Annotated in this window: 48 protein-coding genes and 1 pseudogene (1 of these 49 running past the window's edge); 24 read left to right on the top strand and 25 right to left on the bottom strand. The window is 54.4% G+C overall.

What is annotated here, in order from left to right:
* Together betA and betB are read right to left on the bottom strand one after the other, a co-directional pair.
* Positions 1 to 210, bottom strand: partial view of a choline dehydrogenase gene (gene betA, locus HEQ60_RS05920; RefSeq protein ID WP_168070524.1) — the beginning only. The gene continues 1,536 nt to the left of window position 1, outside the view; the window shows 210 of its 1,746 coding nt (coding positions 1-210); its start codon is at positions 208 to 210; its stop codon lies off the left edge, out of view.
* A gap of 30 nt (positions 211 to 240) precedes the next feature.
* A complete protein-coding gene (gene betB, locus HEQ60_RS05915) occupies positions 241 to 1,743 on the bottom strand; it encodes a betaine-aldehyde dehydrogenase (RefSeq protein WP_168070522.1) in 1,503 nt (500 codons plus the stop codon).
* Between the two features lie 128 nt (positions 1,744 to 1,871).
* Here betB and HEQ60_RS05910 point away from each other — a divergent pair, with 128 nt between their 5' ends.
* The 5 genes from HEQ60_RS05910 to HEQ60_RS05890 all read left to right on the top strand — a co-directional run bounded on the left by HEQ60_RS05910 (position 1,872) and on the right by HEQ60_RS05890 (position 9,844).
* Positions 1,872 to 3,437: a BCCT family transporter gene (locus tag HEQ60_RS05910; RefSeq protein ID WP_168070520.1), complete on the top strand. Its 1,566-nt coding sequence runs from the start codon at positions 1,872 to 1,874 to the stop codon at positions 3,435 to 3,437.
* Positions 3,434 to 4,318, top strand: coding sequence for a glucose-1-phosphate thymidylyltransferase RfbA (gene rfbA, locus HEQ60_RS05905; protein ID WP_168070518.1), 885 nt, complete (start codon positions 3,434 to 3,436; stop codon positions 4,316 to 4,318). The genes HEQ60_RS05910 and rfbA overlap by 4 nt, the downstream gene beginning before the upstream one ends.
* Before the next feature lie 212 nt (positions 4,319 to 4,530).
* Positions 4,531 to 6,282: a type I secretion system permease/ATPase gene (locus tag HEQ60_RS05900; RefSeq protein ID WP_168070516.1), complete on the top strand. Its 1,752-nt coding sequence runs from the start codon at positions 4,531 to 4,533 to the stop codon at positions 6,280 to 6,282.
* A gap of 6 nt (positions 6,283 to 6,288) precedes the next feature.
* The gene (locus HEQ60_RS05895; protein ID WP_168070514.1) at positions 6,289 to 7,716 is read left to right on the top strand and encodes an HlyD family type I secretion periplasmic adaptor subunit; all 1,428 of its coding nucleotides are present in this window, start codon (positions 6,289 to 6,291) and stop codon (positions 7,714 to 7,716) included.
* Between the two features lie 541 nt (positions 7,717 to 8,257).
* The gene (locus HEQ60_RS05890; protein WP_168070512.1) at positions 8,258 to 9,844 is read left to right on the top strand and encodes an autotransporter domain-containing protein; all 1,587 of its coding nucleotides are present in this window, start codon (positions 8,258 to 8,260) and stop codon (positions 9,842 to 9,844) included.
* 51 nt (positions 9,845 to 9,895) lie between these two features.
* Here the strand turns inward: HEQ60_RS05890 and HEQ60_RS05885 are convergent, their stop codons facing one another.
* The 6 genes from HEQ60_RS05885 to HEQ60_RS05860 form a co-directional block, all read right to left on the bottom strand.
* The gene (locus tag HEQ60_RS05885; protein WP_168070509.1) at positions 9,896 to 10,651 is read right to left on the bottom strand and encodes a hypothetical protein; all 756 of its coding nucleotides are present in this window, start codon (positions 10,649 to 10,651) and stop codon (positions 9,896 to 9,898) included.
* Between the two features lie 35 nt (positions 10,652 to 10,686).
* Complete coding sequence (locus HEQ60_RS05880; RefSeq protein WP_168070507.1) at positions 10,687 to 11,439, bottom strand: RING finger protein; 753 nt, start codon at positions 11,437 to 11,439, stop codon at positions 10,687 to 10,689.
* A 24-nt stretch (positions 11,440 to 11,463) separates the two neighbouring features.
* Positions 11,464 to 12,513 (bottom strand): hypothetical protein, encoded by a 1,050-nt coding sequence (locus HEQ60_RS05875; protein ID WP_168070505.1) that lies wholly within the window; start codon positions 12,511 to 12,513, stop codon positions 11,464 to 11,466.
* A 203-nt stretch (positions 12,514 to 12,716) separates the two neighbouring features.
* Positions 12,717 to 13,688 carry an arginase gene (gene rocF, locus HEQ60_RS05870; protein ID WP_168070503.1) on the bottom strand — a complete coding sequence of 324 codons (972 nt, stop codon included), beginning with the start codon at positions 13,686 to 13,688 and terminating at the stop codon, positions 12,717 to 12,719.
* Between the two features lie 15 nt (positions 13,689 to 13,703).
* Positions 13,704 to 14,786, bottom strand: a complete 1,083-nt coding sequence (locus tag HEQ60_RS05865) for an ornithine cyclodeaminase (RefSeq protein ID WP_168070501.1) — start codon at positions 14,784 to 14,786, stop codon at positions 13,704 to 13,706.
* Between the two features lie 179 nt (positions 14,787 to 14,965).
* Positions 14,966 to 15,385 carry a hypothetical protein gene (locus tag HEQ60_RS05860; RefSeq protein WP_168070499.1) on the bottom strand — a complete coding sequence of 140 codons (420 nt, stop codon included), beginning with the start codon at positions 15,383 to 15,385 and terminating at the stop codon, positions 14,966 to 14,968.
* A 223-nt stretch (positions 15,386 to 15,608) separates the two neighbouring features.
* Between HEQ60_RS05860 and HEQ60_RS05855 the strand changes: the two genes are divergently transcribed.
* The 4 genes from HEQ60_RS05855 to glnA all read left to right on the top strand — a co-directional run bounded on the left by HEQ60_RS05855 (position 15,609) and on the right by glnA (position 19,537).
* Entirely contained in the window at positions 15,609 to 16,679 is a 1,071-nt protein-coding gene (locus tag HEQ60_RS05855) for an AAA family ATPase (protein WP_168070497.1), read from the top strand.
* 4 nt (positions 16,680 to 16,683) lie between these two features.
* Positions 16,684 to 17,580 carry a ParB/RepB/Spo0J family partition protein gene (locus HEQ60_RS05850; RefSeq protein WP_168070494.1) on the top strand — a complete coding sequence of 299 codons (897 nt, stop codon included), beginning with the start codon at positions 16,684 to 16,686 and terminating at the stop codon, positions 17,578 to 17,580.
* Between the two features lie 134 nt (positions 17,581 to 17,714).
* Positions 17,715 to 18,053: a P-II family nitrogen regulator gene (locus tag HEQ60_RS05845; RefSeq protein ID WP_167805507.1), complete on the top strand. Its 339-nt coding sequence runs from the start codon at positions 17,715 to 17,717 to the stop codon at positions 18,051 to 18,053.
* A gap of 74 nt (positions 18,054 to 18,127) precedes the next feature.
* The gene (gene glnA, locus HEQ60_RS05840) at positions 18,128 to 19,537 is read left to right on the top strand and encodes a type I glutamate--ammonia ligase (RefSeq protein WP_168070492.1); all 1,410 of its coding nucleotides are present in this window, start codon (positions 18,128 to 18,130) and stop codon (positions 19,535 to 19,537) included.
* Between the two features lie 35 nt (positions 19,538 to 19,572).
* Here glnA and wecB read toward each other — a convergent pair whose 3' ends face one another.
* The 7 genes from wecB to arfB form a co-directional block, all read right to left on the bottom strand.
* Positions 19,573 to 20,721, bottom strand: coding sequence for a non-hydrolyzing UDP-N-acetylglucosamine 2-epimerase (gene wecB / locus HEQ60_RS05835; RefSeq protein ID WP_168070490.1), 1,149 nt, complete (start codon positions 20,719 to 20,721; stop codon positions 19,573 to 19,575).
* Positions 20,722 to 20,727: 6 nt separating this feature from the next.
* Positions 20,728 to 21,843, bottom strand: a complete 1,116-nt coding sequence (locus tag HEQ60_RS05830) for a DUF4434 domain-containing protein (protein ID WP_168070488.1) — start codon at positions 21,841 to 21,843, stop codon at positions 20,728 to 20,730.
* Positions 21,844 to 21,845: 2 nt separating this feature from the next.
* Positions 21,846 to 25,262 carry an NfrA family protein gene (locus tag HEQ60_RS05825; RefSeq protein WP_168070486.1) on the bottom strand — a complete coding sequence of 1,139 codons (3,417 nt, stop codon included), beginning with the start codon at positions 25,260 to 25,262 and terminating at the stop codon, positions 21,846 to 21,848.
* The gene (locus HEQ60_RS05820; RefSeq protein ID WP_168070484.1) at positions 25,259 to 27,532 is read right to left on the bottom strand and encodes a glycosyl transferase family protein; all 2,274 of its coding nucleotides are present in this window, start codon (positions 27,530 to 27,532) and stop codon (positions 25,259 to 25,261) included. Before HEQ60_RS05820 ends, HEQ60_RS05825 begins: the two co-directional genes overlap by 4 nt.
* Before the next feature lie 41 nt (positions 27,533 to 27,573).
* A complete protein-coding gene (locus HEQ60_RS05815) occupies positions 27,574 to 28,140 on the bottom strand; it encodes a glutathione peroxidase (protein ID WP_168070482.1) in 567 nt (188 codons plus the stop codon).
* Between the two features lie 37 nt (positions 28,141 to 28,177).
* Positions 28,178 to 30,388, bottom strand: a complete 2,211-nt coding sequence (locus tag HEQ60_RS05810) for a heavy metal translocating P-type ATPase (protein ID WP_245183792.1) — start codon at positions 30,386 to 30,388, stop codon at positions 28,178 to 28,180.
* 114 nt (positions 30,389 to 30,502) lie between these two features.
* Positions 30,503 to 30,919, bottom strand: a complete 417-nt coding sequence (arfB, locus tag HEQ60_RS05805) for an alternative ribosome rescue aminoacyl-tRNA hydrolase ArfB (RefSeq protein ID WP_168070480.1) — start codon at positions 30,917 to 30,919, stop codon at positions 30,503 to 30,505.
* Positions 30,920 to 30,994: 75 nt separating this feature from the next.
* On the opposite strand from arfB, the gene HEQ60_RS10650 reads away from it, so the two are divergent.
* The 3 genes and pseudogenes from HEQ60_RS10650 (at position 30,995) to HEQ60_RS05795 (ending at position 31,885) form a co-directional block, all read left to right on the top strand.
* Positions 30,995 to 31,159 (top strand): YeeE/YedE family protein, encoded by a 165-nt coding sequence (locus HEQ60_RS10650; RefSeq protein WP_245183791.1) that lies wholly within the window; start codon positions 30,995 to 30,997, stop codon positions 31,157 to 31,159.
* A gap of 15 nt (positions 31,160 to 31,174) precedes the next feature.
* A pseudogene (locus tag HEQ60_RS10645) lies at positions 31,175 to 31,444 on the top strand (YeeE/YedE family protein); the annotation flags it as partial.
* 3 nt (positions 31,445 to 31,447) lie between these two features.
* Entirely contained in the window at positions 31,448 to 31,885 is a 438-nt protein-coding gene (locus HEQ60_RS05795; RefSeq protein WP_168023255.1) for a DUF6691 family protein, read from the top strand.
* Positions 31,886 to 31,887: 2 nt separating this feature from the next.
* Here HEQ60_RS05795 and HEQ60_RS05790 read toward each other — a convergent pair whose 3' ends face one another.
* Positions 31,888 to 32,577 carry a bifunctional 4-hydroxy-2-oxoglutarate aldolase/2-dehydro-3-deoxy-phosphogluconate aldolase gene (locus HEQ60_RS05790; RefSeq protein ID WP_322099299.1) on the bottom strand — a complete coding sequence of 230 codons (690 nt, stop codon included), beginning with the start codon at positions 32,575 to 32,577 and terminating at the stop codon, positions 31,888 to 31,890.
* 276 nt (positions 32,578 to 32,853) lie between these two features.
* Here HEQ60_RS05790 and zwf point away from each other — a divergent pair, with 276 nt between their 5' ends.
* The 3 genes from zwf to edd are packed head-to-tail and all read left to right on the top strand — an operon-like array spanning position 32,854 to position 36,945.
* Positions 32,854 to 34,374, top strand: a complete 1,521-nt coding sequence (gene zwf, locus HEQ60_RS05785; RefSeq protein ID WP_168070657.1) for a glucose-6-phosphate dehydrogenase — start codon at positions 32,854 to 32,856, stop codon at positions 34,372 to 34,374.
* Positions 34,371 to 35,084 (top strand): 6-phosphogluconolactonase, encoded by a 714-nt coding sequence (pgl, locus tag HEQ60_RS05780; protein WP_168070477.1) that lies wholly within the window; start codon positions 34,371 to 34,373, stop codon positions 35,082 to 35,084. Before zwf ends, pgl begins: the two co-directional genes overlap by 4 nt.
* A gap of 40 nt (positions 35,085 to 35,124) precedes the next feature.
* Positions 35,125 to 36,945, top strand: a complete 1,821-nt coding sequence (gene edd / locus HEQ60_RS05775) for a phosphogluconate dehydratase (protein WP_416046636.1) — start codon at positions 35,125 to 35,127, stop codon at positions 36,943 to 36,945.
* Positions 36,946 to 36,965: 20 nt separating this feature from the next.
* On the opposite strand, the gene HEQ60_RS05770 is transcribed toward edd, so the two are convergent.
* On the bottom strand, positions 36,966 to 39,116 hold the full coding sequence (locus tag HEQ60_RS05770) for a tetratricopeptide repeat protein (protein ID WP_168070473.1): 2,151 nt from the start codon (positions 39,114 to 39,116) through the stop codon (positions 36,966 to 36,968).
* 205 nt (positions 39,117 to 39,321) lie between these two features.
* On the opposite strand from HEQ60_RS05770, the gene HEQ60_RS05765 reads away from it, so the two are divergent.
* The 3 genes from HEQ60_RS05765 to HEQ60_RS05755 are packed head-to-tail and all read left to right on the top strand — an operon-like array spanning position 39,322 to position 43,704.
* Positions 39,322 to 41,706 carry an ABC transporter permease gene (locus tag HEQ60_RS05765; RefSeq protein ID WP_168070471.1) on the top strand — a complete coding sequence of 795 codons (2,385 nt, stop codon included), beginning with the start codon at positions 39,322 to 39,324 and terminating at the stop codon, positions 41,704 to 41,706.
* Between the two features lie 10 nt (positions 41,707 to 41,716).
* The gene (locus HEQ60_RS05760) at positions 41,717 to 43,030 is read left to right on the top strand and encodes an efflux RND transporter periplasmic adaptor subunit (RefSeq protein WP_168070469.1); all 1,314 of its coding nucleotides are present in this window, start codon (positions 41,717 to 41,719) and stop codon (positions 43,028 to 43,030) included.
* An 11-nt stretch (positions 43,031 to 43,041) separates the two neighbouring features.
* On the top strand, positions 43,042 to 43,704 hold the full coding sequence (locus HEQ60_RS05755) for an ABC transporter ATP-binding protein (protein WP_168070467.1): 663 nt from the start codon (positions 43,042 to 43,044) through the stop codon (positions 43,702 to 43,704).
* Between the two features lie 17 nt (positions 43,705 to 43,721).
* Here the strand turns inward: HEQ60_RS05755 and HEQ60_RS05750 are convergent, their stop codons facing one another.
* A complete protein-coding gene (locus HEQ60_RS05750) occupies positions 43,722 to 45,017 on the bottom strand; it encodes an RsmB/NOP family class I SAM-dependent RNA methyltransferase (protein WP_168070465.1) in 1,296 nt (431 codons plus the stop codon).
* A gap of 282 nt (positions 45,018 to 45,299) precedes the next feature.
* Between HEQ60_RS05750 and HEQ60_RS05745 the strand changes: the two genes are divergently transcribed.
* From HEQ60_RS05745 to phoB, 6 genes are all read left to right on the top strand, one after another.
* On the top strand, positions 45,300 to 46,340 hold the full coding sequence (locus tag HEQ60_RS05745; protein WP_168070463.1) for a PstS family phosphate ABC transporter substrate-binding protein: 1,041 nt from the start codon (positions 45,300 to 45,302) through the stop codon (positions 46,338 to 46,340).
* Between the two features lie 120 nt (positions 46,341 to 46,460).
* Positions 46,461 to 47,852, top strand: a complete 1,392-nt coding sequence (gene pstC, locus HEQ60_RS05740) for a phosphate ABC transporter permease subunit PstC (RefSeq protein ID WP_168070461.1) — start codon at positions 46,461 to 46,463, stop codon at positions 47,850 to 47,852.
* Between the two features lie 39 nt (positions 47,853 to 47,891).
* Positions 47,892 to 49,187 carry a phosphate ABC transporter permease PstA gene (pstA, locus tag HEQ60_RS05735; protein ID WP_245183796.1) on the top strand — a complete coding sequence of 432 codons (1,296 nt, stop codon included), beginning with the start codon at positions 47,892 to 47,894 and terminating at the stop codon, positions 49,185 to 49,187.
* 12 nt (positions 49,188 to 49,199) lie between these two features.
* Positions 49,200 to 50,006, top strand: coding sequence for a phosphate ABC transporter ATP-binding protein PstB (gene pstB, locus HEQ60_RS05730; RefSeq protein ID WP_066137394.1), 807 nt, complete (start codon positions 49,200 to 49,202; stop codon positions 50,004 to 50,006).
* 34 nt (positions 50,007 to 50,040) lie between these two features.
* Entirely contained in the window at positions 50,041 to 50,781 is a 741-nt protein-coding gene (gene phoU, locus HEQ60_RS05725) for a phosphate signaling complex protein PhoU (RefSeq protein WP_168070459.1), read from the top strand.
* 4 nt (positions 50,782 to 50,785) lie between these two features.
* Entirely contained in the window at positions 50,786 to 51,475 is a 690-nt protein-coding gene (phoB, locus tag HEQ60_RS05720; protein WP_168070457.1) for a phosphate regulon transcriptional regulator PhoB, read from the top strand.
* Positions 51,476 to 51,580: 105 nt separating this feature from the next.
* Here phoB and HEQ60_RS05715 read toward each other — a convergent pair whose 3' ends face one another.
* The 7 genes from HEQ60_RS05715 to HEQ60_RS10480 form a co-directional block, all read right to left on the bottom strand.
* The gene (locus tag HEQ60_RS05715; protein WP_168070455.1) at positions 51,581 to 51,841 is read right to left on the bottom strand and encodes a hypothetical protein; all 261 of its coding nucleotides are present in this window, start codon (positions 51,839 to 51,841) and stop codon (positions 51,581 to 51,583) included.
* 265 nt (positions 51,842 to 52,106) lie between these two features.
* Positions 52,107 to 52,478, bottom strand: a complete 372-nt coding sequence (locus HEQ60_RS05710) for an AzlD domain-containing protein (RefSeq protein ID WP_168070453.1) — start codon at positions 52,476 to 52,478, stop codon at positions 52,107 to 52,109.
* Positions 52,475 to 53,197 (bottom strand): AzlC family ABC transporter permease, encoded by a 723-nt coding sequence (locus HEQ60_RS05705; protein WP_168070451.1) that lies wholly within the window; start codon positions 53,195 to 53,197, stop codon positions 52,475 to 52,477. Before HEQ60_RS05705 ends, HEQ60_RS05710 begins: the two co-directional genes overlap by 4 nt.
* Positions 53,155 to 55,143, bottom strand: coding sequence for a methyltransferase (locus HEQ60_RS05700; protein ID WP_168070449.1), 1,989 nt, complete (start codon positions 55,141 to 55,143; stop codon positions 53,155 to 53,157). Before HEQ60_RS05700 ends, HEQ60_RS05705 begins: the two co-directional genes overlap by 43 nt.
* A 275-nt stretch (positions 55,144 to 55,418) precedes the next feature.
* The gene (locus HEQ60_RS05695) at positions 55,419 to 56,189 is read right to left on the bottom strand and encodes an N-acetylmuramoyl-L-alanine amidase (protein ID WP_168070447.1); all 771 of its coding nucleotides are present in this window, start codon (positions 56,187 to 56,189) and stop codon (positions 55,419 to 55,421) included.
* Between the two features lie 315 nt (positions 56,190 to 56,504).
* A complete protein-coding gene (locus HEQ60_RS05690) occupies positions 56,505 to 56,945 on the bottom strand; it encodes a hypothetical protein (protein WP_168070445.1) in 441 nt (146 codons plus the stop codon).
* Between the two features lie 5 nt (positions 56,946 to 56,950).
* On the bottom strand, positions 56,951 to 57,671 hold a 721-nt coding region (locus HEQ60_RS10480; protein ID WP_322099298.1), incomplete at its 5' end, for a phage tail protein.

The raw sequence follows: 57,671 nt of genomic DNA, 5'->3' as shown, positions 1-57,671 counted from the left end.
CGGGTCGGTTCTATAGCCCCAGTTGTAGCGGTCTCCCTGCAAGGGCCAGGCTAGCGCTGCCGGCATCTGGGTCCGGATGTCCATGCGCCAGTCTGGTCCTCCTGCCTCAACCAAAAGAACCTGACGGTTTTTGTCCTCGCTGAGGCGGGCTGCCAGTACGGCACCGGCGGAACCAGCGCCAATAATGATGTCATCAACCTCGTCGAGCATGAGCCCCCTTCCCCGTATGATTACCGTGCTTCAGAAAGCCGGGTTGAAGCGACCCATCTCAACCTGAATCGATTTGACACGTGTGTGCCGCAGCAGTGTTTCCAAGCCATTTTCGAAACCAATGCCGGATTGATGGAATCCACCTGCGGGCATAGCTGCCGGAGATTCGCCCCATGTGTTGATCCAGCAGATCCCAGCCTCCAGAGCATGGGTCATGCGGTGGGCGCGCGCAAGATCCGGTGTCACGACACCGGCAGCAAGACCATAGGGCGTTGCATTCGCGCGACCTATCACCTCCTCTTCGGTGTCGTATGTCAGGATGCCCATGACCGGGCCAAAGATTTCCTCTTGGGCTATCGTCATTGCATCTTCAACATTTGTGAAAACGGTTGGCTCGACAAAAAAGCCACGGTCGAAGGGAGGGGTAGTCATGCGGTTGCCCCCATAGAGGAGTCGTGCTCCCTCTCTTTGCCCCTTGTCGATCAACCTCAGAACTTTTTCCATGTGCTCCAAGCTGATCAGGGAGCCAAAGTTTACGTCCGGTGTCAGTGGATGCCCGGGGCGTATGGACCGGACACGTTCCAGGATTCGGTGTTCGATCTCTTCCTTCAGACAGTGAGGGACAAATACACGGGTTCCGTTTGTGCAGACTTGTCCGCTGCTGAAGAAATTTGCGGTCACAGCAATGGCGGCTGCTAGGTCAGGGTCTGCATCGGAGGCAACAATCAGGGGCGATTTACCACCCAGTTCCATGGTGATGTCTTTCAGGGTTGCGGCAGCCGCGGCCATAACGGTCCGCCCGGTCCGGGTTCCGCCCGTAAAGGATACCTTGGCAATGGCAGGATGCCCTGCAAGCCATTGCCCCACATCCGGTCCAGTGCCGTTCACGACATTGAAGACACCATCGGGGAGCCCGGATTCGGTATAGATAGCGGCGAGTTGAAGGGCACCAAGCGGTGTCAGCTCGCTGGGCTTGAAGATCATGGCATTGCCTGCGGCCAAGGCTGGAGCTGATTTCCACACGGCAATCTGGAGCGGGTAATTCCACGCACCAATGCCGGCAATGACGCCCAGGGGTTCCCGTCGCGTATAGACAAAACTGTCCCGTCGCAGGGGGATTTGTGACCCTTCCAAGGTGGGTATCAGCCCGGCATAGTACTCCAGAACCTCAGCACCGCTTGCAATGTCAACCGTGCGTGTTTCCGAGAGGGGGCGTCCTGTATCAAGTGCCTCGATCAGGGCCAGCTCATCGTTTCGGTCACGCAGGATGCGGGCTGCACGCATCAGGACACGGGTTCGCTCTGTTGTGCTCTTCTCAGCCCACACTTTTTGCCCTTCCACGGCGGATTGTACCGCTCGGTCCACGTCAGGGCGGTCAGCGCAATGAACCGCAGCGAGCTGTTCACCATCAGCAGGGCATGTTGTAATGATCCGTTGTCCAGATCCTTCTGTGCCGTTGCGTCCGTTGATATAGAGGCCTTGTTCTCCGAAGCGGAAAGCAGACGGCGTGTTCTGGCGTTTAAAGGCAGTCATCGAGATGTCCAGCCAATGAGGTCCTTGATTATTTACGAGAACGCAATTAGCGTTGACAACTATAAATCGTAATTCTGTGTGGGTCGTTGTACCTGCTTCCGGGGACAGCAAAAGAGGGAACGGACTTGATGAGCGGTGTCTTTCCCGCTGAAGCGCGTCTGACGGCCCGTGTCAATGTACCTGTCTTTGGTGGTGCTGCAGTCCTGACAGGTGTTTTTGTCCTTTTCCTCCTGCTGTTCCCGGAGCGCTCTGGCCTTCTGATGGAAGAGATCCGCCTTTGGGTCTGTCAGACCTTGGGCTGGTATTACATGCTGGTCACGGCAACATGCCTTTTCTTTGTTCTCTGGTTGGCCTGCTCCCGGTTCGGGGGGCTTTGCCTGGGGCGTGACGGCGAAGAACCCGAGTTCGGTTTCTTGTCTTGGTCGGGTATGTTGTTTTCATCCGGGATTGGTGTATCGCTACTCTACTTTGCCGTTTCCGAGCCAGTTGACCATTTTCTCAGACCGCCCGAGGGTATGCCATCAACGCCACAGGCCGCACGCCAGGCCATGCAGCTGACGTTTCTGCACTGGGGTCTGCATGGTTGGGCCATGTATGCGCTGGTTGGTATTGCTGTTGGTTATGGTGTCTGGCGTCACCGTTATCCGCTGGCCTTGCGCACGGCCTTGATCCCTGTGCTTGGGGAGGCCCGCGCCAATGGTTGGGGCGGTCATTTGCTTGATGCTTTTGGTATCCTGGTCACAATCCCCGGCCTGGTCACCAACCTGATTATTGGCGCGATGTTGGTTGCATCCGGATCTGGTTATCTTTTGGGGATGGATCCTTCCCGGACCATGTTGACGGCTATCGTTCTTCTTATGAGTGGGTGTGCAGCGTTTATTGCTGTGGTTGGCGTGCGAAGGGGTATCTCGCGGGTTTCCAACCTTAATATTGTCTTGTTTCTTGTCCTGCTTGGGCTTGTGCTCCTGCACGGTGATGTTGCCATGATTCTGGGGCGGTTTGTCCAGAATATGGGCGATTATCTGGATGGCCTCCTCCTCAAGACGTTTGATCTATATGCCTACGCAGAGCCTGTAGAAGGGTACGGGTATGACGGATGGGTTGGTCGCTGGACGGTTTTCTTCTGGGCCTGGTGGATGTCGTGGGCTCCTTTTGTTGGCCTGTTTATTGCGCGTATTTCAAGAGGGCGTACAGTTCGTGAGGTTGTGCTGGGGGTACTGTCCATTCCTCTGATTTGTACGTTTGCCTTTCATGCTGTCCTCGGCAACATGGCTTTGGATCTTGTTATGAGTGGGGCTGATGGGCTGGCCTCTGTTGCCCTGAAACAGGCGGATATGTCCTTGTATGTTTTTCTGCAGCATTACCCTTTTTCAGGGCCCATGATTTTCTTTGCTGTTGTTACATGCTTTGTCCTGTTCCTGACGCCGGCCGAATCAGGTGCCATCATGTTGGCGGACTTGTCCCGTCTGGGCGGGCAAATAGGGCGCGACGCTTCGATGTGGCTTCGTCTGTTCTGGTCTTTGGTCGTAACATTGGTGGCTTTGGGTTTATTATTTGCCGGTGACTTCGTGGCCATGCAGGCGACAGTTGTTCTGGCGGCCCTGCCGTTTTCGTGTGTGCTGTTTCTTTTTCTTGTCGGGTTGATGCGGTGGATGCAGAACGACCTGGGTGGTGTGGTACGGGGGGAATCATGAAGGGGATCATTCTGGCAGGGGGGACCGGATCCAGACTTTATCCGGCAACAAAAGCCATCTCCAAACAGGCACTGCCTGTCTACGACAAGCCGATGATCTATTATTCGCTTAGCACACTGATGCTGGCGGGGCTTCGTGAGATCTTGGTTATCACAACTCCGCGAGACTCAGGGGTGTTCCGTGCTCTTCTAGGTGATGGAAGGAAGTGGGGCATAGCGATAGAGTATGCCGAACAGGAAAAGCCTGGTGGGCTGGCGCAAGCCTTTTTGATTGGGGCAGATTTTATTGGCGACAACAACTGCGCCCTGATTCTGGGTGATAACATTTTTCATGGTCATGGACTGGGTGACACGCTGCGTCGCGCCGTTGACAGAACATTCAATGGTCTTCATGGAGCAACGGTCTTTGCGTATCACGTTGCAGACCCGTCTCGTTACGGCGTGATTACCATGGACGGGAATGGCCAAGCTGTTTCAATCGAAGAGAAGCCATCCAAGCCCAAATCCCACTGGGCTGTCACGGGGCTCTATTTCTATGACAGCCGGGTGATCGATGTGGCTTCAACGCTCAAGCCAAGCGCACGTGGTGAGCTTGAGATAACAGATATTAATACGTGGTACCTGCGTGATGGAACCTTGGCTGTCGAAACCATGGGGAGAGGATACGCGTGGTTCGATACCGGGACTCATGAGAGCCTGCTGGAGGCCAGCTCCTATGTTCATACGATCGACAAACGTCAGGGCTTCAAGGTTGCCTGTCCGGAAGAAGTTGCATTCCGTATGGGTTATATTGACTCTGCTCAACTCAATCTTTTAGCGTGTGAGCTTGGGGGTAGCAGTTATGGGCAATATCTTGCGGATATTGTCGCAAAAGACGCCTGAAGAATTGCAACTATCAATCTTAAGTACAAACTAGCAGCACAATCAAAAGATGCTTGCATGCTATTTTCTCTTGCAATTTTCGGTATTGTTGGGCCTTCTATTTACACAGCGCCGTGCTTTTGTTGTCGGGCGGGGGCAGGTGTTGCGTTCGTCTTTGCGTCGTTCCTTGGGGGAGACGCTCTTCCAACTGTTGGTGTGCGGAGTGTCGTTCTGTGGATTTTTCAGCGCGGTTACCTTTTTCTGGCGGCAAGGCACCGGCCACAGATCTTGACAAGGCCTTGAGAAGTGCTCGTGGCGGGTTCTATGCCACGGCGGGATTTAGTTTTTTTATCAATCTGCTCCTCTTTGTTTCACCCATCTATATGCTTCAGGTTTACGATCGCGTTCTCAGCAGCCGGTCGACGCCGACCTTGGTCATGATTACCCTCGCCGCTCTTTTTGCGCTTGTGGTGATGGCCGTTTTGGAAGCTATTCGTTCACGTGTCCTTGTTCGTACAGGCCTGCAAATTGACCGCGCCCTGAACCGCAGGGTTTTTGCAGCTGTTTTCCGTCATACCGTGCGTCATCCCGAAGGCAGTCAGTCGCAAGCCTTGCGTGATATCGACAGTTTGCGGGAATTCCTGACAGGCCCCGGGCTTCTCGCCTTTTGTGATGCGCCTTGGGTTCCCCTGTTCCTTGGGCTTTGTTTTGTCATGCACCCGATGATTGGCTTGGTTGCCCTTGTTGGTGCCATCGTTATTTTTGGGTTGGCGTTGGCAAATAATCTGGTTACCAGAACACCTCTCAAGGATGCATCTGCGCAGTCGATTGCGGCCAGTCGCTTTGTCTCCGGGTCGTTGCGTAATGCCGAAGTATTGCAGGCCATGGGTATGCTTGGCCCGCTTCTGGATCGCTGGTTGGTCAAGCACCGTGGTGTCTTGTCCTGCCAGGCCCGTGCATCCGATGCGGCATCGGCTCTTTTGGCTGTATCAAAGGCTTTTCGTCTTGCGTTGCAGACCGCGATCCTTGGCGTTGGGGCATGGTTGGCCATACAGAATGAAATAAGCCCCGGGATGATGATTGCGGCTTCGATTATCATGGGGCGTGCGTTGTCGCCCGTCGAGCTGGCGGTAGCCAACTGGAAAGGATTCCTGAACGCACGATCTGCCTTTGACCGCGTTCAGACCTTGTTGCGCTCTACCCCTGAAGACAAGGAGCGGATGGCTCTTCCCCGTCCTGATGGCCGGGTGTCCCTGCAGGGGGTATTTGTGGTGCCTCCGGGGTCCAGCCAGCCGGTTCTGCGTGGTGTCTCCTTTGATCTTGATCCCGGTGATGTTCTGGGGGTGATCGGGCCATCGGCAGCTGGGAAGTCAACGTTGGCACGGGTTTTGGTTGGTGTGTGGCAGGCTCAGCAGGGAACGGTCCGTCTGGATGGCAATGATATTCGTACGTGGGACCAGGAAGCGCTTGGGCCTCATCTGGGGTACCTGCCACAGGATGTCGAGCTGTTTGGTGGTTCTGTTGCTGAGAACATTGCACGTTTCGGAGACATCGATTCCGGGCGCGTGATTGAGGCGGCAACACGTGCGGGTGTTCATGAAATGATCCAGAAACTGCCGGAGGGGTATGACACACCTGTCGGGACCGGTGGCATGGCTCTCTCCGGCGGGCAACGGCAGAGAATTGCCTTGGCCCGCGCTTTGTATAACAACCCTGCTTTTGTCGTGATGGATGAACCCAATGCCAGCCTGGATAATGATGGAGAGGCCGCTCTTATGGCTGCCATTCAGGTTATGAAGCAGGCCGGCCAAACTGTGGTTATCATTACGCACAAGCCATCTGTCCTCCAGGTAGTGGACAAGGTGTTGGTATTGCGCGGTGGCACTGTTGAAATGATGGGTCCCCGTTCCGAAGTCTTGGCTCGCTTTGTGCGACCGACGGCTGTCTCTCCCAATGCGGCTTCATCCGCTTCATCTCTGGCTTGATAACACATGAATGCCGTGAACAACCCTAATCCTGTACCACCCAAAGACCAACCTGGTCCGGCACCCGTACCTGCCTTGGAGGCCCCTCCCCCTGTGCCCGTGGTTGCTGCTCCGGGAGGGAGTGGTTCCGGTGGTATGATGGACGCATTTGAGACGCCCATGCAACCAGCTAGAATCGGCTGGATTGTTGTTGGTCTGTTCTTTGGTGTTCTAGGAACGTGGAGTGCGGTTGCACCCTTGGCTTCTGCTGTGGTTGCCCCAGGTACGGTTGTGGTCGAGAGCAATCGTAAGGCAATCCAGCACCTGGAAGGTGGTATTGTATCCGAGATTCTGGTGCGCGATGGCGATGTGGTGCAGGGGGGAGATGTTCTTCTGCGTCTGGAGCAAACGCAAGCCAAAGCCAATGCAGACATGCTGATGAACCAGTATTACAACCATCGTGCGGTTGAGGCCCGTTTGCAGGCTGAATTGGAAGGATATGAACGGATCGAGTTTCCGGCGGACCTTTTATCAGTAGCGTGGAAACAATCATCTATTCAGGGAATTCTTGATGGTCAGGTGCGCCAGTTTGATGAGCGGCGCCGTTCTCTCGATAATCAGGTTTCTATTCTTCAGGCTCGTATTGAACAGTATCATCAGGAAATTGAGGGCCTGAAAGTACAGAAGAAATCTGGTGACCGACAGGTGGCTATTTACAAGGATGAGCTTGTCGGCCTGCGTGAGCTGTATGAGAAAGGGTGGTATCCGCGCACTCGTATTCTGTCCATGGAGCGCGAGGTTGCGCGGCTTCAGGGCGACATCGGTGCCCAAGTGGCTTCTGTCGCGCGCGCAGAGAAGGGTATTGGGGAAGCTGAGCTGCAGATTATACAAACCCGGCAGCGATTCAAGGAAGAAGCGGTCTCCCAGCTGCGGGATATTCAGCAGCAACTTGCCGACCTGAAAGAACGTGGCACCGTCGCGACCAATATCCTGGAGCGGACAGAGATCAAGGCGTCCCAGGATGGCGTTGTCCAGAATCTGAAGGTACACACAGTTGCCGGGGTGGTGCGTCCGGGGGAAACCCTGATGGAAATTGTTCCGGAGAAAGACCGCTTGGTGATTGATGCAGAGGTTTCCCCAGTTGACATTGACTCCGTGCATGCAGGACAGGATGCCGAGGTTCGCTTCTCATCCTTCCAGTCACGTTCCATTCCGACCATTACGGGAACTGTTTTGACTGTTTCCGCAGACCGTTTGATTGATGAGCGCATGGGGATTCCTTACTACACTGTTCGTGTTGAGGTCCCGGAGGCCGAGTTGGTGAAGCTGGGTGACAATCGTCTCCAGGCAGGTATGCCTGCCGAGGTTTTGATCCAGACCGGAGAACGTACAGTTCTTGATTATTTTATCAGACCGCTGCGTGATTCCATGACACGTGCAATGGTCGAGAAATAACAATCTCCCCAAGTTTTGGGCCCCCATCCTCTGTTCTAGGAGTGATGGGGGCATTTTTATGCTGTCCTATCTCTGGCCAAAATACTGCCTATATTTTGCGGATCAGCCACTCATTGTCTTGCTAGAGCAAGCGCTGTTCGTATCATGTTTGTGCGTTTATTTCTGCATTCTTGCCAAATTTGATTCCCCTCTTAAGTGTTTCATTTCAGACATGTCTATCTTAAAGTGCTGCCCGGGGGGTGGGTAGCTACGGTGTGAGCGGTCCGTCTGGTGCTGAAAAGAAGACACAAAGGGGGCGTGTGTGTTCAGGGCAAGATTTGTTTTTGCGGCTTTCTTGGCTGTAGGATCTTCCTGTGCGTATGGGGCGAATGTTGTTACTGTATTCACCCTTGATAACGGTATTGCTGGGGTTGAGTCAGGCCAATTTAGCATTGGAAGTCCCACACTGGCTGAGGTTAATAATTTATCCGGAAGTGGAAACAGTTTTCATTATTGGTTGCAATTCTTCGAGCCATCACTGAGCAGTACATATATATTCGGTATGTCGTCTGCCCCTATCGATACGGTATTAGTTCTGTATCAGGGAGCTTTTGATCCCCTTAACCCGAGCGTTAATGCTCTGGCTTTGAATGATGACTATGAGAATGTGCGGCCAGATGGTGTGACTGTCACAACATGCGGTGATCAAGCGACAACGTGTCCGCAGCTCACGCAAGGTCTGCTACAAGGGACACGATATACCGTTGTTGTCACAACCTATTCAGCCGCTACGCCTATTCCACCACCTATCACCTTTTATGTGTACGGAGAGCCTATAGGTGTTGGTGGTGAGCCACCGGTTGATTCTGGCTCTGGCGGCGGTTCGACGGACACAGGCGGTGGCAGCTCCGGTGGCTCTGGCGGCGGTTCGACGGACACAGGCGGTGGCAGCTCCGGTGGCTCTGGCGGTGGTTCGACGGATACAGGCGGTGGCAGCTCCGGTGGCTCTGGCGGTGGTTCGACGGATACAGGCGGTGGAGGCTCCTTCCCTTCTCTGTCCGACGTTCTGGCGGGGCAAGGCAGTTCGCCTGCCCTTGGAGTTGCCCAAGTTATTGAGCGTACTACAAAGTTAAAGGCCTTGTTTGTTGTTTCTGGTTTCACAACCAATCAGCAGGTTGTTCGCGCTGTTTCCCAGACCCTACCTCTGTTGACAGGTGGTTCCATTATGGCAACGCAGTCTTCTCTATCAGGGATTAACAAGATTATTCAGGCACGTATTGACAGTAACAGAGGGCTGTCTTCGGGGGATGGTTTTTTTGAAGATCGTTACATCTGGATGAAGCCGTTTGGTTCGTGGGCACGTCAAAATGACCACAAGGGCGTTGCTGGATACAGGATGGATGCGCATGGTTTGGTCGCTGGCATTGATGGTGCCGTTTCTCCTGCCTTGCGCTTTGGGCTTGCCTTTGCCTATGCGGATGTAAGAATCAAGAACAACAGAGTTCTCGCTCCCCAGAAACTCGATATTGCAACCCACCAATTGGTGGCTTATGGAAGCTACAATATTGATCACAGGACAGAATTAAATGTTCAGGCAGATATCGGTCTCAACCGGAATAAGGGAAACAGGGCGATAGAGTTTACGGCCTCCCAAGCATCCTCTTCCTACCAGAGTCAGGTTGCACATGCGGGTACAGGTATTGGCCGATCCTACCCCGTTGGGGCGGGGTGGTCTTTTAGTCCATCTGTTCGTGCTGACTATACCTGGATACGTGACAGTTCTTATATGGAAACCGGTGCTGGGATTCTGAATCTGGATGTAAAGTCTCGTAGCGCAAAGTCATTCCTGATGAGCACTGATAGTAAGATATCGTATCATGTCAGTGATGCTGTAACGCTGACGGGGCAGTTGGGTCTGGGATATGATGCCTTCAACGAGCGTTCATCGATTACGGCTACATTTGCAGGAGAGCCGGGCTCTTCTTTTATCACCTATGGAACACCAGCCGTTCCCTGGGTGACAACAGCAGGCCTGGGGATGCGCTATAGAACGGATGAAGGCATGGAAATAACTGGGCGCTATGACAGCGAGTATCGAGGCGGCTTTTCAAGCCAGTCGGCGTCAATAAAGGTGCGCTGGACCTTCTGAATGATCTGCCTGCCCCCAAGAGGATCAAGGACCTCTTGGGGGCATTAAGCCTTAGGGTACCAGATTATGGCGGTGCTCTTCCTCTTCTTCTCGTTGTTTCTCTTCGCGTTCCATTCGTATCTTTTTGCTTGTTTCTACCAGTTTCTCTTTGCTTCCCAGCAGGCGCGCATATAGTTCATTGAATTTAAATTCAAAGAAAATCCAGTTATGGTGAGCGAAGAGAGAAAGCCTACCCGACATTTTGTCTATCTTATCTTCTATAAAATCAATGTCATTCTCTTTCTGTTCAAGGTCTTCGAGAGTGTATGATCTTTCCTCAATCCCACTCTGTATTTCCTGTGTCATATTCTCTGCTTCGTTGATCATATCCTGATAATACTTCAGGCTTAGTTCTTCATTTGTTGGGTCCAATATTTGGGCATCTGGGACCATGTCATGAGCATCAGAAAGAATGGACATAAGTGTCCCTCCTTCCTCTTCACTCTGATATACGCTCTGCTCTACTGCTGCGTCATTATCATCGGGGAATGTTATTATTTTATTTTGTTGGACGTAGTTGGCAACTTCCAGAAGAGTGTCTGTGTCGACGGTTGTCCTGCAAACAGGGCACCTTGGAGGCAATTTGTAGTCATCCTCGGGGGTGGGAAATGACAGGACCGCGCATGTGACATGGATAGGGTAAAGATTTGGCGCACCATGTCCACAGGGTAGTCGGAGGAACTCCCCGCCGCTGCCGCCCATGCAGATGGTACACTCGTCCGGAGGTGTATGAGGATCTGTGTCAAAACCGTTCCATATTCTTTTCATTGTGTAGCCCTTGCGCAAGATGGTTTTATACTTTTTCAAGCAACGTGATGGGCGTGGCTCTGCTCTTCGGTCTCGCGTTGCTTTTGTTCGCGTTCTTTTGTCAGCCGTTCGCGCGATTCCTGTAGCTGTGTTCTGAGGCCGGAGAGTCTGTTATAGATTTCCTCGAAATTGCCGCCAACAATTGCCCAGCCGGCATGATCCAGAAGTGCTATGCGCCCTGATCGTTCCAGCAGATGGCCATCAAGATCTTGGAGCTCAAGTATCTTTTGGTCAATCTCTGCCAAGGTATAGGTATGTTCTTCGATACTGTTATTTATACTGTTTATGAGTTCTTCTGCGATTTGTGATAGGTGGTCGTAGTAAGAAGGGCTTGTTTCTTGGTCGCTTGGTTCAATTATTCCGCCGGGTATCACCTCATGAGCTTCTGTTAAAAGGGATAAGAAACCTCTCCTTTGTTCTACAGTCTGGCACGGTGGCTGGCTGATCGCGATGTCATCTTCGCTCGGGAAGGTGATAGCCTTGTCTTGGCGAATGTAGTCAGCAACCTCTGTCAGGGTTTCTGTATCAATGCCTCCTCTGCAGACCGGGCATCGAGGGGCTTGCGCTGTCGTGCTCGCGACGGGAACCAATGATCGGATCATGCATTCGACGTGCAGGGGGTAACTTTCCGGGCCGCCATGTCCACAGGGCAGTCGGATAAAATTTCCGCCAATGGCACCCGCACAGACGACACACGTATCGGGTAACGTATGAGGGTTTGTATCAAAACCATTCCATATAGAAGGCATAACACTTCCATTCATGTTGTTTTGTCAGTTGGGCTCAACCAAGGCGGGCCGTCTCTGAACGGCAGCTGGTCCTGTTACTGCCTGGACTTGTTCGGAGATGTCGTGTGTGAGTTGGGCTGCGGGAGTATCCGGGCGTATGACGCTGCCCCGAATGATAGCAGCCAGATCCAGGTCATAGGTTGCGCTTGACTTGAAGGTTTCGCTCCATATTTGATGGTGCCCTTCTGTCGGGGCCCAGTCCGGCTGCGCGATCAGCGCACATTTCCAGTTCAGGCTTTGGACAAAACGCACAGGCAACGTTCCCTTTTTCACAAGGGACAGGTCAAAACGCCACGCAATGGCAGTATTGTACTGCATGGTGCTTCTGGAAAGCATGGCCGTTTCCTTGCACAAGCTTGGGGGCCAATCGCTTTCATAGGCCTGCTGCCACCAGCTGAAGTCATCAGACCCAAGGTTGGTAATATCGTAAGGAGCCTGTTGATGCCAGAACCAGCGACCGGTGTTAGACACGGGCTCTGTCCGTTCTTCGACGCCCCAGTCTTTGATCGAATAGCTGTCTGATTTCCATAACTGGAAGGACTCAGAATGCGAATATCCAAGATTAACACCGCCTCCGGGGCCTTGTGCTGATGCACTGGCGCCAACACCGATGCTGATCGTGTCGTCAACGCTTGTAACCGTCATGTCCTGCCGGTCATGGACTTGGTTGACTGTGCTGGGTGAGCTTTTGACCCAGTTGACACCGGAATCAAAGGGCTGGCCTGTTTCTGGGTTCAGAATCTGAATGGCGTTTTCAAATCCATATTGGAAGGGGCCTTCAGTGTAGCGTCTGGACGAATGATAGGCATCGCCCGGGCTGAGAAGGCCGCTTTCGCAATATACGGCATAGATACCATCAAAGCCGTGTGACGCTTCACGATAGACGTAGAAATCGGAATTGACGCGCAGTTGGTTGCATGTGTTGCGCGGTTGGTTATAGGGCTTGAAGTTCCATTCCTTGCTGTATGAGAACCGCTTGATGCCGTACATTGCGCCATCGATTTCGGGGGCCATGGAGGCTTTGTCTGAACTCATGAAATTAACCGCCATCTTGCTGCAGAAAGAACGATATATTATCGACTTGGGATCGGCGGGTGGTAGTGTTACAAGCTATGTAGTGGCAAGAGAGTTTTTCTCATCTGTACAAGATGAGTTGGAGTGAGCGGGTTTCTTTACCTATAAAAAAAATCCCGGAGTAGTCCGGGATTTTTTTATTATGCGGTGTTATTGGTCCTGGCTTATTCTGCCGCGGCTCGTGTTCCGAAATATTGTTTCCCTGTGCGGGCAACGCGTACCAAGGTGCTTTTGCCGAACAAGCTTTCGACGAGATCCACGGCCAAGTCTGCGGTCATGTTACGGTGATCAAGGGCAGGATTCAGTTCGACGATATCCAGTGACCCCAGGCGCCCTGTATCAGCGATCATTTCCATGCATAAGCGAGCCTCACGGTAGTTGGGGCCGCCGCGAACGGTTGTTCCAACGCCGGGCGCAATGTCGGGATCCAGAAAGTCAACATCAAAGCTGACGTGTATGTGCGTGTGTTGGTCGATGCCGCTCAGGGCTTGTTCCATGACATGGCGCATACCCATTTCGCCGATGCAGCGCATGTCAAATACTTCCAGCCCGACGCTGCGGACAAAATGTTTTTCCCCGTCATCGACGCTGCGTATCCCGATTTGACGAACCTGATCTGGTCGGATTGCCGGTGAGTGTCCCCCGATGCCAGTCAGTTCGTCTGGTCCGTATCCACACAGACAGGCCACCGGCATACCGTGAATGTTGCCTGTGGGGGTTAGGTCTGCGGTGTTGAAATCGGCGTGAGCATCCAGCCACAGGATGCGCAGTTCCTTACCTGTTTCACGACAGTGTTTGGCAACAGCGCTGATTGATCCAATGCCCAGGCAATGATCACCCCCCAGTACCACAGGCATGCGTCCGTCCTGTATTTCCTGGTAGACGGCCTCATGGAGGACCTTATTCCAGGCAATCACTTCTTCGAGGTGCCTGAAGCCACCGACAGGTGGAGATCCCGGGTTGGGTGGTCCCTGCAGGTTGCCGCAGTCCTTTACATCAACCCCGCACCGTTGCAGCTTTTCAACAAGTCCGGCCACGCGCAGGGCTTCTGGCCCCATGGATGCCCCGCGCACGCCTGCGCCGACATCTGTCGGGGTACCAATCAGACTGACGTCAGGCAAGAAAAGGTGACTCATTGGCTGTCTCCGGTTTCAATATGCCACAACGTCACGCAATGGACGGGTCTGACCAGCATTCTTTTCATACGCAAAACCAAAAAGATTCCGGGGGTCCTCAAGAGAAGGAACAAGCGAGATAGATTCACACAGGTCCAGTGTGGTTGCGACATCACGCATGAAGCGCAACGCCGAGAAATCTTCAAGCGCAAAACCGACAGAGTCGAAAATAGTCACATCGTCGAGTGATTGCCTACCGGGCGCGTGACCCGCCAGAACCCGCCATATTTCCGTCACCGGGAAGTCCGGTGGCATCTGCTGCACATCACCTTCAACGCGGGACTGGGGCTCGTATTCTACAAAAACACGAGCACTTCTCAGGACATCGCAATGCAGTTCCGTTTTTCCAGGGCAGTCACCGCCAACACCGTTGATGTGCATGCCAGGCTCAATCATATCGGGTGTTATGATTGTGGCATTTGTTTTATCGGCTGTAACCGTTGTTACGATATCTGTGCCCTGTACAGCATCACATGTGGAGGAAAATGCCTGACTCTCAAGGCCAAGCTGGTCCAGATTGTGTTGCAGTTTAGTCATTGCAGATGGATCGATATCATACAGATGAAAACGTTTTACCCCCAGAAGATGGCTGAAAGCCAATGCCTGGAACTCGCTCTGGGCACCGTTGCCGATCAGGGCCATGCTTTTGGGTTGCGGCTTTGCAAGTGCTTTTGCGGCAACGGCTGACATGGCTGCGGTACGCATGGCTGTTGTCAGCGTCAGTTCGCTTAGCAGCTCCGGGGTCCCGGTTTCCACATCGGACAGAACGCCAAAAGCCATAACAGTTGAAAGCCCGAAACGGCTGTTCCGGGGATGCCCATTAACATATTTGAAGGTATAGGTTTCCTTGTCTGCAATTGGCATTAGCTCAATGACGCCATCGTCGGAGTGACTGGCAACCCGGGCGGTTTTGTCAAAGTCTTCCCACCGCAGAAAATCTTCGCTGATGTACTGCGCAATCCCTTCTATGCACGCTGCCGCCCCCTTCTTTTTCATGATGGCGGCCACACCCTCGACGCTTAGGAACAGTGTGCGGGCGGGGGTGATATTTTTCAGCATGCATAAGTCTCCAAGGAACCATGATGCTTTTATTGTGGACCAAGGAGGTGTCAGAAAGAACGGTCAAGTTTGTCAGTATTCTTCCTGTTTTTGCTCATTATGTAAGTCTGATAAAGCAGATTGTTCTTTTGTTCAGTGCACAATAGACTTTCCGGGGCCCTTCCCTGCCGTTTTGTCTGTCAAGGAAAGCCATCATCAACCCCATCAACAAAGAGTTCCCCGCGCAGGATGCTGTTGCGGACTGTTTCCAGTCCCTGTTCAGCCTCGGCAAGAGCGTTCCGCAAATGTCCAAGCTCGTCGTGTTGTCCCGGGCGGGGTGTTCCCCGTGCTTTTCCTGAGTCCAGAACAGCAGACAGGTAGCGAGCCTTCAGATCAGCCGCCCTGTGTACCAAGGCGTCAATTTCTTCAGGGCGTACAACCCCGATCAGGGAGGCTATACGTTGACGGTTGGCATCTTGGCACTGCTCGCCGACAGTTCTGGCAAATAATTTTGCGCTTATGAGGGATTGATCATGATGTCTTGGGGAGGCAAAAGTGTGTTGTGTCTTGTTTGTGGTAAAGGAGGTTTCAGGCAGGTCGGCAACGTTGAGAAAGGGCATGGCAGGCTCCCGGTCCCTGAGGCATGTTCCTTCACCAAGCACGTCTTGTGCCAAATCGTCTGCCTGCACCAGTGGGTCTGAGGCATCGGATCCGGTCGGCAAATTTTGCCTGGTTCTCTTGCTGTTCCGGTGAAAGTTGCCGCCTGTCGCGAACTGGTGACCTGCGAACCATTGTATTTTTCCAAATTGATGGTTGCCAGTCTTTATCTGGCCGGACATATTGATGAAAACATCAACTCCGGGGGATCTTATGGACCTCAGTGCCGATGTCCTGCGTGATATTCGTAAACGTAGAGGACAAACCCAGGCTGAGTTTGCGGCCTTCTTGAACAAGGAGCTGAGCCGCAATTATTCCCCGCCGATGATCAGTCGGTGGGAGCAGGGAAAAGAACCGGTTCCCTCCATCGTGCGCTTGTTTCTGGTTGGCAGTTCTGCAACGGTACAGGAACCGGTGTGCGAGCAGCCTCTGGTGTTGGCCTTGGCCAACCAGAAGGGTGGCGTTGCCAAGACAACAAGTTCCATTAATATTGCGTGGGCGTTGGCTCGTGCCGGTCACGCAACGTTGTTGGTTGATTTTGATCACCAGAGCAATGCGACAGCGGGCTTGGGGCTGAATAACTATGAACTGGATGCATCGGGGCGGACCATTGCATCCGTGATGCTGGATAATCTTCCGGTCAACGATGCCGTGGTGCGTGTGCGCGATGATATTCCGCTTTTCCTTTTGCCCGGTGGGTCCCGTTTGGCCGAGGCTGATCTTGTTCTGACCCGTGAAATTGGTGGTGAATGGGTTTTGAAAGAAACACTGGCCCCGCTTGCCGGTCGTTTTTCCTTCATTGTGATTGACTGCGGTCCCCATTTGGGGCCCACAACGGTTAATGCATTGACGGCTGCTGACTACGTTTTGATACCGTCAGACCCAACGCCGTGGTCCACGCGCGGTATTCCCCTTATTCTCAGGGCCATAGACCGGATCCGGCGGCGCATACGCCCTGGGCTTGAGATTCTTGGGATTCTGCCGACACGGGTTGACCCCCGTCTTGTTCAGGATCGGGAGACCATGCAAGAGCTGCATGACATCTTTGGGTCGGCTGTTCCGATCCTCGATCCGGTTATCAGCACTACGTACTACAATCATGCGGCTGCTGCCGGGCAACCGATCCTGGAGTTATATCCCGGTGCACGGGGCGTGTCTGTTTATGTGGACCTGGCGGAGAACTTGATTGCGCTGGCAGCAGCTCGCCATGTTTCCGTGCCGCCTGTCCCGGCTCATCCTGTTCCTGCGGAGACCTGAGTCCATGTCGCGCAAGATGCCACCCCGTACGACAACAGGACACGTTTCGTCCTTGATGACGTCATTCTTTTCTGGGGAAAGCAGGGTCAGTACCCTTGCCTTGACGTCCATCGTTCCCAACCCGGATCAGCCGCGGTCATTTTTTGACGATGATGATCTGGCAGCATTGGCCTCTTCTATCCAGCGTCTTGGGTTGCTGCAGCCGGTTCTGGTTTCGGCCCCCGGTCCAGATGGGAAACATATCCTGTATGCGGGGGAACGCCGGTGGCGGGCCTGCCGTCTACTGGGGCATCACGAAATCAAGGCCATTATTATTTCCGGAGATCCGGCAGAAATAGCATTGGTCGAGAATGTTGTCCGTGTTGATCTCGATATGGTGGAACTAGCTCGTGGCTGTGAGCGGCTGATGAACCGGCATGGCTATACCCAAGGGCAGGTTGCCGAGATCCTCGGTCGCTCACAATCCGAGATCAGCCGAACCCTGAATATCCTCTCTTTGCCGGAGGATATTTTGCAGGCGGTGCCATCGGTCTCGAACAAGATCAGCAAAAGTACCCTGTTTGCGCTTGCTGATCTTGGGGATGAACAGGCCGCGCGTGTTGCCTGGGGCAGGATCGTTACGACAGGAATGACGGTTAGTGAGCTTCGGGCGATGAAGATCGACCTGAATACTCCGTCCGCGAAGCCAGAGCAAAAGAGCACAAAAGAAGCTGGTACAGCTTCGGCGACCAAGGTTTTGCTTCCGGCATTGAAGCAGATTGCCCGACTTCAGGTCAGCCCTGGATCCCTTGATCACGAGGATATTAAGCGCTTGCACGCCCTGCGTGATGCTCTGGATCAGCTGCTGGGCACTCTTCCCGGTCCGGCCGGGCATGAATCGCCCCTATGCGATATCGCATAAGATGGTGTTGCCCCATTGCGGGGATTGAAAGTTGTGATAGCGACATGTATTTTCTATTTATGTGGTCGCAGATCTTCCATGCATAAGCGTCTGTCTGTTGTCTGCATTTTGGTTTGAAGTGTGATGAAAACATGATGAAGAAGATAGAAGCCATCATAAAGCCCTTCAAACTGGATGAAGTGCGTGAGGCTTTGGGGGATATCGGCCTTCAGGGGATTACGGTGACGGAGGTCAAGGGGTTTGGACGCCAGAAAGGCCATACAGAGCTGTACCGGGGGGCCGAGTATGTGGTGGATTTTCTGCCAAAAGTCAAAATAGAGATGGTTCTTGAGGAAAGTCGCGTTGAGCAGGCGATAGCGGTCATTCAACAGGCTGCAAGGACTGGACGTATCGGTGATGGCAAGATTTTTATTCTGCCGGTCGAGGACGCCATTCGTGTCCGGACCGGGGAACGCGGGCCAGACGCTGTCTGAGTGATGTGTGGTTTTGTGTGGCATACGCAATGGGACCGAGGGACGGTAACCATTCAGGACAAGGAAAAGTATTCATGTCTGATACCGCTACATTCTTCGAAAAAATCAAGGAAAATGACGTCAAGTATGTTGATTTCCGTTTTACCGATCCCCGCGGCAAGTGGCAGCACACAGCCCAGCATGTCAAGACCGTGACAGATGATCTTCTGGCCGACGGTATTATGTTTGATGGGTCATCCATTGCCGGTTGGAAGGAAATTAATGAGTCCGACATGATTTTGATGCCGGACATCTCGACGGCCGTGATGGATCCCTTTACGGCCCAACCGCAGCTTGTTGTGTTTTGCGACGTTGTAGATCCTGCAACAGGTCAGTCTTATGATCGCTGTCCACGCGGTATAGCACGCCGCGGTCTTGCCTATGCGCAAAGTACCGGCATTGCCGATACAGCTTATTTTGGCCCTGAGGCAGAGTTCTTTGTCTTTGATGACGTCCGTTATACGGTAGATATGAACAAAGTGTCCTTCGAGCTTGATGCCGGCGATGCCCCTTGGGCTAGTGGCAAGGAGTTTGATCAGGGCAACTGGGCACATCGCCCCGGTATCAAGGGAGGATACTTTCCGGTTCCTCCTGTTGACAGCGGTGTTGATCTGCGTGCGGAGATGACTTCAACCCTTCTGGATATGGGGGTTGACGTCGAGAAGCATCATCACGAGGTTGCATCGTCACAGCATGAACTTGGTTTCCGGTTTGGTACCTTGTTGCAGTCAGCGGACTGGATGCAGATATACAAGTATGTTGTGCACATGGTCGCCCACTCGTACGGCAAGACCGCTACGTTCATGCCCAAGCCTTTGGCGGGAGACAACGGGTCTGGCATGCATGTCCATCAGTCCCTGTGGAAGGATGGCAAGCCGTTGTTTGCAGGATCCGGATACGCAGACCTGTCTGATATGGCGCTGTACTATATTGGTGGCATTATCAAGCACGCCAAGGCGCTTAATGCGTTTACAAATCCGTCCACCAATTCCTACAAACGGCTGATTCCGGGATTTGAGGCGCCGGTTCTTCTGGCTTATTCTTCGCGTAACCGGTCTGCATCCTGTCGCATTCCCTATGTTTCCAATCCTAAAGGGAAGCGGGTGGAAGTACGTTTCCCTGATCCGACGGCTAACCCCTATTTGGCTTATACCGCCATGATGATGGCGGGCTTGGATGGGATTCAGAACAAGATTCATCCTGGTGATCCCATGGACAAAAATCTGTACGATTTGCCGCCAGAAGAGCTGTTACAGGTTCCCACGGTATGTGGCTCCTTGCGGGAAGCTTTAGATGCCCTGAAGGTTGATCGGGATTTCCTGATGAAGGGTGATGTGTTTACACCCGATTTTCTTGACGCCTACACGGATCTCAAATTCCAGGAAGTTCACGCGTTTGAACACACCCCTCATCCGATTGAGTATCAGATGTATTACAGCGTCTGACGATGTGTGATGGTAGCGTTGGTCCCTGCCCTTTATCAGGTGGGGGCTTTACGTTTTTTACCCGGTGATTTCCAGTTTTTTATAGTTTGGCAAATCCGCTCGCAAGCCTTCCCGTCACCAAACGGGTTGTTCCCCGCGAGTAAGCGTTCTTTTGGGGATGGTGTATCAAGAATTTCGGCGGCAGCTTGTACAATGGACTCTGTACGGGTGCCGACCAAGCGGATGGCCCCGCTGTCCAATGCCTCCGGTCTTTCTGTCAAGTCCCGCAGGACTAGGACGGGGGTTCCTACAGATGGTGCTTCTTCCTGTATGCCGCCTGAATCCGTCAGGATGACGGCGGCGCGACGCATCAGCAAGACGAAGGGAAGATAGTCCAGCGGGTTGGTCAGGATGATAAAGGGGTGACTGGCCAGAAAGGCTTTCATCCTCATGCCCACTTCTGGATTGGGATGCAGGGGGAAGACGATACACACGTCGGGGCGATTGGCCAGTGTGTGCAATGCTTGGCTAATCCGTGCCAAGGGGGGGCCGAAGTTTTCCCGGCGATGGGTTGTGACCAGAATAATCCGTCGGTCGTCAGGGAGGCGCGGCAATGTTGCTACAATGCGCGCTGTCAGGGCGGCATCGCTGTCGAGTTTGTGGCAAACCCATAACAGAGCATCAACCACAGTGTTTCCTGTCACGGTGATCGTGTCATCGGTTCGTCCTTCGTTCAGCAGGTTTGTTCTGGCCTGCTCTGTCGGTGCAAACATGAGGTCTGCCAGTTGATCTATGGCGATGCGGTTCATCTCTTCTGGCCAAGGACTGCGGAGGTTATGGCTGCGAAGCCCGGCCTCGACGTGTCCGACAGGTACGCCACTGTAAAAAGAAGCCTCGGCGGCAGCCAGTGCACTGGTTGTATCACCATGCACCAGCACAAGATCCGGACGGTCTTGCTCAATCATGGCCTCCATCTGGTCCAAAATGCCGGCATGCAGATGAGCCAGGCCTTGGCGTGATCGGGCCAGAGACATGTTGTGGTGAACGGGAACCTCGAAGAAATCCAGTATTGGGGGCACCAAGTCCGGATGCTGCCCTGTTACGGCAACCCGGCAGGACAAGGCCTTGTCACGCGATAGTACTCTGGCAAGCGGGGCCATTTTGATCGCTTCAGGGCGTGTTCCAATGACAACAAGTGTTTTCATGCAGACTCATCTGCTGTTCACACCCTGTATGCCGGGCAGGCTAGTCACGCATTGCTGTGCGACCTTGGCCTGAAGATCGTATAGCGCCTTGGTGCGGCGGTCACGATCTGCCGTTGATATATTCCCGGATTGACTCATTTCTTCTGCTCTGGATGGCAGAAGATACTCCGGTGCGCTGAACAGGACGGGCCTTGCCATGACGGCCCCCATGGCAAGGCGCAGCCTCTCGTGCATTTCTGTCGTGGAGGCCGGAATGCCGACGAACTGGCTTCCATCCTGATTTTGCTGCTGTACAGAAAAAGCCTCCACAACCATATGAACCTTTTGACCCAGTTTCTTGGCTAGGGCGTCGCGGTAAAGGGTACTTTCCTGCACGCTAAGTTTGCCGGCCCCGATGCTGTCCTGAAACAAAAGGCGATCGATGTGGCTTTTTGTCAGAACAGTATCCCAGAATTCAGCCAGCACAGATGGACTGGTTCGACCATTTGAGAACCCCGATATGGCTACGGGTACAGGGTGCTCTGTGATTCCGGATAGGAGACCGGTAACCTTGGCCAAGTGTTCCGTAAGTAAAGCCCGGCGCGTTGTATCTTGCCAATGCAGGTCGTCAAGCTCATCCGTAATATACCAGCCCCGCAGAGCTGGACTGGTTGCAATCAGTTTCCCCAGATCTGGCAGAAGAGCTTCCAGAGCCAGTTCCCGACGCAGGAAGTAGACCCGCAACAGATCCGGATTTCGCTCGTGAACCTGAAAGAAGGACGGATCAAGATCCAGGCCTATCCATAGGCCAATTCCATTCCTTTCGGCCATGGCCAGCAGACTCGGCAAGGGCGGGTTTGGTAGCGGACTGATATGTCTCGCATACATTTCTTTCCCGACGGCGTCTGACAGGGGAAACAAGGCAATGCTGTTCAGGATGGACCACTGTACGTAGATGGTCTGAATACCGATCTGTTTAAGGGACCGCCCAAAGGCATCCCAGTCTTCCGGGCTACGGTTACCGTGGATGGCCAGTGGCTGGTAGAAGGTGGCATCCGGGGCTCCTGCTGGCCCGCAGACAGCATGGGCATAGCCTATCCCCAGGACCATCCATAGCACAAAGATGACAAGGCGTTTATGCATCTCTAAAACCGTGCCAGAACGGAGACAATGAAACGTGTTTGCCTGTCTCCCTGCCCGTCTTTTGTTATGTCACGGGTCAGGCGTGGTGTGACATCGATATAGGACTGATGCGCATGGCTTGCAGATTCGTTGTACCACAGGCGCCAGTGCAGCCCGATACCACCGCGGGCAATGGTGTCGTCCAGTGTGCTGGTCCCGGTGTGGGATCCTCCGATCAGGGCAAACGGTGCTGCTATATAGGGTGTGCCCATGCGCCATTTCCCTCCCAGCCGGAGTTCGCTACTGACAAGCCGAGCCTTTGATTTCTCAAGAAATCGTCCGGCATCCACATAAAAGCTGTAATATGGTGTCCAGGCGGGTTCATCGGGTGGTATGTCCATGCTGCTGCTCAGGCCATAGCTTACACGAACCAGCGTGTTGTCTTCTGTTTTGGATCCGATGGAAAACAGGCGTTCAGCCGCCAGGTTGAAGTCATGCTCGCGCAGGGGTTTCCAGCGCAGGCCAGCCCCAGCCTGTGTGGTGTGTTTATCAGGCACGGGAGATGCACCATTGATGGTCCCCCAGAACAGGCGTCCGGTGATGGCAAGGGTGCGTCCGTCGCGATAGCCAACAGAGGGAGGTCTCCATGCCAGTTCTACGCCGCCTTGTGCCTCGTTCAGGGCATCGCCGACCGGGCTGGTTGTGCGTCGGCATGAGCTGGCCTGCGGGCAGACCGTAGTATAGCCCTGTAACGCCAGATTATCGTTCAGAATGCTGTTTTGCCGCCTTAGCCCCCAAATGTGGGCGCGGTTCTGAACGGGTGTGTATTGGCGCATGGCTGCATACAGGCGCTCATCCTCTATAACGTCGGAAAAAGCATCTTGCGCGCCTTGGGTATCACCAAGGGCTGCACGGGTATAACCCAGATCCTCCCGCGCGGAGAGCTGGTCCGGGTTCGCACCCGTAATGTGGCTGAGCAAGGGCTCTGCCCGTTCGTGATCGCCCATGTCACGGGCCGCATAGGCATAGGCCAGCCCCAGGGCTTCGTTGTCCGGGGTGACTTGATACGCTGATTCCAAGGTGTGAAAGGCCTGTTCCAGCTGGCCCTGCCGTCGTTCGACTACGGCTTGCTCCAGACGTCGGCCGCTGGTTGGATTGGTTGTGTTCAGGGTCTGGTATACCTGTATGGCTTCCTGGTCCCGACCGGCTGCGGCCAGCGCCCTTGCCCACGTTTCCAGATGCACGGGTTTCAGGTCATCGGGTAATTTTGAGGCTTCAAGGCTACCAATCTGTTGCAGGGCACTTTCAGCCTTCCCTGCCCCTAAAAGGGCTTGTGCAAGCCGTAATTGTAGAACGGGATCGTGCTGCCCCGACAAGGCCTGTTTCCAGTGGCGGGCGGCCAAGTCCGGTCGTCCCGTATCGTAGTATAGGTAGCCCAGCGACGCGTTGACTAGGTTTCTTGTTCCGGCCGACAGGCTGCGGGGTCCAGAATAATCCCGCAGGGCTCTTTCGTAGAAATCAGCAGCAGGTCCCTTGCGTTTTGCCCTGTCCAGTGCTGTTGCCAGAAGAACATGAACCCTGGGGCTTTGTTCGTGCTGCAATGTTTCCCACATCAGCCGGACGGCTTCCTTCGTTTCCTTGTCTTCCAGAAGGACGAAGGCAAGATCCAGTCGTTGATCAACAGAGATCAGTCCGCGATGGTACAGGTCCTGCAATGCTTTCTTGCGTTGCTGGTTCTTTTGTGTGGCGGTTCCGCTTTCAGCCAAGGCTGTCAGGGCTTGGCGTACAGCTTCATTTTCCGGGCTAGGTTTGTCCAGGATGCGGCGCGCAACACGCTCTACCGACGACCATTCCTGTGCCCCTTTCCAGCGAACAAGCGCTTCGATAGCTGTTCTTGCGGCGGCTTCATGATCCAGATGGGCGGCCTGCTCCAGCGCCTCGGCTGATCCGCGGATATTGCCCTCGGCCCACCGTGCATCGGCCAGCGAGACCAGCGTGTCCTTGTCAGATTGCAGCTGTGCCAAGGTTTCGAGTGTCTTTGTACGTGCAGTGGTCTCCCCTGCCCGTCTTTGCGCTTCCGCTAGAAGCTGCAGAAGTGCGGGCGTATCACCGATGGTGTGCCGGAGTTCCTCCAGACAGCGCACGGACTCTTCCGGGGTATTCTGTTCAAGCTGTGCTGCACACAGGGACAGGCGGTGTGCGTAGATGACATCAGCTCGGTTCGGGGCCTGAAGGTTTTGTTCCTGTTCGACCCGCTGCAGTACCAGGCTGGCATCCTTGATACGCTTGGACGAGATCGCGGTCAGAACCACAGAATTCAGTGTATCCGGGCTTTGGTCCAGCTCCAGCGCCTTGATAAAGAGTTCCAGCGCTTGTTCTTCTTGTCCGGCATCCAGACGGATGAAGGCTGCCCGTTTCAGTGACAGGGCCCGGTCTGCTGTCCCAAGGCGAAGTCCTGCTACAGCTTCAAGGGTCTGTGCCGCTTCTTCCCGAAGGCCACCCCGGGCCAGGAGATCAGCCAATACTTGCAAGTCAGATGGATTACTGCTGTTCCGAAGTGGTTTGTACAGTTCAATGGCTTGTTCATGGTGGCCGCTGCGGCTGGCAGCTTCCGCCAAAAGGCCAAGGACAGCGGGGGAATACCCAAGGCGCTCCCGTCTTGGCCAGACAAGCGCGTAGGCTTCCTCTGGCTTGTCCTGTCGTAGCAGGAGAAAGCCAAGGTCTACGGCTGCGGCATCCCCTATGGACTGGTCTATGTCCTGTTCCCGGGTCAGCTGGAGCAAGCGTTCGGCTGCTTCCCGGTCGCGTTTGGCCAGAACCAGGATCCGGGCTGCTGCCAATTGCTCCTGTGGGGTCAATGCTCTTTTATGCGAGAGTGCTTTCAGATCATCCATTGCCTTTTGTAGTCCGGCGCTGTTTGGCGCCGTGCGCGTTTGTAGCTCCAGGGCACGCAGTTGTTCATCCACACTTAGCGTGGCGCTTCCCATGGCCTGTGTCAGTTCTGTGGCGGCTTCTTCACGGTGCCCCAAGGTTTGCAGGGCTGTTGCGCGAAACAAACGTAGCAGGCTGAAATCAGGAGCGACTTCCGTCAACGGTGCACTCAGCCGCAGAACATCGGCTGGTTTCTGTAGCTCTGCAGCCAGGACAGTCGCACGCCAGCGCATGACGTGGGCTTCCGGGATAAGGGTCAGTCCTTTTTCAAGCTCCTGCAGGGCTTCCTCCTTGCGATTGCCCTGGATCAGGGTCCGCGCCCTTTCTTCGTACGGGAAGGTCCTGTGTCGCAGCCATTCACGCTCTATGAAGTTTTGTTCCGGAAGCATTTGTATTAGCCGCTTCTCGGCTGTTGGTACCTGCTGAGCTTGAGCGCATGATCCATACAGCAGGCTGCTGCCGATCATGCTGGCCAGAATCCAGCCCGGTATGTGTCCTTGCGTTATCATGCCGGCCTGTTGCCCTGGTTCTGGAAGTCTGTCAGCGTTTGTTCCGAGATATGCCCCTGCTCAACCAGAATGATCCCGACAGGTCGCTCGCTTTTCTTGGACAAGGCAAACGCCTTCTCTACGTCATCAGTGGAGCAGATATTGTTTTCTGCCAGCCATCGCCCCAAAGGAACACCCGCGGCTGCTGCTTTCTTGACAGCATCATCCAGTGCGGCTTGTGAGGGAAGCAGATCCAGATCCAGAAGGATCTGCCCCATTGGTTTATAGGAGCGTCTTTGTTCACGCAGGGCACCGGCCAGCATTTCAGCTGTGATAACGCCCGCCTCGACCAAGCGTTGCCCCAGCGGTGGCCCCGACCCTCCCTTGCCCTTCCCAGCGTCTTCCGGGATACCGCCATAGCGCCTATGAATGGCAAACAGGATCTCGCTGGATACAGCCAAACAGAATTCGGCGCGCCCGCCAATTGCGGTTTCAACCGTTTCAACCTGTTCCTGCGTGGGAACGGACAGGGCGGCTACCATAAGGTTCCCTGATGCGGACAAGCCAACGGGGAACATGCTGAACTGTTTGGCCAGAGAAGCCGGGAAACGCTGCAAAATGGTATCGGGTACGCTGAATGGATCGATGGCGCGCACCTCCAGCCTGACCTGCATGCCAAGAACTTCCAGAAACTGGTCTTGGTTCACCAGACCCATTTCCATCAGGATATTGCCGATGGTACCCCCTTTTTCCTTCTGCATGGCCAAGGCTTGTTCCAGTTGGGCGGGGGTAATGAACTGGCGCTCGATCATCAGATCGCCTATCCGGCGCCGATAAAGCTTCAGGTGTGCCTCATCAGGGTATTCATGCGATGTTTTGTCCCAGCCGATCTTTTCACCTGTACGCAGGTGGTGACCGAACATGCGCAGGGCCCGTATTACGGCACAATAATTTATGGCGATAGCCCACAAGTAGCGCGGGATAACCATGGGGATGGCAGACCATCCATAGTATTTGTGTGTCCAGTAGTGGCGCTGGAAAAGGCGATAGGCCAGCAGAACCTGGTTGATCCACACAACAAGCCAGAATGGACTGTCATCAGGCAGGATGGGGGCCGGCTGGTAACTGTCTTTCATCAACCATGTCCACAGAACAATGCCAAGATGCGCCAGCACAACAAAGATCCCGAACGGAGCGGCGTGGCTCAGCACCACCATTTTCCGGTCCCGCATCAGGAGATAGCGGATTGCCAAGGATCCATCCCACCCGAAGTTACGCCATCCCTGCAAGGCAATGCCGATTGTCCAGCGGCTTTTCTGGCGTACGGCCGCCCAGAAGGCATTGGGGAAGTATTCACGTGTACAGATGTAGTCAACGATTGTGACCAGCTGTTCTTTCCCGGTCAGCCATTGTTTTCGTGATACGGTACGGACAAAAGGCACGCGTGCAAAAATCTGCTTCATGCCTGCTTTTTTGAGGCGGAGCGAGAATTCGTAATCTTCGGTTAACGTGCCGGTGTTGAACACCTCTCCTTGTTCTGTCCGTGCGGCATCCAGGGCCCGTCGGGAGTAGGCTGTTCCCACCCCTGCCCCCGGAACAACCCCGGCCAGGAATTCACGGACAATAATTTCTTTGCTGTGAAGCTCGGCGAACTCGTCCATGTAGTGACCGCCAGTCAGATCATGCCACGGACGTTCCAGAGAGATGACCGGTGTTTGTACCAGGTCAAAGCGCGGGATCAGGAAGTTGAAAAGCTTCAGGCTGAGCGGATGCACGATGTCTTCTGCATCCTGCATGACGATAACCTCGAAGCGCATTCCGTTGGCTTGCTCGTATTCTGTGATTCCTTTGACAATCCAGTTCAGGCAATCGGCCTTGCAGGTTGGTCCTGGCAATGGGGTGATGATGTGATGGACATTCCCCAGTGTAGAGCACAGCTTTTCAACCTCTTTCCCGGTATCCGGATCATTGGGATAGGTTCCGACGAAAACATGGAAGTTTGAATAGTCCAGCGTGCGGAACATGTTACTGAGTGAGGAGTAAATAATTCCGGATTCCTGCCACGACGGGAACATCAAAGCCACAGGCTGTTGCTGCGCACGGTGCAGGACCTCTATGGCCATTGGCTTGGAACGCCGGAAGACAAACAGGCTTTTGTAGATCCAGCGCCCGAAGAAGATAATGTCAATGACCAGGTCATCAAGATTGGAGCCCATATAGACCAGCATCACGAAGATAAAGCCCAGCTCCGTGAGCAGGAGGACGGCGGCTGACAAGTCGGTCATGGGCATGTGATGCGGCCTGCTTTACTGTCATGCTCCCGCGTGGTGCTTTAATTTCGATCTGCGTTGTCCAAGGCCATTTCTATGGCGCCGGTAATTTTGGGATCATCCGGCTTTGTGGTTGGCAAAAACCAGTCCAGCAGGCGTCCGTCCGGACCAATCAGATATTTATGGAAATTCCAGCGCGGGATTCCCGCTGCTCCGGTTTGTTGAGCAGCCCACTGATAGAACGGATGGGCGTGATCACCGCTGACAACAGCCCGTTCTGTCAGTGGAAACGAAACGTTGAAGGTCGTTTCACAGAAGGTCTTGATTTCAGGGTTACTGCCCGGCTCTTGTTCCCCAAAATCATTGGATGGCACGCCAATGACCACTAGTCCTTTGCCACGGTCCTTGTACGTATTCCAGAGCTTCTCCAGGCCTTCGTATTGGGGTGTGAATCCGCAGCGAGATGCCGTGTTGACAACCAGAACGACACGGCTCGCATAGGCCCGCAGTGGCATTGGGATTCCATCAATCGAAGTGAAGGTATAATCCCAGGCACTGCCCTGCCCGGCCATGGCGTTTCCGCTTCCCAGAAACAGCCCCAGTATGGCTGAACATAATTTTCTCAACATGCGGCGCCCCTTGGATCATGATCCACCCCTCTCCACGTTAACCTGGCTTCCAGGCAGAAGCTACCTGGTTCTGTTTGTGGTGATGATGGGGTTGGTTCTCGCCGGCTCTTTGGCTTTCATTCCAGACAGTTTGGAATCCAAGCAGTCGCAGTGCATTCAGTGTGACCAGGATCGTTGCGCCGGTATCGGCAAAGACGGCCATCCACAACGTTGTTGTACCGGTTACTGCCCCGACCAGGAAGAGAGTCTTCAGGCCAAGGGCAAGGGCAATGTTCTGCCAGATATTGCGTATGGTCGCCTTTGAGAGAGTCACGAGATCAACGATACCGCCAACACGATTTCCCAACAGGGCGGCATCGGCAGTTTCCAGAGCAACATCGGTTCCGCTTCCCATGGCAACACCAACCGAGGCAACAGCCAAGGCCGGTGCATCATTGATCCCGTCGCCGACCATGGTAACCGGACCATTCCCTTCCAGCTCCCGTATTGTTCTCAGCTTGTCTTCGGGAAGAAGGTTGGCCTTTGCTTCGATCTCCAGTTCCTTGGCAATGACTGATGCCGTTTTGTGGCTATCCCCCGTGAGCATGACAACATGGATGCCGGCATCTTTTAATGATTTAATGGCTGATGCGGCATCGGGACGTGGCTCATCGCGTGCAGCGATGAGCCCAAGGACAGATTGCTCTCCATAAAGGACGGCAACTGTTTTTCCCTGGTCTTCCAGTGCCGCAATCTGGTCCAGAACGGTTGGGGGTATCCTTTTGTCTTCCAAGGGCATATGGGCTGACCCAATGATCAGGCGTCGTCCTTCAATGTTGCCCTGTACGCCGTGCCCAGGTAACACGGATATATTCCGGCTTTGCGGTATGATCAGGTTTTCTTCTTTTGCCTGGTTGATGATGGCTGAAGCCAGTGGATGAGAAGATCCGGTCTCAAGGGATGCAGCCAGGCGCAGAATGCTTTCCTTGTTTTCCTGCACAGGAATGATATCTGTGATCTGTGGTGTGCCGGAGGTCAGGGTTCCTGTCTTGTCAAAGGCGACCGTACGGGTTTTACCGATGGCTTCCAGAACCGCTCCTCCCTTGAGCAGGAGTCCCTGCCGTGCAGCCGTTGATATGCCGGCGGCGACAGCGGCTGGTGTTGAAAGGACCAAGGCGCAGGGGCAGGCAATCAACAGCAGGGACAGACCGCGATAGATCCATGTCTCCCAGCTTTCGCCAAAGGCAAGCGGCGGGACTATGATAACAAGGCCTGCCAGCAGCATGGCTGCTGGTGTGTAACGTGCCGAGAAACGATCAATAAGGCGTGCGAACGGAGCCTTGGTACTGCGTGCTTCTTCTACCAGCTGGACGATCTGGGCAATCGTTGTGTTCTGCGCTGTTTTTTCGACCTGTATACGAACAGGGTTTCCGACATTGATGCTGCCAGCATAGACATCTGCATTATGCTTGCGGATAACAGGAATGGACTCCCCGGTAATGGGAGATTGGTCAAAAAGCGATCCTTCGTCGGACATGATTCCATCTGCGGGAACGCGGTCACCTGTCCTGACCAGGACAATTTGTCCTGGAACAAGGCTATGGGCCTGGACGGTCTTGTGTGCGCCGTCTTCTTCTATGATAGCAGTCTGCGGTATAAGGGCCACCAGATCATGGATACTGCGCCTTGCCCTGTCGGCTGCCAGTCCTTCCAGAAGCTCGCCAATCGAGAACAGGAACACAACGGTTGCAGCTTCGCCGGCAGCACCAATCACAAGGGCACCGGTTGCAGCGACTGTCATCAGCATTTGAACCGAGAAGGGATTGCCTGCCCCGGCAAGGGAAAAGGCTTGGCGAACAAAGGGCAGGAGGCTGAGTGCGGCCGCGATTGTCCATGCCTTGTCTGCCAATTCAGGGGCGATCGTTCCCACAAGTGCAGCCGTTCCGACCAGTACGCTGGTTATAGCCACAAGGTGAACGTTCCGGTTATTTTTCCAGCCGTGTGACGGCGGCTCTGTGCCAGGTTCCTGTAGCGTAACAAACATCCCGAGATTGCGTATCTCTGCCTCGATGTCTGACAGGGACGGGCCTGTGTCCTCTCGGCATGCAATGGTAACAGACCCATTGCTGAAGCTGACTTTTACGTCTTCAACGTCCGGAATACGTGTTAGCGTCCGTTCCAGTTCTCCCGCGCAACCCGGGCAGTCCATACCTCCTACGCGTAACCGCATGATTTTCAGGTCTGTTTTGGGAGATGCTATGGGAGACATGGCAGTATCCTTGGTAACAAGAAAGTCCGTTTCAACCTGTTATGCAGGCTACAGCCTCCAGTCGCTAGAGGTACAAGAGAAATCAAGAAAGGCCATATGCGGTTCCTGGATGCTTCAGGGCACCACGCGTCCTCGCAATTTCTTGGTATTGGCGTGTTTTGTCTTGTGGCTCAGTCGTCGTTCTTGAGAGGCGCGGGACGGTTTTGTAGGGCGTCGGATTGCGCGTCGTACAGAAGCAGCGCGAATCAGCTCTATCAGGCGGTGCAGGGCGTCAGCTCTGTTTCTTTCCCTGGTTCTGTAACGTTGTGCTGTGATAATCAGCTCACCGCGTCCGGTCAACCGCTGGTCAGCCATTCCCAAGAGTCTGTTTTTCACATAATCGGGCAGGGATGTTGAGTGGGCAATATCAAAACGTAGCTGGACTGCTGTCTCCACTTTGTTGACGTTCTGTCCACCTGGTCCTGTTGCCCGTATGAATGTTTCCTGTATTTCATCTTCATCAAGAGTGATGGATGATGTGATGATAATCATGGGGGTAATTCTAGCCTGACCGTACAATTATGCGATATCGCATAATAGGGGGAAGCTAGGGCCCGGGGAAGGTTCTTGGGGGAGTGGGCTGTGGACTGGGAGAATTTCACGCCGTGGGAGTCTTTGACGGGTGGGGTCTTGATTGGGCTTGGCACCTCTGTCTTGTTGCTTTTCAGTGGTCGTATTGCTGGTATCAGCAGCATTATTGGCGGACTTCTGCCTCCCCGTCAGGGAGACTAGGGTTGGAGAACGGCTTTTGTTGCCGGGCTTGTGTTTTCTACCGTGGCAGCCGATTTATCTGGATATTCTCCTGATCCCCGTTTTTCCTCACACAATCTTTTTCTAGTTCTTCTCGCCGGCCTTGCGGTTGGTCTTGGATCGCGCCTTGGGTCTGGCTGTACCAGTGGTCATGGCGTCTGCGGCTTGGCTCGCTGCTCTATCCGCTCTGTGGTGGCCACAGCCTGTTTCATAGGAGCGGGTATGGCCATTGTTTTTCTTCTGAATCCTATCGGACGAGGGGGATGAGGTATGGCTTACCTCGCGCCCTGTCTGTCGGGCATACTCTTCGGGCTCGGGCTTCTTCTATCAGGCATGGCCAACCCCGCCAAGGTACAGGGCTTTCTTGATATTTCCCGGAATTGGGACCCATCGCTGGCCTTGGTGATGGTTGGAGCCATTGCGGTATCATGGCCTGCTTTCCGTTTTATCGAGCGTAGGGGGGGCGGAGTGGCCGGCTGTGCCCTCTACCTGCCGACAAAACGGGCTGTTGATGTCCCTCTTGTTGTTGGAAGCCTTATATTCGGTGCTGGATGGGGCTTGGCCGGAATATGTCCCGGTCCGGCCCTTGTCTTGGCAGGCTACGGATTTACAGATGCTCTTTTATTTGTGCTGGCGATGCTGGTCGGCATGGTGCTCTTCGAGCTGGCCAGCCGAGTCAAGAAAAATGGTATCAGGCGTTTCCCTTAGGTTCAGCGGGCCAACTCACTTCGGGCGTGCTCGCACGCAGCCATGATCTGTCTTGCAGCCTGCATGACGGCCTCGCGATCTCCCTTGCGTACCAAGGTTTCGTCAACCAGCTTGCCCCCGGCTCCAACACATATTGCACCTGCCTTGATCCATTCGCCGATGCTGCTGGCATCGATACCGCCGGTTGGCATCATGGGGACGCCGGGGAAGACAGAACGCAAGGCCTTGAGGTGGGCCGGACCAACGCTGGAGGCTGGAAAGATCTTGATAGCCGTAGCCCCTGCTGACAGTGCACTTGCCACTTCGGTTGGGGTCAGGGTGCCCATCAGGCAGGCAATTCCGTGTTCGCTACATACAGTTCCCACCTCGGGTACGACCCAGGGTGACACGACATACCGGGCGCCCGCTGTAATCACGTCATGTGCAGCGGCGGCCGAGACCACTGTACCGGCTCCAATCAAAAGGTCGGGGTATGCCACAGACAGCTTTCGGATCACGGAAATAGCATCCGGCGTTGTCATGGTTATTTCGAATGTTCTGATCCCGGCCTCGCGCAGCCATTCAACAGCCGTCATGGCAAGATCCGGTGTGCTGGTCCGGATAACGGGTACAACGCCGAAGCTTGACAATTGGGCGATGATCTCGCTGGCCGGGATCAGTTTGGCGGCCATGTTCTGTGCGGGTATTGTCACGGTCGGATCCTTGGTGTTCAGGTGGGGGCAGGGTATGACGATAGCCTGAGTGCCTGTTTACACAGCCAGTCTGGTTGTGGCAAGGCGTTGGTTCTTCACCCTGACGGCATGCGTTGAGACAATTTCTTTTGCTCTTGTCGCGCAGTAATCCTACATTCACCCCCGGCAGGGCCGGGCAGGATCAGGTCCTGCCCATGGTGCTGGATGTACGCAGGATGCAGGAATATGGCAAAAACAGGTTCAATCTGCCCCCCTAACGCAGACGTTTCTTCCGATATGGCCAGTTCGCGGTCTGGCTTTGGTCAGACATTGCGCAAACCGACAGTTCCCGGTTTTGACTATGTTGTTGTTGGTGGTACGGGGGACCTGACATTCCGCAAGCTCCTGCCGTCGCTCTACTATTGCCATCTCAATGGCCTGATTGACTCTGAGAGCCGGATTGTGGCATCGGCACGGTCAGCCCTGTCAACCGAGTCCTATCGTGCCCGTGTGTCTGAGGCCCTGCAGCGCTATTTGCCTGAGGCAGATCTTGATCATGCGGCTGTTGCCTCTTTTCTGGACCGGATTGCGTACGTAGAACTTGATGCAGCCGGGGAGGCTGGCTGGGCAGGTCTGGTATCATTGTTGGCCGAGAGCACCAACAGCATTCGGGTTTTTTATCTGGCCACATCGCCAGACCTTTTTGGGCCTGTCTGCCGGAATCTCCACCGGGCAGGGCTTGTAACCCAGGATTCCCGCGTGGTGCTTGAGAAGCCGATTGGCCGCGATCTCGAATCCGCCCTTGCCATCAATCATGATGTCGGGGCTGTTTTCGACGAGCGGGCGATTTTCCGTATTGATCATTATCTGGGCAAGGAGGCAGTCCAGAACCTTTTGGCCCTGCGCTTTGCAAATGCCTTGTTCGAGCCTCTCTGGAACAGCCGTTTTATCGATCATGTCCAGATCACGGTTGCCGAAACTGTCGGGCTGGAGGGGCGCAGCGGGTATTATGAGCGGGCAGGGGCTCTGCGTGATATGGTGCAGAACCATTTGCTGCAAGTCCTCTGTCTGGTTGCCATGGATCCGCCGGCCCGGATGAGCGATGAGGCTGTGCGTGACGAGAAGCTCAAGGTTTTGCGTGCACTGGCCCCGATTGAGGGCAAGGATGTTTTGGCCCGCACCATTCGTGGTCAGTATGCGGCAGGTGCAATTGGCGGTGTTGCGGTACCAGGGTATCTGGAAGAACCGGGTGTGGATGTTGAAAGCCGGACAGAAACCTTTGTGAGCCTGAAGGCCGAGGTTCACAACTGGCGTTGGGGGGGGATGCCCTTCTATCTTCGTACCGGAAAGCGGTTGGCCGTGAAGACGTCCGAAATTGTCATACAGTTTCGTCCTGTTCCGCATTCGATATTCCCAGGAGCAGCCGGGCGTGATCTGCAACCGAACCGTCTTGTTGTGCGGGTGCAACCCAATGAGGGGATCAAGCTGCACATGATGACCAAGGAGCCGGGGCCGGGTGGAATGCGGTTCCGCGAGACGCCGCTGAACCTGAGTTATTCCGATGTCTTCAAGCAGAGAACACCGGATGCTTACGAGCGTTTGCTTCTGGACGTTGTGCGTGGCAACCCTACCCTGTTCATGCGGCGTGACGAGGTTGAAGCAGCCTGGCAATGGATCGAGCCCATTCTCGATGGCTGGGCCCGCCATGATATGGTTCCCCGCCCTTATGCAGCAGGCACGTGGGGGCCTTCTGCGTCTGTTGCAATGATTGAACGTGATCTAAGATCCTGGCATGACGATGCGGAGATGCACCGATGAGCAACATCGTGACTTCAGCCTTGGCTGTTTTCCCGGACGCAACGACATTGGCGCAATCAGCGGCTTCCTTGGTGGCTGATGCCTTGTCGGATGCTGTTTCGGCCCGTGGCCGGGCTTCTTTGGTTGTGCCCGGGGGGCGGACGCCGGCACAGTTCCTGTCGTGCCTTGCTACGGCCGTTCTGCCGTGGGATCGGGTATCTGTCACGTTGACGGACGAGCGTTGGGTCGGTCTGGATGATGCCGGCAGCAACGAGGCCATGGTCCGTCGCAGCTTGCTGACGGCGTCTGCCCGGTGTGCACAGCTGGTTCCTCTTTATACCGGGGAGAGCTCCCCTGCTGAGGGCATTGCATCGGTAGACCGTGCCCTTGGGGCTTTTGATGATGCCTTTGATATGGTTGTCCTGGGTATGGGAGAAGATGGTCATATTGCCTCTCTTTTCCCTGGTGAGTCGACATGGCCACAGCCGGCTGAAAGCATTGCCGCAGGCCAGTTTTGCGTCCCTGCAATAGGTGTCCCTGGTGGTCCGGAGCGGATCTCGCTCACGCTCGCGCGTCTGGTGAATGCTCGTTCTGTTGTGGTGCTTGCAACAGGAGAAACCAAACGGCACCTGTGGGAAGATATGGAGGCGGGTGGTCCGTCAGCTTCCTTGCCGATTGGTGCCCTGCAGGTCAGTGTGCGTTGTCCGTTGACGGTCCTTTGGTGCCCTTGACGCATATGGTTCTGGTGTTGTTTCAGAGGACGTTATGACTATCCATCCTGGTATTGCTTCTGTTACTCGGCGTATTGCTGAACGCAGTCGGGAAACCCGTCATGCTTATTTGCAGCGCTTGCGTGCCGCCCGGGGTGCCTCCCGTCCCGGACGCATGGAGCTTGGCTGCAGCAATTTTGCCCATGGCGTTGCGGCTTGCGAAGCCCATCAAAAGCAGGTTTTGATGGCGCCAGATGCCCCGGGTATCGGCATTGTGACGGCATACAACGATATGCTGTCTGCCCATCAACCCTTTGAGACCTATCCGCAGATTCTGCGTGCGGCTGTTGCGTCAGCCGGTGGGTTCGCCCAGGTTGCTGGTGGAGTTCCCGCAATGTGTGACGGGATTACCCAGGGGCGGGCGGGTATGGAGCTCTCCTTGTTCAGTCGGGATGTCATTGCCATGGCCACGGCTGTGGCATTGTCGCATGATATGTTCGACGGTGCTTTGTTGCTTGGGGTTTGTGACAAGATCGTTCCCGGGTTGGTGACTGGTGCCTTGTGCTTTGGCCATCTGCCAATGATTTTTGTACCGGCAGGACCTATGCCTTCCGGTATTTCTAATGCAGAAAAAGCCAAGGTTAGGCAGGAGTTTGCTTCGGGCCGTGTCGGGCGTGATGAACTGCTTGCTGCGGAAATGGCTGCTTATCATGCACCGGGGACTTGTACCTTCTACGGTACGGCCAACTCCAATCAGATGCTGATGGAGATTATGGGCCTGCATTTACCTGGTGCTTCGTTTGTTGCCCCGGGAACAGCGCTGCGGTGTGCCCTGACGGAAGAAGCTGGACGGCGCGTAACCGCTATGGCCCGTGGTGAAGAAACGGCTCCGATCGGTGAAATTATCGACGAGAGGGTTATCACCAATGCTCTGATTGGTCTGCTTGCGACAGGGGGATCCACAAACCACACCCTGCATCTTGTTGCTATGGCCCGTGCTGCCGGTCTTGTTCTGGACTGGCAGGATTTTTCCGATCTGTCTGCAATCATTCCTCTTCTGGCCAAGGTTTATCCGAATGGGGAGGCAGATGTGAATGCCTTCCATGAGGCAGGTGGAATGGCGTTCTTGATCCGGGAGCTCCTTGAAAACGGGATGTTGTATGGGGACGTCATGACGGTTGCCGGCCCTGGTCTTGAGCGCTATACGCGGGCTCCTACACTCCGGGATGGTGCTTTGGTTTATGTGGATCTTGCCCGTGACAGCGCTGATCCAGCTGTGCTGACAACGATTGGGCGTCCTTTTGCCCCGGATGGGGGATTGAAAGTGCTGTCGGGGAATTTGGGACGCGCTGTTATCAAGACATCGGCGGTCAAGCCTGAGAACCGTGTTGTTGAGGCTCCATGCCGTGTTTTTAATTCCCAGGAGGCGATGCTGCAAGCATTCCAGGCGGGCGAGTTGAACCGTGATGTTGTATGTGTTGTCCGTTTTCAGGGTCCCAAGGCCAATGGTATGCCCGAGTTGCACAAGCTAACCCCGCTGCTTGGGGTTCTTCAGGATCTTGGCTACAAGGTTGCGCTGGTAACCGACGGGCGTATGTCCGGGGCATCGGGCAAAGTTCCGGCCGCCATTCACGTTACGCCCGAAGCACTGAATACAGGTATGATTGGATATGTCCAGGATGGCGACATCATTCGGCTGGATGCGGTGGCCGGTGTTCTGGAGCTGAAGGTTGAGCCATCTCTTCTGCATGCCCGGTCCGCTCCATCTGCTCCTGTGGATCAGCGTTTTGGGACCGGGCGCGAACTGTTTGCACCCTTCAGGCAGTTAGCCGGTGGCGCAGAGGAGGGTGCAGGCATATTCCGTTTTGATGGGCATGCCTGATTCTGCCTTGTGAATTAGCTTCAGACGTTGCTGGGAGCCGTACGGAGGTATTGCTCCCAGCTGCTGAGGAATTCTGTTTCTATGATCGATAGACAATGCTTCTGTAATATCTCGCTATGTTGTTTCTCACACTCTTGATCGTACACTCTTTCCCTTGCCAGTTTTTCTGGATTTGATACCAGCCCGCAAGCCAGCCTGACATACTCGTCCAAATTTTTGGCATTTAGGGGATTATTGTATTCCTCTGTATTCTCAGCCAGGTCTAGGCGCACAATCTTGATCCCCATCGCCATGAGGAGTCTGGTCGTTGTACCGCCGCGATAGTGCAGGGGATCGAGAACAACATCGATGCCTCGACAGAATGTGAACCACTCTGTTAAAGGCATTTCTTCGCGTAGGTCTATCCGATCAACAGGACAGCCATCGGCAGCGAAGTCGTGCAGAATGACTTTTCGTGTTTCCGGGTTGTCTGCTCCTGGAGCAATGACGGTCAAGCGTGCCGTTGGACATGCATCAAGAATGCGTCCCCACAAGTGCCGGGCCTCAGAGTCGACTTTCAGATATTTATTGACGGAGCCGAACAGTGGCCACCCCCGTTGTAGCATCGGAAGGGGGCTTGGACGCCAGCACTCTTTTGGTGCATTAATTTCTGATGGTCCTACTTGATCCCACAGGCGTTCCACGCTGTATTCCTGCTCATCGGTTTTTTTGGGGGGATTGCCGTAGAGGGGACGGCTGTCAACCCGGGTTAGTCCGGTTGTTCCAGGGTAACCAAGCATACTCACCTGCAGGGGTGCTGGCTTCCAGGCAAACAGGGGCAGCATGTTGCCCGCAGTATGACCGGCCAGATCAATCAGAATGTCAATGTGGTGCTTTTGTATCAACCGTGCGGCTTGTTCATGGTCTTGTGGCAGGGTGTACCACTGGTCCGTCATTTCTCTCAGTCGTTGGGTTGTCTCGTCAATCCGGCGTGGAATATGGAAGCCGATAACCTCGAACCGTGATCGATCATGCTGTATAAAGAGCGGTTCTACAAACAAGCTAATGGCATGGTGGCAGAAATCAGGTGAAACATACCCGATGCGCAGGCGTTTCTTTGGGCCTGCTGCGCTGTGGTGGGGGAGGGGCATGATCTGCTGTTCCCAAAACAGGCCAAAATTGCGGTGATCCTGGAAGACATCTTCGGGGCTTGTTTCGTTGTCATGCAGACTGAGGAACAGGGCATTGCTCCACAATTGCCAGTCAAGAGGGCGCAGTTCTGCTGCACGTTTCCATGCCAGCCTAGCCTGTGTCGTATGACCGAAATGTGCCTCGATTTCACCCGTCAAGGCGCACGTTTGCCACGTCTCCCCCATTTTTCTCATCAATGTTCTGGCCTGTGCACGGGCACCGTCAAGATTACCTTCCTTGGCTTCCAGCTGTGCAAGCCGCATCAGGGCCTCCGGCGTATCCGGCGCCTTTTGAAGGTAGAGGCGTAGATGAGTAATGGCCCCGACCGTATCACCATGTGTTGCTGCAAGTTCGGCATCAAGGCGCTCGCACAGGGGATGATCAGGCATCAGCATGCTGATTGTACCGCGCAAGGAAGATGCTTCCTGTATCCGGCCTGCATCAATCAGTCCCAGACACAGGTTGAAGAGTGCTTCCTGACATGGATGGGCAGCGTGGAGTGCCTCTTCCCAAGCTTTGATAGCATCTTCCTTAAGCCCCCCTTCGTGATGGATATTGCCAATGTTGAACCACGCATGGCCACTGCTTGGATCCAGGGCCAAGACATGCTTGTAGTGTGTGATGGCCGCATCTGTTTGTCCGGTTGTGCGCAAAGCCATGGCCAGCGAAAAATGAGCAGCCGCATTCCCCGGATGATGTTGCAGATATGTTTCCAGCATGGCTATGGCCTGTGCCGGCTTCTGGAGTGCCAGCAGAAGTTCACCGGCTTCGTGTCCCAGGACAGGATGGGTCGGGGCATCCTGCGCTGCACCCACCAACCAGGGAAGGGCTTGTTCCCGTTGCCCTGAACCGGACAGGAGCAAGCCGAGCAGGCGTCGTCCCTCTATGTGTCGTGGCTCCTTGTCTATCAACGTTGTCAGGTATTGCAGGGCTTCCTGGTGTCGCTGTTGTTCCAATGCGTTGACGACAGATTGGAACAGGGAATCCTGCAAGGAAGTCATCGGTTCTTGTTCCCCGTATTATCGGCGGGCAAGGTGTTTCACTGGTGAAGGATTCCACCTGTTTTGTGGTGGGGCAAGCCTGTTGTGAGTGGAGATATTTGTGCTCGTCACAATACTGCCATTTTTCTGATAACAGGGTAATTGAGTGTTCTGAATTAGTTAGATACATTTCTTTATGGGGTTTGGGGCAGGAGTGCGAAATCGGGTGCGTGAGTTCTTCGGGTTAAGTGCGATACGGGACATCATTCCGGTCGTCGTGAATTTTGTTGGAACCGCTGTTGGTTTTGTCGCGGTTGGCTTGTGCATTCTGATGATCCGGGCGGAGCTTTCCCATGATACATGGGTCCGTAGCAGCGAACAGGCATACCGTCTCCATATGGTGATTTCACCACCTGGTGCACAAACGATTCCACTGCCTTCCGTCAGTCCACACTTGGCCAAATCCATCAGACAGATTCCCGGTGTGGAGGATGTGACGCGCCTGTCGCGTGAGACACTGGTCATTGCACGCCATGGAACACGGTATTCAGAAACAGTCCAGGTTGTTGACCCGAACTTCCTTGATGCCTTTGGTCTGAGCCTGAGTGAGAGAACGGGGCCAGGTGCCTTGGATGCGCCCGGCAGTGTCGTTCTTACCCGCGAAGCAGCGCAGAAATACTTCGGGAATACAAATCCTGCAGGGCAGATACTTGAGCTTGATACAGGCGACAGCCTGCGGGTAACAGCGGTTCTGGATCTGGTCCCCCGCAATACGCACCTTGACCTGAACATGCTGGTGAGCAGCAGAACCCCTTTTACAGTTCTGAACCAGCAAAGTCGCCTGGCCGGCCCCGGTGAGAGCATTGCCTACACCTACTTCTGGCTCAGGGATGGCATCGGAGCGAAGGACATCGCATCCCGGCTTTTCGGTCTTCTGGCCATAACCCCGGTCATGCCGCCGGAAGCGATGGCCGTTGTCAAACCGGCCCTCGGCATGATGCCTGTTTCGGAGATTCACCTGAATTCTTTTCCGGCCGGTGAGTTGAAGCCGGGAGGAAGCCGGACGATGCTTGGCATTCTGGCTGCAATTGCCGTAATGATCACCGTGATTGTCTGTATTAACTTCTCTGTTCTGATGATGTCCCGTACCGAGGCGCGAACTCTTGAATACGGGGTGCGTCGGACGTTCGGTGCAACCAGGCTTCAGGTTGTTTTTGGCAGTCTTCGAGAAGGGACTGTGGTAACCATCGCAGCGATGGCGCTTGCTGCCGCAATGATCATGGCTGGACACCCGATCATTGCCAGTCTGTCTGGAACGACCGTACTGGTGAGTCTATCCGATTTTCCTGTCCTGTTGGTGCCACCGCTTGTCGTTGCTCTTGTGGCGGGCATGGCAGTCATACTGCCCGCGAATGCAGCAGCTCGAATGTCTCCGGTGGAGGCTCTCAAACAAGACATGCCGCAGCGAAAGGTCACGTGGGAGACGATCCCCGTTGTGGTACAGTTCTCCCTGACAACCATCATCGCTGTCCTCTCGCTTGTTGTCGCCGAGCAGACCTCTTTTGCCGTTCGTAGTAGTGTTCAGGCCGCAGGGACCGGCGTTTTTATCATCGATGCGGGTGCAACGGGCCTGCCGCCTTCAGCCTTGGCGACATTTCGCGATGAGGCCCGTCGCATTCCGGGCGTTCGCTCTGTATCTTTGTCAGAGATTGTGCCAACGAACTTCAGTACATCGATGCTGTCACTGATGAACCAAGGCCAGGCAGCGCCAAGTAGTTTTTCGTCAAATTCGGTAGATTCGTCTTTTTTCGAGGCGTTTGGTCTTGAACCAATAGCAGGACGGTTGTTTGCCGACCCCACAGCCGGGCAGGCTGATGTGCGGGGCATTGTGCTCAGCGAGGCGGCTCTACCTGCGCTTGGGTTCCGGGACGCGCAATCGGCCATTGGTGCCACAGTTGTTACAACATGGTCGGAGGAACCCCTTTCTTTCGAGGTTCTGGGGGTGGTTCCCGACATGACCATGAAATCGGTTGATGCCCCCCTTGAACGGATGGTCTACTTCCCCGTCGGTGAAAAAGGCAGATTTATAGCGATTGTACTCAACAATTCGCAGGATGCGTCCGTGATGGAGCAGATCATGGCCCGCTGGCGGGAGATTTGTAACGACGCCGTGCTCAATGGCCGTTTTCTGGACGACCGACTTGCCGATCTCTATCGGCCTCTTGAGAAGGCGAAGCAGGCTCTCTTTGCTCTCAGTCTTGTTGCCATGGCCACATCGTGCCTGGGCATTTATGCGCTGACATCGCTTCTGTCTATCCGACAGCGCCGGGAGGTTGGTCTCCGTCGTGCGCTGGGAGCCACGCGGAGCAATATCACGGCCTATATCTCAATGCGGTTCTTTATGCCGGTCATCGTGGGTATCGTCCTAGGGATACCGGTTTCGGCCGCGATCGCTCTTTCGTGGTTGAGTGGTTATACCCATCGAATCGCCTTGGGCCCATCTCCCTTTCTGCTGTCGGCAACCGGTGTCATGATGATCGGAATGCTGGCCATGGTGCACCATACAATCCGGCTGTCTGGCACCGCACCAGCGTCCGCACTGCGACAGTAGGCGGTTAACCATGCGGCTTTTATTTTCACGTGATCAGCTGGTGGATGAGTTCCCTGAGGAGGTTGTTCTGCTTGCGACCGACCGGCCTGTCCAGCGTCGTCGCCGTTGGCCCTATATGCTCGGTGGTACGGCCGTGCTGCTTTTTACCAGCCTGGTCGCTCTCTATGTCCTGTCAAGCCGGGCTGCCTCGACTCTTGTGGTGTCACCGGAAGGATTGACGATTGCGACAGCCACAACAGGGCCCTTCACTGAATTCATTCCCCTGCGAGGCCGCATTTTGCCGCGGGAGACCGTTTATCTCGACCTTGTGCAGGAGGGACGTGTTGAAGAGATCTTTCAGCGCGCCGGCGATTATGTCGAGGTTGGTGCTCCTCTTGTCAGGACCTCAAATCCAACGCTGGAGCTGTCGATCTCAACGCAGGAATCCAACGCGATCAATCATCTCGATCAACAGATGTCGCTCCGGTTAAATCTCTCGCAGGCGCTCGGCAACGCTGAAGCCGAGCTGAAAGAGGCGACATACCGGGTCGAACAGTTGCAGCGGACATATACGATGCAGAAGCAGTTGTCGGAGAGAGGCGTCAGCCCGGCAGCCAAGGAAAAAAGCCTTGGCGAGGATCTTGCCTACTGGACAGCTCTTTCTGAAATTCGAAGTCGCGCGCTTGAGCGTACCAAGTTGCAAGCTGAGGAGATCGAGCGTTCCATCAGCGAGACATCCCGCCGTCTTGATGAAACGATCCGTACTGCCAGGTCACAGCTTGATGCCCTGACCTTGCGCGCACCGATTACGGGCTATCTTACGCACCTTGATGTCAGTTTGGGGCAGCACCTTACAGCCGGGCAATCCGTAGGACAGATTGACAATAACGAGGGTTTCAAGGTCGAGGCACAGCTTGATGAGTTTTACCTTGACCGTGTCCGGATTGGGCAGAGGGTTCTTGGGTCGATTGGTGGTGCCGATGTAGTGTTGACCGTCACGCGCATTTCCCCGCGTATTACGGAGGGGAAGTTCAAGGTTGAGGCTGATTTTGCCTCGTCTGTTTCCCTCCCGGGTGTCACGCGGGGGCAGGCGATGACTGGCCGACTGGAGCTGGCGCAGCAGAACGACAGCATTTTGACAATTCCGCTGGGGGCGTTCTGGGAAACAACCGGAGGCAACTGGGTCTTTGTTGTCGATGGATCAACCGCTACCCGAAGGACTATCAAGGCTGGTCGCCGAACTGTTGACGCCGTAGAGGTGCTTGAGGGTCTCACCGAGGGGGAATGCATCATAACGTCAAGTTATCAGGGATTCGATAACTACCAGAACCTGACCCTGAACTAGGAGTTTGCAGTGTGATACGATTGGAAAACGTCGGAAAGACCTATCGGACGTCGGAGATGGAAACCCGGGCTCTGACAAACGTAAGCCTTGATATTGATGGTGGTGAGTTTGTTTCGATTATGGGGCCGTCAGGCTCGGGGAAATCGACTTTGCTCAGCATTATCGGTTTGCTGGATACTCCGAGTGAAGGAACGATCCAGTTCGGGAACACGAAGATCAGCGAAGAACGTGACAGCTTGCTGACGGAACTGCGCCGCAAACACATCGGGTTCGTGTTCCAGGCATTCAACCTGATTCCGCACCTCAATATCGAACGGAATGTGGAGCTGGGGTTGGTCTATCGGGGCGTTGGAAAGATAGAACGACACAAGCGCAGCTTGAGCGCATTGAAGGCGGTGGGACTGGAGGCCCGGGCAAAGCATTACCCGGCCCAGCTGTCGGGTGGACAACAGCAGAGAGCCGCCATTGCACGGGCCCTTGTGGGGGATCCCACTATCATTCTGGCTGACGAGCCGACCGGAAATCTCGACAGCCAGAATGGTGAACAAATTCTCGATATGCTGCAGGGCATAGCCGCCAGCGGCAAGACAGTCGTGATGGTCACACATGACGAACGGCAGGCACAGCGGGCGCACAGGACGATTCTGATGAAGGATGGTCGTATTGTCCTGTAAGTGCTGTTATGAGGATTTCAGGCTTCCAGCTTTCTAAGCCGTGCCGCAAAGAATCCATCCATGCCGCCGTTCTCACTGTTGTGGAAAGGCATAGTTCGCAACCAGCCCTCCGGTGTGATCAGGGCGCTTAATCCTCCTGTCTCTTCGGCGGTAACAGGGACATCCTCTATAGGCAGGCCCGCTGACAGGGCACTTGTGACAATCTCCTCCCCTTCAGCTTTTTGCAGGGAGCATGTGCAGTATACGACAAGCCCTCCGGGGCGAACCATGTCAACTGCAGCACGCAGCAGTTCTGTTTGCGTTGCGGCCAAGTTCCGCACATCATCAGGCCTTTTGTGGCGGGCAACGTCTGGATGGCGGCGGATCGTACCGGTTGCCGAGCAGGGGGCATCCAGTAATACACTATCAACCAGTGTATCCGGCTTCCATTGCGTCGCATCGGCATCGATCAGGGTTGCACTCAATCCCAGTCGTTCCAGGTTGCTGGCGACCCGGCGAAGACGGCGTGCCGATCGGTCAACCGCAGTAACTGTAGCCCCGGCAGAAGCCAGCTGCATGGTCTTACCGCCCGGTGCAGCGCAGAGATCAATGATCGCCTTATTACGGACATCACCCAGTAAACGCGCGGGCAGCGAGGCCGCTGCATCCTGTATCCACCATTGACCCTCATCGAAGCCCGGCAGGTCAGCAACATTGCCACCCATGATACGCCGCAGAGTACCAAAGGGCAGGAGGGTCGCGTCCAGTCGCTCTGCCCATACAGCCTGATCCTGGTCCGGACGGAGTGTGATATCCAAGGGAGCTTCAGACAGGTGTGCAAGCCCAATCTGGCGGGCTGTTTCTTCCCCCCATGTTTTGCTCCAATCCTGCCAGAGCCACTTGGGTGTATTGAAGCGTGGAGCATCAACAGAGTCCGAAATACGGGCCCCATCCCTGGATATGCGGCGCAGTACAGCATTTGTCAGGCCGGCATAAGGCGCAAAGCGCCCGCGTTTGACCAGCTCGACCGATGTATCTACAACGGCGTGGACCGGGGTCTCCAGAAACAGAAGCTGAGTTGCCCCCAGGCGAAGCACATCTCGTACCGTAGCCAGTTTGGCCGGCATGGGTTTGTCCAGGCACTGATTGATGACAAGGTCAATCTGCCCCAAGCGCCGCAACGTTGTGGCGACAAGAAGGCGGACAAAGGCCCGGTCCCTGGATTCAAGAGCCTGGCTGAGTGCATCGGCCTGTTCGTCAAGGGGGCGGCTATCCCTCAGGACAGCCTGAAACACGGCCAAGGCAACAGAGCGGTTTTTCGGTAAGTCAGTCATGATGCGCACCATGACCAACCCTGCGGCAGAATCAAGTGCTATTTGCGAGAAAGTGTATTGTTTTTGTACAGCCGTGAAATGCCCCGTTGTTTCCCATGGCCCTGACATTCATTCTAATTCATTGATATTAAATAGCTAAGTAATCTTTAACAAAACTGTCATGATCCTGTCATGAATATGACGCGGACAGGCCCTATAGTAGGGCACGTCCGGTGATACCAATAAAAACAGGCTGTTGCTGATACCGGGCCTTGCGTTTTGGGTGTATTTCAGGAGGCTCCTGTGAGTTCTGGAAAACGTGCTCTGGTTGCTGCGGCTGTGGCCCTGACAACCCTGTCCGGTACGGCTCTTGCCCGTGACCAGATCCGCATTGTCGGATCATCCACGGTTTATCCCTTTTCGACGGTTGTAGCCGAGAACTTTGGCAAAAGGAGCCAGTTCAAGACACCGATCATAGAGGCGACGGGGTCCGGTGGTGGTTTCAAATTGTTTTGTGCGGGGCTTGGTCCATCGCATCCTGATATCACCAATTCCTCGCGCCGGATCAAGCGATCCGAGATGGAGGCCTGTGCCCGCAATGGCGTCACGGACATTGTTGAGGTCAAGATCGGCTATGATGGTATTGTGCTGGCCAACTCCAAGGCTTCCGCCCCTTTGTCCGCAACCCGTGAACAGCTGTTTTTTGCCTTGGCACGGGATGTTCCGGTCAAGGGAACCTGGGTCTCCAATCCGTACAAGATGTGGTCTGATATTGACCCTGCTCTTCCCGCAAAACTCATAGAGGTTCTGGGGCCGCCGCCAACATCGGGGACCCGGGATGCTTTCGTTGAGCTGGTCATGGATGTGGCATGCGAGAAGCTGCCCGAAACCCACGCACTGAAGGCGGCCGGTCGTGATGTAAAAGCGGCTTGTCAGGCGCTGCGTGAAGATGGTGCCTATATTGAGGCCGGGGAGAACGATAACTTGATCGTTCAGAAGCTGGGAGCCAATCCGGATGCCTTTGGTATCTTTGGGTATTCGTTCCTGGAAGAGAACGGGGACAAGGTGCAGGGTGCCCGGATTGATGGTCAGATACCAACGTTTGAAAATATTGCGTCTGGTACTTACCCGGTCAGCCGTCCTCTTCAGTTTTATGTGAAGAAGGCCCACGTCGGCACCATTCCTGGGATCGAGGCTTTTCTCAAGGAGTTTACATCCGAGAAGGCATGGGGCCCTGACGGGTATCTGAGTGACAAGGGGCTTGTCCCGATGCCTGATGCAGAGCGTGCCCGCTGGGCCGCCTCGGTTATGGGCTTGACCAGACTGGACATCAGCAGTTTCTGAAAGTAACAGGGCAAAAGCTGTTTGCGGGTATGTCCACTTGTTCCCGGTGATACTCTGTGGCAGAGAGTAGACCTTAGGGGCTATCGGTCAATGTGCCCGCAAACGGCAAACAAGGCTTCCATGCAAATATTCATACTGTTTCTCATTATCTCCCTGCTGTCCTTGAGCAGTTTCTGGCTTGGGCGGCGACGCTCCCTTCGCTTGGTTAGTGGGGAGATCCGCAGGTTACACAGTCTGCCTGTGTACTATGGTCTTTATATGGCGTTATGGGTTGGCATCCCTGCATTGCTCTTGCTTCTTGTGTGGTTCTTTGCGGAAGACAAGGTCGTAACCAGCCTTGTTCTGGCGGAAATGCCGCCGGATATCTTGGCCGGTGCCAGTGGTCCCGATCCGGCCCGGGTAAGCTTGGTCCTGAATGATATTCGCAATATTGCCTCAGGTGCTTCTGCGTTTTCGCCTGTCCCCGAGATTCAGTCTGCAGCTCTGCGTTATGCTTTCCTGAAGCAGATAAGCTTTACCCTGGTTATTCTGGTTTCGCTTGCCACAGCGGTTCTCAGCGGCTTTCTTGCGCTCAGATGGGTTACGCCCCTGTTCCGTGCGCGCAACCGTGTAGAAAATGCCGTCAAGGCTTTTATGATTGGTTGCTCGGTCATTGCGATCCTGACCACGGTGGGTATTGTCCTGTCGCTTCTGGTTGAGAGCTGGCGGTTCTTTGGCTATGTAACCCCTGTTGATTTTCTCTTTGGGCTGGAATGGAGTCCGCAGACGGCCATGCGTGCGGATCAGGCCGGTTCATCGGGAAGTTTTGGTGCCGTTCCCCTCTTTGCCGGTACGTTGCTGATTTCGTTGATCGCAATGTTGGTGGCGGTGCCAGTAGGTTTAATGGCTGCCATCTATATGGCGGAGTATGCACCAGCCCGCGTTCGTGGTGTGGTCAAACCTGTCCTGGAAATTCTGGCAGGCATTCCCACGGTTGTGTACGGATTTTTTGCAGCATTGACCGTTGCGCCTCTTTTTCGTGGGATCGGGCAGGACATCGGCCTGACCATTTCATCAGAAAGTGCCTTGGCTGCCGGGATCGTGATGGGAATTATGATCGTTCCCTTTGTATCCTCGCTCTCGGATGATGTGATTACAGCCGTGCCACGTGCCATGCGCGAGGGATCTTATGGTTTGGGGGCGACACGTTCGGAAACCATCCGGCGCGTGGTTTTACCCGCAGCGTTGCCCGGCATTGTCGGCGGAATTCTTCTGGCTGTATCCCGCGCTATTGGTGAAACCATGATTGTTGTGATGGCCGCAGGTCTCTCTGCCAATCTGACGGCCAATCCTTTCGAGGCCGTGACGACCGTGACGGTACAGATTGTGACGCTTCTTGTCGGTGACCAGGAGTTTGACAGCCCCAAGACCCTTGCGGCCTTTGCTCTTGGACTGGTCCTGTTTGTTATGACCCTTGCCTTGAATGTTGTTGCCCTTCATGTGGTACGCAAGTACCGGGAACAGTACGAGTAGATGAGTATGTCCAACACTGTACCTGATCAAGGCGGTTCCATGGTGCGTAGGCTGCCACAACACCGCATTGCCGATGTTGTCAATGCAGGTCTGCGTCGCCGCTATGCGGCGGAGATGCGTTTCCGTTTTTGTGGCTTGATGGCTGTTGCCGTGTCACTGGCCATGCTGGGGGTTCTGTTTTCCAGTATCCTGGGCTCCGGTCTCGGGGCTTTCCAGCAGACCAGGATATCCTTGGACATTACGTTTGATGCACGCGTGATTGATCCGGATGGGGCCCTTGATATCGCGGTTTTGTCTGACGCGGATTATGATGCCTTGGTCAAGGCCGCCTTGCGGGACCTTTTCCCCGATGTTCAGGCCCGCCGTGACCGACGTGAATTGTATTCACTTGTCTCAACCGGTGCAGCTTACCAGCTTCGTGATATGGTTTTGGCAGATCCCCTGCTGATCGGGAAGACGGTGCGCGTTGATGTTTTGGCCTCTGCTGATATGGATATGCTGGCCAAGGGCAACATCGCCCGTGATATCCCTGAAAGTGCTCGCCGGATCAGTGATCAGGAAATGGCTTGGTTTGATCACTTGTCGGATACGGGCCGTGTCTCGCGGGTTTTCAATCAGATGCTTTTCACGGCTGGTGACAGCAGGCAACCGGAACTAGCGGGAATTCGGGGTGCCTTGATTGGCTCCCTTTTGACTCTTGCGGTGACACTGGCTCTTAGCTTCCCCATCGGGGTTGGTACGGCGATTTATCTTGAAGAGTTTGCTCCGCGTAATCGCTGGACAGACTTGATCGAGGTGAACATCAACAATCTGGCTGCTGTTCCTTCTATTGTGTTCGGTCTGCTGGGGCTTGCTGTCTTTCTTCAGGTTTTCGGTCTGCCGCGTTCAGCTCCCTTGGCAGGGGGGCTGGTTCTGACGCTGATGACCTTGCCCACTATCATTATTGCAGCGCGTACAGCCTTGAAATCTGTTCCACCATCCATTCGCGAGGCGGCGCTGGGGATGGGGGCGTCAAAGTTGCAGATGATCTTCCATCATGTTTTGCCTCTGGCTATGCCGGGCATGCTGACTGGTACCATTATCGGTATGGCCCAGGCATTGGGTGAGACCGCGCCCTTGTTGATGATTGGTATGGTGGCCTTTGTAGCCGATGTGCCAGGATGGATCACTGATCCATCAACAGTTTTGCCCGTTCAGATCTATCTTTGGGCCGACAGTCCCGAGCGGGCATTTGTAGAGCGGACATCTGCCGCTATTATCGTTTTGCTTGGCTTCTTGATTGTCATGAATGCAGCCGCGGTTTTGCTGCGCAAGAAATTTGAAAGACGTTGGTAGGTTATGGCTGACATGATTGAAAACCATATAACATCAGGTTCTCCCCTGGCCTTGGAGGGGGAGGTGGCCAAGGTTGCGGCCCGTGATGCTCATGTTTTTTATGGAGACAAGCATGCCATCAAGGGGGTGAGCCTTGATATCCGTGAAAACGAAGTCACTGCTTTTATTGGTCCTTCTGGCTGCGGAAAATCAACATTCCTGCGGACCCTGAACAGGATGAATGATACGATTGATGGGTGCAGGGTGTCGGGTTTGATCACCCTTGACGGTGAAGATGTCTATGATCGTCGTGTTGATGTCGTGCAGCTGCGGGCCCGTGTTGGCATGGTGTTCCAGAAGCCCAATCCCTTCCCGAAATCAATATATGAGAACGTAGCCTATGGTCCACGCATTCATGGGTTGGCGGGAACACGTGATGAGCTGGATGAAATTGTGCTTGCCAGTCTGGAGCGTGCGGGTCTGCTGAATGAAGTCAAGGATCGCCTTGATTCGCCAGGAACCGGGTTGTCGGGGGGGCAGCAGCAGCGCCTATGTATTGCCCGCGCTATTGCAGTCAGTCCTGAAGTGATCCTTATGGATGAGCCATGTTCGGCCTTGGATCCTATTGCGACAGCGAAAATCGAGGAATTGATCGATGAGCTGCGTGAGAACTTTACCATCGTTATTGTGACTCATTCCATGCAACAGGCTGCCCGTGTGTCACAGCGAACGGCTTTCTTTCATCTGGGTACCTTGGTTGAATGCAATGATACCGAACAGGTCTTTACCAATCCGGTACATAAGCTGACGCAAGGTTATATTACAGGCCGCTTTGGTTAATAGACCACGGTATCCACAGCGCGGGGAAACAGCTATGTCCGGTACCGAGATGCATACAGTTCGCTCTTTTGAAGACGAACTGAACCAATTATCCGATATTATTTTGCGGATGGGTGGGATGGCCGAGGCGCAGCTTACGGCGGCGGTCCAAGCCCTTGTTCGGCGTGATTCTCCGGCGGCGACAGATATTATTGTTGCAGATCATCGTATTGATGCCTTGGAGCAGGATATCCACGCGCTTGCAGTGCGTATTCTGGCTTTACGCCAGCCCATGGCCGATGACCTGAGGGCCATTGTCAGCGCCCTGAAAATCTCAGCTGACCTGGAACGGATTGGGGATTATGCAGCTAATGTTGCCAAGAGAGTCTTGGTGATCAACCAACTGCCGCCTGTTCCGGCTTTGGCTTCTATTCCCCTGATGGGGCGCTTGGTGCAGGAAATTATCAAGGAAGTTCTTGATGCCTATGTCGAGCGGGACGTCGAAAAAGCCTTGGGCGTGTGGCACCGGGATCAGGAGGTTGACGAGCTTCATACCAGCATGTTCCGGGAGCTGGTGTCCCTGATGATGGAGGATCCCCGCAATATAACAGCGTGTACGCACCTTATGTTTGTCGCCAAGAATATAGAACGGATTGGGGACCATGCGACGAACATTGCTGAAACCGTACATTTTCTGACTGTGGGGCGCGTACTGCCCATGTCGCGGCCCAAGGGCGATCAGGCTGGTGAATTTATGGCTCCTGTTCAGCCTTCTGGTTCTTTCCGGGACACATAGGGCAATGAAGTTCCGGATTATGATTGTCGAGGATGAACCTTCTCTTGTGACCATGCTGCGCTACAATCTTGAGAAGGAAGGGTATGCCGTTGACGAGGCCTATGATGGGGAGCAGGCTGTGACCGCTATTCGTACCGGCTTGCCTGATCTTGTCCTTTTGGACTGGATGTTGCCTGGACTATCGGGGCTGGAGGTATGCCGTCGTCTGCGTCGCCGCCCCGAAACAGCACATATTCCAGTTATCATGATTACGGCCCGTGGGGAAGAGGCCGACAAGATACGTGGTCTTGATACGGGGGCAGATGATTATCTGACCAAGCCATTCTCTGTGCCCGAGCTTTTGGCACGGACCAAAGCGCTTTTACGGCGGGCACAACCTGCTCGCAGTCGCGATACCTTGTCGTATGGTGATGTGGTTATGGACCTTGTCTCACTGCGGGTGGAACGATCAGGGCAGCCTGTTCATCTGGGGCCGACTGAATTTCGTTTGTTGCGGTTCTTGATGGAAAATCCCGGATGTGTGTTCTCGCGCGAAGAGCTGCTGAACCGGATATGGGGGCAAGACATTCATGTCGAGGTCAGAACAGTAGACGTTCACATTCGACGTTTACGCAAGGCCCTGGACAAGGGTAACGGAATCGATCTGATCCGTACGGTGCGATCAGCCGGTTATGCGCTTGACGAGCGTGAGTGACTGTTCCCCTGACATCTCTGCTCAAGAACAGGACACAGCAGCATCCTTGTAAAACAGAATCGTGGGCGATGCTGTGCCCTGTGGATGATCTTTTTGGATATCGTCTTATCGTATATCAATAGGCCAACAGATATTGGCGCCTGAGAAATCTGCAGTGCCGACAAGGACGGTCTCTGCCGTTTCATTCATATCATCCGGATAGATGAAAAACTCATGCAGAGAGTTGTCAGACTCTACATCATATCCATCCAGAACAATGCGGTTTTCAATATCAAATACTGATCCTATAGATGCCGCCTGCGCTTTGTAGTCGCTATAGGTTGTGGCATCAATTTTGGCTGCTGTTGGAAGATAGCGTTGTGCCATTTTCTCCTCCATTAATGGCAGTACTCTCTTTTTCCTGTTCTTGGTACAGGTAAAATGAGGCTTTGTGACTCTACGCCTCTTGAAATTACATGTACAGTTATAAATTTTATGCTTTGCATATCACCGCGATATAGTGGCAACGCTTTTTTCGGGTGGTATGGTTATGCCGTGTACGTTCTGTATGGAATCCACGTGTACATCCGCGATATCCATGATCCCAACATCTCCACGTATGAGTTCATTGGTATCATGCGCGGTCTTTAATTCAGGGCAACAAGCTGTATAAGGATTCCCCATTCAGAGGAACTGTCAAACATGCAAGGAATGCAAGTACACCTGCCAGAACAGCCAGCCCAGCCTCACGCCATCGCAAGACAGTTGCGAAGGTTACGACCATGCTGAAGACAAAAATCCAGAGCTGTTCTCCGTCAATCGTATTCTTGAAGGCGGGTGTAATGGTAACAGAAGCCAGCGCGGCCAACAGGACAGATCCAAGAACAGGTAGGCGCCGTCCGAAAGGGGATGTTGGCTGTAAGATCGAAATGTTGCGCCATATAAACGGCAATGCCCTGCTGCCGTAGGTCAAGGCCGCAATGGTGGCGATGGCAAGCCATAGTTGATTGTTGGTCCAGTTCATTTTTTTATCCAGGTGCTTAACGCACCCGCCCCTGTACCCAAGAGTATTCCTGCTGCTGTGTAATCCAGCCAGGCCGCCGTACCGGCGATCACGGCTGATATCATCATGGGGCCTGCGGAATCCTGCGATACATTCAAAACTGTAATGGCCAGAAACAAAGCGGGAAGAGCAAAGCCCATTGCTTCCGCCACCGATGGCGCCAAGGACTCCAGCGCAGTTCCCAGAAAAGCCCCCGCAGCCGTTCCGCCAACCCATGCAGCGTAGGATCCCAATGTCAGTCCGGCAAGCCATCGGCTGCGCAGTTCAGCATCTACACGACGTGAACCGTTCACTGCTGTGGCAAAGACTTCATCGGTCAGGCCGAAAGCCAGCAGCATATGGGTCCGGTGACTGGCAGGGATTCTGGGCGCCAGTATTGATCCATATAACAGGTGGCGGGCATTAAGGGCGGTGCAAAGCGCAATGACAAGTGCAACGGATGCCCCCGAGGTCAGGGCAGCCAGAATCAGAAATTGACTCGCGCCTGCAAAAACAAGTGCAGAGATGCAGGTTGTGACAACTGGTTCAATCCCCGCAGCTGTTCCTGCCGTACCAAAAGCCATGGCAACCGGCAGGTAGCCAACCACAACAGGAAGAGAGGCCCGTCCTCCACGTACCAAGGCGTGATCATATCCCGTCATTGCTTGTGGAATGTGAAGAGATGTGTTCCTGCGTCCCATTCTCCGTTCCCTTGTGTTTTGTACAGCCGTTGATGATGGACACAGCTGAAGCCTTCTGCGTCAGCAAGTGCGACAAGGCGCTGTGCATATGTTTTTTGTTCAACTTCGTAGTCAAGACCTGCGACCAGAGCCTGAAGTTCCAGAATGTGGAAGCGATAGAAAGCCATAAGCGGGTGACTGACTGGTTCCGGAAGAGGTATTTTGTCTACGATTCTGAAAAGATCCCGTACATACGATAAAGCACCAGATAGCCGCGCAGTTGCCAAGGACAAGCAGACTGGTACGTGCCTGCGGAATGCACGGACAACCTCAGCTTCTTCCGGAGACAGAAAAGCGTACGGAATTGGAACTAGTGTGTCAGCAACATAGTGAAGGTGATGCGCGACCAGATTGAGCTGACGTTCCTCCATGGTTCTGAACGGGGCTATCATTTCATCGCTTACAACAAACGACGCACCATCAGCCAGTGTATCGGCTGTTGCGCGGAAGAACAGGGCCGTATCCAGATGGTGTGACGCACCCACCGATATAGCGGCATCAAAGACGGGCCCTGTATTCTCAAAGCTGTCAATGCCGCATTGTAACATGGTAACGCCGGGATGACCCGAGAAGCGCTTTTGCAGATGCCGGAAAGCGGTTTCGCTGGGATCAAGGGCTGTAACCTGTAGACCGGGCATCAGCTGTAGCAGCATCTCCAAAGGCAGGCCCGGGCCAGTTCCTATATCCAGAAGACGGGCGCGTGGTGAAACGCCTGCTCTCTGGAGAGCGCCGGCCAGTGCCAGAACCTGACGGGCATACGCGGGGTGGACCAGTTCGTAGGCTTCGTATGCATCAACATCAATCCGGTCTTCAAACAGGATGCCGTCCCCTGTCCGTGGTCTTGACCTGATAGCCGGATCCTTGCACGAAATACCGGATGGGGTTGAGGGAAGACCATGCAGGGTCAGTGCCTCTGCCGCCAAGGCAGCGTGCAGGGTTGGGCCTGTTCCTGCAATCTGCATCAACTCCGCTCTTGTTATGGGATCAGGGGCAGGGAAGGCGGTGTTGTCTGCTGCCATCTGTGCCATACGGTATGCTGTGTCCCATGCCGTGTGGCTGTTGTCCTTATTGAGGGGGCTCAACCGTTTCCCCCGCCATAATATGCATAACCCCGGAAGAGGGTGTTGCAGAACATGAACCTGCAAGGCATTGCTTCCCTTTTTTCTCCTGTGTTCAAGGACGTATTGTTCCAGGTTTTCGATGGCATCATCCTGATCAAGCGGGCAACCTGTAAAGAGAATCCGCCGCATGTCTACGCCGTTCTGTACCTCGATATGGGCCCGTTCAAGCAGCTTGCCGACAATGCGCCAGTCATCACCGTTATCCGGCCATGGCAGGCTGACATCAAAAACTGTCGGAGCATCGTGTTTATGTTCCGGATAGATAACGGTAACCGAGGCTCGTACCGGATTGCTTCCGGAGCGATATATGTGGGAGCCGTCAGCGCGGAAGCGGAGACTCTGGCCCGGTATCAGGCGTGAAGGTGACTCCCGTGGGCCAGCAGTCAGAACGCCACTCAGCACGGTTATCTGCTCTTCCACACCATCTGGATGCCCGCCGGCATAACGTGTTGCAGAAGGGCACAGGTCCATAAGGTATGTTTCGATAATGCGCGGGGTGTCCTGACGATCTATCAGTGTGACCTGAACGCCGTTCTCGGAAACAGCAACTGGATGATCCGTACTCTGTAACAGACATCCAAAGGAAACCCCCAGTGCATTGGCCAGGCGGGATACAAGCTCGATCGTAGGCGTTTGTTTGCCCCATTCAATGCCTGAAAGAATGGAATCTGCGACACCGCTACTTTCGGCAAGACCTCCAAGCGTCATGCCTCGTTCGTTCCGGGCGGTGGTCAGGTTACGGGCCAGTGCAGCGCTGATTGCGGGCGACGGAGATCCTTCATTCACCGGACATTTCCTTTTGGTTGGGTTGTTAAAATAGCATTCGATCTTCCGTTATATGTAAAAGTGCATACGATTCCTTGTTAAGGTGATTGTATGTTAACTGTTAATCGACTGTATTTATTATTATTTTATTATGTTAACTCCATATTTTGTTTTCTTCTCTGAATTGTCAACGTATATCATTTCTGTCTATAGTGTTCTATGATGGGTTGTTTCTCGATAAAAAGAGGCCCCGTCCTTGCGGATCGGGGCCTCCATACCAGTAGGCAGTGCCTTATTCAGGCTGGAAAGTACTTGTCGACCAAAGCATACAGGATTGCTGCGGTTTCAACATCCAATGCCCCGTCATAATTGCTTTGACGGAAATGCAGTTGCAGGCTGCGCACCAGGTTGCGGAAACCACTGTCTGTACCGGCTTCAGACGTGTCGTAGCCATACTTCTTGAATTTGCCAATCACACTGTTCCGGTCCGGTATTCCTCCTGCCGTAAACTGTGCCATATACTTCTGCTTGGTTTCGTCGTTGTACCAAGCGCCTATGCCGCTCTGATACAGGGCTTCCCAGGGGAAGGCTGCGCCGGGGTCGCTCTTTCGTCCCGGTGCAATGTCAGAATGGCCAATCACATTGGTCGGGGTGATATCCGGATAGCGTTCCAGGATGTTCAGGGCCAGCTGCTTGACAGCTTCAACCTGCTCCGGGTTGTAAGGTGGGAATGTGAACTGCCCGCCGCTGTCACTGGCAAGGTTGACGATTTCAATCCCGATAGCGGTGTCATTCAGGTTGGAGCGTCCTGCCCACGCACTGCGCCCGGCGTGCCAAGCGCGTTCCTTCTCGTCCACCAGATTGAAGATTCGCATATCGTTGAAGCCGGCAGCCTTGTATGTCGGATCAGTCGGATCGGGGACCAAGTAGTGTGCGCTGACATTTTTGCCAGTCAATGCGCGCGCTGATGCGGCAAAATCAATAGCCGTATAATGCATGACCAGAAAACGGACCCGGCGATTGAATCCCGCAACAGAGCGGTAGGAGTTATAATCTATGGGATACATGTAAGATTTCCTTGCAATAAATAATAAAATGCTATGCAGCGTTTCGTGTATGCGGCGCAGGGCTGCCTCTTTCTGATGCACCCTTGCCTGTGTTTCTGATCTTGTTTTTCAAGGCATAAAATAACGAGTGTTCCTGCCATTTGTAACAAGAGACCAGTACATTGTTTATTATATAGAAAAATGGCTTAAGTTCGTCATAAAGTTTTCAAAAATATGTTTTGTCTTTTCAGATGCAGACGAAGAAACAGGGCCACCTTACGGGAAGGCGGTCCTGCTTGATCATGTGTTCAGGTGCTCTTGTAACGGTCTGTCGCGTTAATGCCAGTCCGGCGGTTGCTGTGGCCAGTATTTATCGGCGTAGTAATCGTCGGGGATGGGATCCATAGCCACTATGTTGTCATAGCTGGCACGAATGGCAGCGCGGAGCGTGGTTACAGACTCAGGGACAGCTTTGCCGGTTTCCATCTGGCGGATAATGTACCAGTCAGTCCTGCACAACAGGCCCCAAGCCATGGATTGTACCATGCTGGTGAGGTTGGGAGTGTATTTTTCTTCTTTCGGTGCGATCTCAACCACCCAGGCATCCTGATCCCAGCGGGCCTGTTCGCCATCGGCAAGGGCAGGCGGCGGGACGGTGACGCACCCGGCGGGGATCAGCCAGTTATCGGGTGAACGTGGATCACGATGGCTGTCATCAAGAATATCTTCACCAACATAAATGTTATCGATTGTGCGATAGATTGTGTAAGGCATCATAAACCTCATTGATAGCGGATACAGGGGAGGAGGGCGACGTTGCGGGGGCGGGTGACGCCGTAGTGGTCTTCGGTATAAAGCCCGCCTGCTTGCACGATGTTTGTATGGGCGTAGGTAGACCGACCCGAGTAATGGGATATGCTGGGCCTGTCCCATCCCAAGCCATCCCGGCTTCGAGATACGGCTTCGAATGCATGCACCTGTACATCAGTGTTCTCATTCCCGGCGATCAATGAGCCTTTCTGCCAGCTTCCGAACGTCCGCCCCGGATCGGCACCTCTTCCTCCATCCCAACCGCGCAGGAATTCACCGCGGAGGTCTGGCAGGGAGAAGGTTGTCCGGCCGTTACCACTTCCGAACGTGGTTCCGATCACTGCGAACAGTTGTGCATAGTCTGTTCGTGACAATTTTTGTCCATCGCATACAAGGTAAGATGGCGGGGGTGTCCGCCCGGCATGCATGATCACGCTGCCTACCGGGGCCGGAAAAGCCTGGGCCAGTGCCGCAGGGGTGACGGCCTTTTCCGTATCCGCTCCGGCCTTGACTTCATCCGCCGTCGCCAAACGGACGAGGCCAGGGGTGTTTTCGGTGGCCGCGCTCACCTGCTCTTTTATGTTTTTTGCGGTTTGGGTGATTGTGCCCTCGATCTGTGCCTTGAGTGCGGCATCGGCGGCGGCGAAGGCTTGCTCCAGGTCGGCCTTTACGGTTGCGGCCTTGTCATCCACG

Source organism: Haematospirillum sp. H1815 (genome assembly GCF_012102705.1).
Taxonomy (GTDB): Bacteria; Pseudomonadota; Alphaproteobacteria; order Rhodospirillales; family Rhodospirillaceae; genus Haematospirillum.
Note: the sequence above shows the minus strand (reverse complement) of the source record. Positions and strands in the feature narration are given on the sequence as shown.

What these genes read in the sequence shown, in the direction of transcription:
- HEQ60_RS05795 (WP_168023255.1), top strand. Translation starts at nt 31,448, where the DNA reads ATGGCTTACCTCGCGCCCTGTCTGTCGGGCATACTCTTCGGGCTCGGG.
- HEQ60_RS05860 (WP_168070499.1), bottom strand. Translation starts at nt 15,385, where the DNA reads ATGCCCTTTCTCAACGTTGCCGACCTGCCTGAAACCTCCTTTACCACA.
- phoU (WP_168070459.1), top strand. Translation starts at nt 50,041, where the DNA reads ATGTCCGGTACCGAGATGCATACAGTTCGCTCTTTTGAAGACGAACTG.
- wecB (WP_168070490.1), bottom strand. Translation starts at nt 20,721, where the DNA reads ATGAAAACACTTGTTGTCATTGGAACACGCCCTGAAGCGATCAAAATG.
- HEQ60_RS05695 (WP_168070447.1), bottom strand. Translation starts at nt 56,189, where the DNA reads ATGTATCCCATAGATTATAACTCCTACCGCTCTGTTGCGGGATTCAAT.
- HEQ60_RS05910 (WP_168070520.1), top strand. Translation starts at nt 1,872, where the DNA reads ATGAGCGGTGTCTTTCCCGCTGAAGCGCGTCTGACGGCCCGTGTCAAT.
- HEQ60_RS05875 (WP_168070505.1), bottom strand. Translation starts at nt 12,513, where the DNA reads ATGAGTTCAGACAAAGCCTCCATGGCCCCCGAAATCGATGGCGCAATG.
- HEQ60_RS05850 (WP_168070494.1), top strand. Translation starts at nt 16,684, where the DNA reads ATGTCGCGCAAGATGCCACCCCGTACGACAACAGGACACGTTTCGTCC.
- HEQ60_RS05815 (WP_168070482.1), bottom strand. Translation starts at nt 28,140, where the DNA reads ATGTTGAGAAAATTATGTTCAGCCATACTGGGGCTGTTTCTGGGAAGC.
- pstB (WP_066137394.1), top strand. Translation starts at nt 49,200, where the DNA reads ATGATTGAAAACCATATAACATCAGGTTCTCCCCTGGCCTTGGAGGGG.
- phoB (WP_168070457.1), top strand. Translation starts at nt 50,786, where the DNA reads ATGAAGTTCCGGATTATGATTGTCGAGGATGAACCTTCTCTTGTGACC.
- HEQ60_RS05810 (WP_245183792.1), bottom strand. Translation starts at nt 30,388, where the DNA reads ATGTCTCCCATAGCATCTCCCAAAACAGACCTGAAAATCATGCGGTTA.
- HEQ60_RS05760 (WP_168070469.1), top strand. Translation starts at nt 41,717, where the DNA reads ATGCGGCTTTTATTTTCACGTGATCAGCTGGTGGATGAGTTCCCTGAG.
- pstC (WP_168070461.1), top strand. Translation starts at nt 46,461, where the DNA reads ATGCAAATATTCATACTGTTTCTCATTATCTCCCTGCTGTCCTTGAGC.
- HEQ60_RS05715 (WP_168070455.1), bottom strand. Translation starts at nt 51,841, where the DNA reads ATGGCACAACGCTATCTTCCAACAGCAGCCAAAATTGATGCCACAACC.
- HEQ60_RS05820 (WP_168070484.1), bottom strand. Translation starts at nt 27,532, where the DNA reads ATGCCCATGACCGACTTGTCAGCCGCCGTCCTCCTGCTCACGGAGCTG.
- HEQ60_RS05865 (WP_168070501.1), bottom strand. Translation starts at nt 14,786, where the DNA reads ATGCTGAAAAATATCACCCCCGCCCGCACACTGTTCCTAAGCGTCGAG.
- pgl (WP_168070477.1), top strand. Translation starts at nt 34,371, where the DNA reads ATGAGCAACATCGTGACTTCAGCCTTGGCTGTTTTCCCGGACGCAACG.
- betB (WP_168070522.1), bottom strand. Translation starts at nt 1,743, where the DNA reads ATGACTGCCTTTAAACGCCAGAACACGCCGTCTGCTTTCCGCTTCGGA.
- HEQ60_RS05885 (WP_168070509.1), bottom strand. Translation starts at nt 10,651, where the DNA reads ATGAAAAGAATATGGAACGGTTTTGACACAGATCCTCATACACCTCCG.
- HEQ60_RS05750 (WP_168070465.1), bottom strand. Translation starts at nt 45,017, where the DNA reads ATGACTGACTTACCGAAAAACCGCTCTGTTGCCTTGGCCGTGTTTCAG.
- zwf (WP_168070657.1), top strand. Translation starts at nt 32,854, where the DNA reads ATGGCCAGTTCGCGGTCTGGCTTTGGTCAGACATTGCGCAAACCGACA.
- HEQ60_RS05710 (WP_168070453.1), bottom strand. Translation starts at nt 52,478, where the DNA reads ATGAACTGGACCAACAATCAACTATGGCTTGCCATCGCCACCATTGCG.
- HEQ60_RS05705 (WP_168070451.1), bottom strand. Translation starts at nt 53,197, where the DNA reads ATGGGACGCAGGAACACATCTCTTCACATTCCACAAGCAATGACGGGA.
- HEQ60_RS05880 (WP_168070507.1), bottom strand. Translation starts at nt 11,439, where the DNA reads ATGCCTTCTATATGGAATGGTTTTGATACAAACCCTCATACGTTACCC.
- HEQ60_RS05690 (WP_168070445.1), bottom strand. Translation starts at nt 56,945, where the DNA reads ATGATGCCTTACACAATCTATCGCACAATCGATAACATTTATGTTGGT.
- HEQ60_RS05770 (WP_168070473.1), bottom strand. Translation starts at nt 39,116, where the DNA reads ATGACTTCCTTGCAGGATTCCCTGTTCCAATCTGTCGTCAACGCATTG.
- HEQ60_RS05890 (WP_168070512.1), top strand. Translation starts at nt 8,258, where the DNA reads ATGTCGTCTGCCCCTATCGATACGGTATTAGTTCTGTATCAGGGAGCT.
- HEQ60_RS05855 (WP_168070497.1), top strand. Translation starts at nt 15,609, where the DNA reads ATGAAAACATCAACTCCGGGGGATCTTATGGACCTCAGTGCCGATGTC.
- rocF (WP_168070503.1), bottom strand. Translation starts at nt 13,688, where the DNA reads ATGAGTCACCTTTTCTTGCCTGACGTCAGTCTGATTGGTACCCCGACA.
- HEQ60_RS05895 (WP_168070514.1), top strand. Translation starts at nt 6,289, where the DNA reads ATGAATGCCGTGAACAACCCTAATCCTGTACCACCCAAAGACCAACCT.
- glnA (WP_168070492.1), top strand. Translation starts at nt 18,128, where the DNA reads ATGTCTGATACCGCTACATTCTTCGAAAAAATCAAGGAAAATGACGTC.
- pstA (WP_245183796.1), top strand. Translation starts at nt 47,892, where the DNA reads ATGGTGCGTAGGCTGCCACAACACCGCATTGCCGATGTTGTCAATGCA.
- HEQ60_RS05825 (WP_168070486.1), bottom strand. Translation starts at nt 25,262, where the DNA reads ATGATAACGCAAGGACACATACCGGGCTGGATTCTGGCCAGCATGATC.
- HEQ60_RS05830 (WP_168070488.1), bottom strand. Translation starts at nt 21,843, where the DNA reads ATGCATAAACGCCTTGTCATCTTTGTGCTATGGATGGTCCTGGGGATA.
- rfbA (WP_168070518.1), top strand. Translation starts at nt 3,434, where the DNA reads ATGAAGGGGATCATTCTGGCAGGGGGGACCGGATCCAGACTTTATCCG.
- arfB (WP_168070480.1), bottom strand. Translation starts at nt 30,919, where the DNA reads ATGATTATCATCACATCATCCATCACTCTTGATGAAGATGAAATACAG.
- HEQ60_RS05845 (WP_167805507.1), top strand. Translation starts at nt 17,715, where the DNA reads ATGAAGAAGATAGAAGCCATCATAAAGCCCTTCAAACTGGATGAAGTG.